Below are 57,671 nucleotides of genomic sequence, written 5' to 3' on the forward strand. Positions count from 1 at the left end.
CTGTTACCACACTGCTTTTCTCCTTCACGTTTCTTGTGGCGGTAACGGCTGTTCCCTGGTATGGAATAGTTCACGGCTACGATGCCTTTGAGTGGGCCATGTTTGCCGTGGTCTTTATGTTTAATGGCACAGCGATTACAGCCGGGTACCATCGTCTCTGGTCACACAGGGCTTACAAAGCTCACTGGAGTCTCAGATTGTGGTTTGCTCTCTGGGGTGCCATGGCAGTTCAGAACAGCGTACTGCACTGGGCTTCCGGTCACCGCCGTCACCATGCCCATGTGGACGACTATGATAAAGACCCTTACTCCGCCAGCCGGGGTTTCTGGTTCTCTCATATTGGCTGGATGCTGCGCTCTTATGATAAAAAGTCAGGGGATTTCTCCGGTATCAAGGATCTGCAGAAAGACGCCATCGTGATGTGGCAGCACACGTATTATGTGCCTATTGTGCTGGCGATGAACTTTGGTGTGCCTCTGTTGCTGGGACTGTGGCACGGAGATGTGCTGGCCAGTCTGTTGCTGGTAGGTGTTCTGCGCCTGGTTATTTCCCATCACAGCACTTTCTTTATTAACTCCCTGGCCCATATCTGGGGGCGTCGTCCTTATACCGACAGAAATACTGCCCGGGATAATGACGTTCTGTCACTGTTTACCTGGGGTGAGGGTTACCATAACTACCACCATATTTTCCAAACAGATTACCGCAACGGTATTCGCTGGTGGCAGTATGACCCGACTAAATGGATTATCTGGACTGCTTCCAAACTTAAGCTGGCTTCCGGTCTGAAAAAGGTGAATGAATACAGAATCCAGAAAGCTCTTCTAACCATGGAATACAAGAGAGCTGAAGGAAGAATGGGCTGTGAAAAAACGCTGGCCCAGCTGGAAGAGCAATATGAAGCCATGCTGCACACCCTGAAAGAGTGGGCAGATCTGCGCCAGCAAAAGCTGGAAGCCAAGGCCGAAGACCTGAGAAAACAGTGGGAAGCTTCAGAAGCCCACACTCGCTACTGCGAACTGAAAAAAGCCCTTCAGGAACAACAGGCCCGCTGGTATCTGGCCCGTAATGGTCACTTGATCTGATTGTTCTTTGTTTAACAGGTGGCAGAGAATTCTGCCGCCTGACCCTTTACCCTCCAGTCCTCTCTCTTCTTCTCTCCTCAGCCTTCAGGCTGTTATAAAGTTGCAACATAAATGCAATACCATTTCATCCCGTTCGCTGTAGATGGGTGCCATATACAAACAGGCACCTGATTTGCAATGTCAGTTCCGACTTTGGTGATCCCGCAGTCAGACAGTGCTATGCATACCGAATGCATACATTATTTTGTACTTACGTACTTTTTAACTGTGCGCAGTCAGAAAGATAGATAGAACACCAGGAAAAATGCGAGAGTAATATAGTGATGAAATCATGGAAGCTTCTTACTGCCAGTATCCTTGGCCTGACAGTGCTGGCGGGTTCTGTCAGCGCTTCAACTCTGGAGACAGTTCAAAAACGTGGCAAGCTGCTGTGTGGTTCCAATGGTAAGACCCCTGGCTTTTCCGCTCCGGATTCTAAAGGCAAAATGGCCGGCTTTGATGTGGATTTCTGCCGTGCAATTTCGGCGGCAGTTTTCAATGACCCGGACAAGGTTGAGTACATTCCCCTGACCTCCAAGCAGCGCCTGACTGCTCTGCAGAGCGGTGAGGTTGACGTTCTCAGCCGTACCACCACCTGGACTATGAGCCGCGATGCAGGCATGGGCCTGAGCTTTGCCGCTACTACCATCTACGATGGCCAGGGCTTTATGGTACGCAAGGATCTGGGGGTGAAATCCGCTACTGAGCTGAACGGTGCTTCTGTTTGTACCCGTACCGGCAACACTTCTGAGTTGAACCTGGCTGATTACTTCAACAAGCACAACATGAGCTACAAGCCGGTTGTTTTTGAAGACCGCTCCGAAGAGCGTGCGGCTTTCTTCAGCGGTCGCTGCGATGTTCTGACAGCAGATCGTATTGCGATGGCCGGTATTCGTACCAACGCGCCGGGCAACCCTGATGATTATGTCATCCTGCCGGAAATTATCTCCAAAGAGCCTCTGTCTCTGGCCGTTCGCGCCAATGACCCCCAGTGGTTCTCCCTGGTTCGCTGGATCGCTTACGCACTTATCAACGCTGAAGAGATGGGGATTACTTCTGCCAATGTTGAGAAGATGAAGATGAGCAAAGATCCTGCCGTTCAGCGTCTGCTGGGTGCCAACGGAAACCTGGGCGAGAAGATTGGTCTGGATAACGGCTGGGCTTACCGTGCCATCAGTGCTGTGGGTAATTACGGCGAGATTTTCGAGCGTAATGTCGGCCCTGAAACTCCGCTGAAAATCGAGCGTGGCATGAACAGCCTGTGGAGCCTGGGCGGCATTCTGTACGCACCGCCCGTTCGCTAAAAAAATTCGTTAATAACTCACGCAGTTACGTGACGTTTTAATGAAAGAGACCGAAAGACTGGCTGCATTTGATTTTGAGTGAATGTGGCTGGCTTTTCGGGTTGTAGTCTCCCGGGCAGGTTGTTTAATGTACGACAATAGCAATTCAGCCGGCATCACCGGCCAAAGGGCGCTAAGCCCTCCCCGCACACATTTCTGGAATGATCCTAAAATCCGCTCACTGATTATTCAGGCTGTAGCTTTTCTGGTTATTGCCAGTACCGCTTATTATCTTGTTTCAAATCTGGTTACCAACCTGAATGCCCGGAATATTCCCATAGGGCTGGGCTTCCTTGCTCAGCAGGCCGGGTTTGATATTGGCGATACGATTATCGCTTACTCCTCCAAAGACAGTTTTGGCCGCGCATTTATTGTTGGCCTTGTGAATACCCTGAGAGTCAGTCTTGTAGCTATTGTTCTGGCGACAGTGATTGGCGTAATAATCGGTGTTGCCCGGTTATCTCCCAACTGGCTGGTAAAAAATTTAACCCGTATTTATGTTGAGTACATGCGTAATGTGCCGTTGATCCTGCAGTTGTTCTTCTGGTACGCATTATTTACCCATGCCCTGCCCGGTACCCGGCAGGCTTTAAGCCCTGTTCCCGGAATATTCTTCAGTAACCGTGGTTTATATATTCCGGTGCTGGAAGCGAATGCTGATTTTTATCTGTTATTGGCTGGACTGGTTGTTGGTATTGCCGCCGCATTGTTTTGGAGCAGGCGGGCCAAAGTGATTCAGCGGGACAGCGGACGACAGTTGCCTGTTTTATTGCCTGCGGTTGGTTTAATCGGCCTTGGCGCACTGATTGGCTGGTTATGTGGGCCGGAAAATATTGTTATCGATATGCCTGCCCTGAAAGGCTTTAACTTTGCCGGTGGCGCGGAAATTACCACGGAGTTTCTCTGCCTGCTGGTGGGACTGGTGACCTATACCAGCGCATTTATCGCAGAGAATGTACGCAGCGGTATTCTTGCTATCAATAAAGGTCAGCAGGAAGCGGCCAGCTCTCTTGGTTTGTCTCCCATGCGCAGCCAGCGGCTGGTGATTCTGCCCCAGGCCCTGCGGGTGATTATTCCTCCCACCACCAGCCAGTATATGAATGTGATAAAGAACAGTTCCCTTGGCGTGGCGATTGGCTACCCCGATCTGGTTTCTATCGGCGGAACAACCCTGAACCAGACTGGTCAGGCGGTGGAGTGTATTGCTCTGATTATGCTGGTTTATCTGTGTACCAGTCTGAGCACCTCACTGTTTATGAACTGGTACAACGACCGTGTGGCTCTGACGGAAAGGTAAGGAAAGAATTATGGCTGTTATTCATGCTGAACCCTTACCAGCCCGCCCTGTGCCGGTAAGAAGTAGTGGACTGGTATTCTGGCTGAAAACCAATCTTTTCAGTTCACCCTTGAACACGCTGCTGACCGCTGTTTGCCTTTACGGACTCTGGCTGTTGCTACCGGGTTTAGTGAACTGGTTTTTTATTAATGCCACCTGGGGCGTTTTGGGCGCGGAAGGAGATGCTGCGGATATCACCAAACAGACCGTGGCCGCCTGTAAGGACGCTGGTGGAGCCTGCTGGTCCCTGATAACCGTAAAACACCGGTTTATGCTCTTTGGCTTTTACCCCTATGAAGAGCAATGGCGCCCCTTGGTCACCAGCATGCTGCTGATTGCCATGATGCTGACCAGTGGCATTCGCGCCTTTTGGAAGCCCTGGCTTCTGGCTGCCTGGCTGGTAGTGGTCACACTGAGCTTTATCCTGATGGGCGGAGGTATATTCGGATTAAGTGATGTACCTACCAGTAAATGGGGAGGTTTGCCGCTGACACTGGGGCTGGCGGTGATTTCCGTATGCTTTGCTTTGCCTCTGGGCGTTCTGCTGGCCCTTGGGCGCCGTTCAGAGATGAACCTGATTCGTACTGTTTGTGTTTTTTATATCGAACTGGTGCGGGCGGTGCCGTTGATCAGTATTCTGTTTATGGCTTCATTCCTGCTGCCTTTGTTTATGCCGGAAGAGCTGACCATCAATAAGCTGCTTCGTGCCCAGGTGGGGGTGATTATTTTCTCGGCGGCTTATATGGCAGAGGTGATTCGCGGTGGCTTGCAGGCGATTCCCAAAGGTCAATATGAAGCGGCTGATGCCATGGGGTTGAGTTACTGGCAGGCGACTCGCATGATTATTTTGCCCCAGGCGTTGAAAATTTCGATCCCGCCCTTGGTCAGTACCATTATCAGTACCTTTAAGGACAGCTCACTGGTGGTGATTATCGGGCTGTTTGATGTTCTTAATACCGCACGGGTCGCCTTTAGCGCTGATCCGCCCTGGACCCCCTACTACATGGAAGCCTACTTTGTTGGGGCAGCGATATTCTTTGTGTTCTGCTTTGGGATGTCCCAGTACAGCCAGTGGCTGGAAGGCCAGTTGAATACCGGTCACAAGAATTAACTCTGTATTGGCTTCCACAGAAAATGTGGGAGCCAAACCCTTTTGATTTTGTTACAACAGGCACCAGCACTCATTCTGGGGAATAACCATGTTTAAAATACTTGCAGTTATTATTATTGTTGGGCTGGTGGTTTTGTATATGAAGCGTATGTCCAACCAGAAAAAAGCTGCGCTGGAGAATATCGCTCTTGGCAAAAAATATCTGGAAGACAATCAGACTGTTATTGGCGTAAAGACGACTGAATCCGGCCTTCAGTACACGGTTTTGAAAGAAGGAACCGGTACAGAGCACCCTACTGCCACCAGTAATGTCACCGTGCATTACCATGGAACCCTGATTGATGGTCGGGTGTTTGATAGCTCTGTAGACCGTGGGCAGCCCATTGCTTTTGGTCTTAATCAGGTCATTAAAGGCTGGACAGAAGGGGTTCAGCTAATGGTTGTTGGTGAGAAAACCCGTTTCTTTATTCCCAGCCGGCTGGCTTACGGAAATGATGGTGCAGGGATGATTCCTCCCGGTGCTACGTTGATTTTTGATGTTGAGCTGTTGGAAATAAATTAATTTATAAACTGAGGGTAACTTTTCAAGTGCAGGAAGAGGGAAGCTGCGCAATATACTATATTGGACTGAGCCGAGACGCTTTCCGCGTTTCCAGAGCGGTAGAGGGTAGACTGATGAGGCGTTTATTTCTGACTGGCTTGTTTTCTTTTGGTACATGCATGGTTTTAACGCTCAGCCCTTTTGCTGTTGCAAATCACAGTTGCTCCAGCGATGAGTATTGTCAGGTTCTGGACAGTTGTAGTATCTCTCAATGCCCGGATGGTACGGGATTATGGGATGTCCGGTGTGGGTCGGGTACATGCCTGATGCAGTGTGATGATGGTGTTGGAAATGTCCTGAGAGAAAGCTCCCCTTGTTAGGGCCTGCTTTCCCACAGTGTCGTATCACCTATCCTGATATGAAGAAAGCCGAACCTGTTAAGAAAAATATTGGTGAGTAAGAAAAAGGGCTGCCTGTTGGCAGCCCTTTTTGATAAGAGCTCGGACGTCAGCGAATATATGGCCAATTATGATTAGTCATTGTCATACCCTTCTATAGCTTCCAGGTGTAATCTCCTGGATATAACATGTGGAGCATCTGACATCTGAGAACAAATGAAGGTGTGATCCGTTTCGAATGTGTAATACTCTCGCGTTGGCAACCCAGCTTCCCGCCGAATAGCGTTTTCACTGATTCTGGTGTTCGCGTAAACACCAAGTCCGGTAGTGTACATTTCTTCCCGGGCAACAGAGACTTTGCCGGGAACATCCACCGTTTCGCTATGATTTGTCCCGCTGAGAGTGTGCCATGCGTGTATGAGCTCATGGGCCAATACAATCCATGTTGGTGTCGGGATGCCACAAAGCCGAGTATAAATTCCAGCGCTGCGGTCATCGTTGTGCATGTCGATGCTCACCTTACTGCCCGCCCCGGCAAACTGGAACTCACGGTCTCCGAATTTCTTTGCAATGCGATACTTGTCCTGAATATTACCTGAAGCGCCGGAGCTGGCTCCTTCATTTTTAGAACTTGGTCTGAAGTAGATCGTTACCGTCCGGTCATTTCCGCTGCCGTGGGTGCCGACTCCCTCATTGCGTTTGCCAATGAGTTTTAAAAGGTCTGCGCCAATAGTTGTTGCGTTAATTCTGTCAAGATCTCGCACACAATTGGCATAGAATGAATGTTTCTCTCTTATATATTGATTACCGGAGTAGAGAGGTTGCCCATTAAACCGCTTCTTGCCGTTTGGTTCGATGAGAATGCCTTTAAATCGGGTCGGTCTGGCCATGAGATAATCCTATAGTCTTCCTTTCTATGAATCAGTCGCATACTGCTGGAATTTTTTAGTTCAATAATATCTATGTTCGCTACTGTAAAACGAAAAAACAAGAGTTGGTGAATCCTTTAAAGGGCGGGGAGAGAGGTTAGATGCCAGTGGTAACCCGTGGGATTATGGTGACACAGTATCTGCTGTTAAAAAGCAGGAAAAGTACAGGTAGCGTTTTGATTCTGCCTGTACTTCAATCAAGAAACCGTCAGTGGCTGAGGATCTGGCTGAGGAACAACTTAGTTCTTTCAGACTGAGGATTATTAAAGAAAGGCTCAGGCGCGTTCTCTTCAATAATCTGTCCGCCATCCATAAAGATCACTCGATTAGCCACTGTACGGGCAAAACCCATCTCATGGGTTACGCAGATCATGGTCATGCCCTCTTCCGCCAGCTCAACCATAACGTCGAGCACTTCCTTGATCATTTCCGGGTCAAGGGCTGAGGTTGGTTCATCAAACAGCATGACCTGCGGGTTCATACACAGACTGCGGGCAATGGCTACACGCTGCTGCTGTCCGCCGGAAAGCTGTCCCGGGAACTTGTTGGCCTGATCCGGTATTTTCACCCGCTCCAGGAATTTCATGGCGATCTCTTCGGCTTCCTGTTTGGGTATTTTATGAACCCAGACAGGTGCCAGAGTGCAGTTTTCCAGTACTGTCAGGTGGGGGAAAAGATTAAAGTGCTGGAACACCATGCCCACATCCTTACGGATATGTTCAATGTTCTTCAGATCGTTGGTCAGGGTGACACCATTAACATCAATAATACCTTCCTGATGCTCTTCCAGCCGGTTGATGCAGCGGATCATAGTGGATTTGCCAGAACCGGACGGGCCGCAGACAACAATACGCTCACCCTTGGTGACGGTGAGATTAATATCCTTCAGCACATGAAAATCACCGTACCATTTGTTTACCCCCTGCAGGGAGATCATGGTTTCAGCGGGGGCGTCATCAGTGGCGCTTTTTACTGGTTGTTCGAGTTCTGCGTGCATAGCGATTTTCCTGTTACCCGGCCGGAACTGATTGGCCGGGCCTTCTGGTTATTCGGTGACGATTCTATGTCTTATTTATGACCGTTTGTTTTCGATGGAAATGTCTGCATGTTTATATCTTCAAACAGACATTTCCCGGCTTTTACTATGTGTACCCCTACTGCTTATGCCCCGTATCCAGTTTGCGTTCCAGATGGTAGCTGTAGCGGGATATGCCAAAGCAAAACAGCCAGAACACAAAGGAGGTAAAGACGAAGCCTTCAATGGCGACGTTGGGCCACTCCACCGAGGCTATGCCCGCCTGCATGACCGCCAGCAGATCAAACAGTCCGATAATCAATACAAGGCTGGTGTCTTTAAACAGTTGAACAAAGGTATTCACAATGCCGGGAATCGAGATCTTCAGCACCTGAGGCATAATCACCAGTCGCATACCCTGCCAGTAACTCAGGCCCATGGCATTGGCCGCTTCGTACTGACCTTTGGGCATAGCCTGCAGACCGCCCCGAATAACCTCAGCAATCAATGCCGCTTCAAACAGGCTGATACCAATCATGGCCCGAATCAACTTGTTCAGTTCAATGTCACCGGGCACAAACAGGGGCAGCATCACCGAAGCCATAAACAGGATTGTGATCAGAGGAACGCCACGCCAAAGCTCAATAAATACGGTACAGAAGGAACTGATGGCCGGCATACGGGACTGTCGGCCCAGGGCTAGAAGAATGCCCACAGGCAGAGCAATTACCATGCCTACCAGTGACAGCACCAGGGTCAGCATCAGGCCACCCCATTTGTGGGTGTCTACGATTTCCAGCCCGAAGCCGCCGTGCAGCAGCAGAAAACTGGTGGCCGGGAAACCGGTCAGGAACCAGATACCGCCCCACAGACGTTTGGGCATCTTGTCCCAGAGAACCCAGACCAGAACCGCAGTCATCTCCACAAAGAACAGGTTGACCCGCCAGATCTGGTCATCGGGGTAAAAGCCATAAAGGAACTGCATAAATCGGGCATTAATAAATACCCAGCAGGCACCTTCCCTTGAGCAGGCATCCTTGGTGGTTCCGATAAAGTCCGCATCAATAAATACCCACTGAATCACTGGAGGCAGAAACCAGCCAAGAAAAGCCAGCCCGGTGATGGTGAGAACTGTGTTTAACGGGGATGAAAACAGGTTAGCCCGCATCCACCCAATAACCCCCCGGCTGGATGCTGGTGCAGGGCGGGCAGGAATCGTACTTTCGTTAATGATCATAATGTCCTTTCCCGCTTACCGCTCAACCAGCGCCATACGTTTGTTTAACCAGTTCATAAACAGCGATACCAGCAGGTTCATGGTGAGATATACGGCCATGGTCATAAATACAATTTCAACCGCCTGACCGGTCTGGTTAAGGGTTGTACCCATAAATACATTGACAAGGTCAGGATATCCGGCAGCGATGCCGAGGGATGAGTTCTTAATCAGGTTCATGTAATTGGTGGCAAGGGGAGGAATCACGATCCGCATGGCCTGGGGAATCACTACCAGGCGCATGGTCTGGCCATGGCTTAACCCCAAAGCGCCAGCCGCTTCCTGCTGGCCTTTATTAATGGCTTCAATACCGGCCCTGACGTTTTCCGCAATATAAGAGGCGGTGTAAAGGCTCAGGCCAAGGAGCAGAGCAATCAACTCAGGGATAACAGTAAAGCCGCCACGGAAATTAAAGCCTTTCAGCTCTGGAACTTCCCATGTGACCGGTTGGCCGGTAATAAAATAGACCAGAACCGGCAGACCGATAATCAGCCCCAGCCCAATACGGAATGACGCCAGAGGCTGACCTGTTTTAATCTGCCTTTGTTTACCCCAGCGAGCTATGGCAATGGCCAGGACAACTGCGGCAATCAGTGCCACAAGTATCAGTGATGATCCTTCTTCAAAAACCGGAGCAGGAATATACAGCCCCCGCATATTCAGGAAGAACATTTCCCCAAAGGCCATGCTCTGCCTGGGGGAAGGTAATGTGCTGAGAACGGCGATATACCAGAACAGAATCTGCAGAAGAACGGGAACATTCCGGAATATCTCGATATAAGCGGTAGAGAGCCTGGCAATCAGCCAGTTGCTGGAAAGGCGCCCGATGCCTACCAGAAAACCAATAACGGTAGATAAAAACACCCCGAGTACGGCAACAAGGGCAGTGTTCAGCAGACCAACAATAAAGGTTTTACCGAAGGTATGAGTCTCGTTGTACTCAATCAGGCTCTGGAGTATGCCAAAGCCGGCTTCATTAAACAGAAAATCAAAACCCGTGGTGATGCCACGCTCTTCAAGATTTTGGGTGGTATTGTCAATAATGGTGACAAAGAAATAAGCCAGAAGCCCGATAAAAAGCAGTTGGAAAAGGACGCTGCGGACTTTAGGGTCATACCAGAAGCGCACGCCGCTTGAAGATTGTGGCGCTGCCATGGTGGAGCTGTTTACAGATATTCTTTCAGACATGCATACACCAGCCAGTCAGTGAATTTCTTAACATCAATGAAAAAAGCCCTCTGTTGCGGAGTTGCAACAGAGGGCTCTGGCTCAGTGTTTAACGGAAAGGAGGCGCGTAAACAATGCCACCATCTTTCCACAGCGCATTAATGCCACGCTGAATCAGCAGGGGAGATTTTTCGCCCACATTGCGCTCGAAAATCTCGTTGTAACTGCCAACCTGCTTAACAATCTGGTAAGCGAAGTCATCCTTCAGGGAGAGTGCCTTACCGCCGGGGCCAGACTTACCCACAAAGCGGGAAACAGCAGGGTCTTCACCCTTTATCTTGGAATCGATATTGGTGGACGTCAGACCCAGCTCTTCACCGTTCACCAGGGCATAGAGAGACCACTTGGCAATATTCAGCCACTGATCGTCACCCTGGCGAACAACGGGGCCGAGAGGCTCACGGGAGATAATTTCAGGAAGTACAACCGCAGACTCAGGCTTGGCCAGCTTGGTGCGCAGGGCATAAAGCTGGGACTGGTCAGAAGTCAGAACATCGCAGCGGCCGCTTTCAAAGCCCTGAACACTCTGGGCAGAGGTATCAAATACCACGGGCTGGAAGCTCATTTTGTTCTGGCGGAAGTAGTCGGCCAGGTTCAGTTCACTGGTGGTGCCGGCCTGGATGCAGACAGTGGCACCGTCCAGCTCCAGGGCACTGGAAATCTTCAGGTTCTTGTTCACCATAAAACCCTGGCCGTCGTAGTAGTTTACGCCGACGAAGTTCAGGCCCAGGGATGTATCACGGGTCTGGGTCCAGGTAGTGTTACGGGAAAGGATATCAATCTCACCGGACTGCAGAGCGGTGAAACGCTCTTTGGCTGTCAGGGGAACATATTTGACCTTGTTGGCATCGCCGAGAGTGGCGGCAGCAACGGCTCGGCAGACATCAACGTCAATGCCGGTCCAGTTACCTTTGTCATCGGGGCTGGAGAAACCGGGCAGGCCGGTACTTACGCCACACAGAAGTTGTCCGCGTTCTTTCACTGAATCGAGGGTTGCAGCATTGTTCATGCCAGACATGGCAGTCAGTGCCAAGGCAGCACCGACGAGTTTTATGGCTGTTTTCATTGTGCTCTTCTCTCTGCGATCGTTGTTATTATCGGTTTGTGTGTCTCTACTGCGTTGGGCAAGTTTCATGCCCGAAAACACTTTTTTATTTTTTCTTTATCAATACAGTGAGCCGCCTTGGCATCTGTTTCCATATAGCTGTATTGCGATCTTTATGGCCGTTGGGCCAGTCTGACCGGGCCGTAAAACTGCGCCCAGTATGAAAAGACAAAAAATAATGTAACAAGTTGACAGGTGACTGACCAAGTTTTTCTTGTGCTGAGTGTTCACCTTGCACCACCCAGGCTCCCGGGAGAGAGTCAGATCATCAAACTTGCGCTGGCAGTACCCCGGAATCCATTAAGAGCCAAAATTTAAACGGATTTGGAGGAAGATTGTTAGCAAGACTATCCCCTTCGTTATTCTGTCGAGAGAACCAGTTCTCTTCCTGGCTTTCTAAAGTTCCATTTGGGTCAAATCAGTCAGGAACAATATGTTGCAAGGGGTCGGATCATTACACAATAAGCATAAGAGATTAGAAGAGATTGATGTAAACACAGGTTTTGTTGCAACCGGCTCTGTGCAGAGAGTAGAAGCCACCAGTTATATACCTTCTGAAAAATCCGGTTCCGATGATACTGAGAAGCTGTTGGCCAGCTGGTCTTCAGTGACTGATGTTGAAAAAAAGCAGCAACAGCAGGTCAGCAGGTGTGTGAATGAGCTAAAAGCCTGTTTTCCACTCCTCCCTTATAATGAAACAGATAGCAGTCGCCAGCCCGGCAGCCATTTCTGGTACAGCAATGACTTCCAATTCGGCCGTGCATCTGACTTTATTTCCATGATCTTAGCAATGAGTCAGCAAGTTCCTGCAGATGCCATTCTGCCACGTGTTGCATTTCTTATCGGTGAAAGCTCCCTGCTGTCATGCCTGCCGGAGCTGGAAAGGCTTTGTGATATTGTGCTGTTGGTTGACTATGACCATATGCTACTGCACGCCCAGCTTAAACGGCTAGAACAAATTCAACAGTGCAAGACACTGGAGGATGAAGAGCCGTTCATGGCCGCAGTTCACGAATACATCGTCACTCATAGAGAAACAGAAGCGGGCTTGTTTAGACGATTGAAGCACTCATATTGTCACCGAAAATCAGATCTGGGCATGTACTGGCCATTTTCATCTGCCGAACGCTTATGTCAGGTACAGAAGGCATCCAGACAATTACAGTTCGTAGCGGTGCATATCAATATTTTTCGTGACGTGGACATGTGTCGCTTATCGAAAGTGCTGAGAGACAATAACGCCAGCATTCATCTGATGAATCTCACGAATGCTCTTGAATACTACGACGACTTTGATGACCCGCCCTCTGACATTCGAAGCCATATAACAGGCATTCCAAGGCCCTACAGGTTGGTCAGACAGCTTCCTATTGATGATAAAGCCCTGATTCACAGTTTTAAATTCCGTGGTAAAGCTTACGGCTCACTGGTTACCAGGGCCAGAGATCACTGGTACCAGTTAGATCGCAGAACCGAGATTAACCTTTCAGATGATTGTGGTCTGAAAGGTTCTTATGAAGAAAAGGTGTCATTATTAATAGACAAGTGTTGCTCAGGTAAATATGAGCTTTGCTCCAGCAGTTTGAAAGAGCTGTTATCTGTTGCCGATGACGATCAAAAAGCGGCGTTATCAAAACATTACTATGAGTTGTTCGATAAGGTTGAGAAGTCGTCTATCAATCAATCAAGAAAAGTCCTGATGGCGGGTTGGCTGGTTGAGACGATCTCTGGACGCAAATAATATTGGCTTTTAATGGAGGCTCTTTATGGACTCCGGGGGAGTTACCCAAACAGCACCTCCAGAAGCCCGGATACAGTGGGAATTTCTCTTATGAAGCCGGAGATTCGCCGGTTCCGGCGTCTTATTTACGAGCCTGGGGTACCTTGAGAGTGGTATTCTGATTCAGGATGAAGATCAGCTTCTGACTGGCGAGTTGACCCGGAAACGTGAGTTGATTCTGAAAAATTCCCCCCGCATCGTCAGTTATCGTCAGCTGGATAAGGACAGCAACTATCCGGATGAAGTGCAGCGCCTGTTGGGTCGGATTCGTCGGCTCAAGGCCCATATACTGACTCGCAAGATTATTTAACCTTCTCCGTTGCTTTCGTTAGAAATGCTTGCTGGCAGGTAAGCATTTCTAACCGCTTTTCGACTAAAGTCGGAATCAGTAAAACTGAACTTCTTTGTTATCTTTGTCTCCAACTCTCCGAGTCTATTCTGCATGGAGGCAGATTCTATGACCCCGAATCAGTGGATTGGCATAGGGCAATATACAACACGCTTTGTTGGAAATCTGGTGGATGCCGGGCGTGGAGCCCTGGGTCTGGCTGCCAGAGTTACTGCCAGAGCTGCATGCGGCGTTTGGCGTGTTTCCGTTGTGACTGTGAAGTCCCCGTTTCTGGCAATGAACAGCCATATTAACAGCGGGTTGAAAAATATTGCTCTTGCCTCCAGAAATGCTCAACCTGCCATGCCATCACAGCCAGTTTTACCACTTCCTTCGTTTGGCAAAAAGCCGTCGGTCGAAGAGTCTCCGACCAAAGAACCACTGACCACAGAGCTGCAATTTGTAGCAGAGCTTCCAGACTCAGATGCTGACGATTCTGACTCTTCAGATACCTACACCGAGCCAGAATGTGCCGGTGACTCAGAAACGACGGATATCTATACCGATCCAGAGTGCGCAAAGGGTTTTGTGGCTCAACCCTACATGTCTGTTCATCAACTGAATCTCGCACCACTGCCCACAAAACGGGATGTTGAAGAAAATGTTGCTGTTAAGCCTCAGTCCCGGATGCGGGCCAATACGCTGACACTCTCGGATACGGAGAAAAAGAATCTGGCCGTAGAGCTGAAAGTCTCAGAAGGCGATGTTGAGCAGGAGTTAGAATCGCTGAATAGCGATATGAACGGTGAAGGTGAGCTTTCTGAAAAGGGGTTGATGGAGCAAATAACGCATATGCGAGAAGCGGCAGCTGATCAGCAGGGTGAAAAAGGCCTTGATGATGAGCAGAGGCCGGAAGAGCTTGTTCGCAGCCTCCACCCCCATTTACTTGATATGCCTCACGCTGAAGATCAGAGTCCTACTGAATCATTACGCTTTATGGTTCAGCAGACCCGCAAGAAGGACAAGCGTCAGAAGAGGGGAATGGCAAAAGATCTTGATCCCTACATTCGAGGCAGCCGTATTCGTAAATTACTGGATCAGCACAAGAGTATCCCGGTCAGTGAATATGCGGAGATTGCCGCAGCACTGGCTCAACATCTTGATGGGCGCAAATACAAAAAGAGAGAGCTGGAAGCGCAATTCATGACATTTATAAAAACGTACCGCTCTCGCCCCCATCGCCTGGTTCCGGCGTTGGTGAGGTATATGGAGGAACAGGGTTCCAGCCGTTCACAGCCTGTAATTATGGATGATATTAACAAGCTGGATAATGTTGTGGATGTTTCCTACAGGAGTGTGATGACCCACTTTCTCCAGCTGTTCAGAGAGGTACATCATCTGGCACATGCCCCGATATTTGGCAGGACATCGGAGAGTTACTATCACCAGATCTGCGCAATGGAATCTATGCTCCGGCGGTTATCTATGGCGAAAAAACAATCCGTAGGTGTGCTTGGTTCGGTCATTAAGTCCGATCTTGGCACTATGGAGAACCTGCTGAAAATGAAGCTTGAGCAGGTTGAGTTGATTCAGAAGAATGATGAGCGCAAGTATTGTCATGTGCTAGCTCAGGCTGAGTCCTGGGAAGAGGATGCCAGAGCTGCTATTGAAGAACTTAAAGCCGAATATCAGAGTCAGATTGGTGGTGATGGAAAGATGAACCCAGTCCGAAAGGCTCTGCATGAGCGTTATACAAGGTACAAACTACAACGCTGTGATGAGGCGTTACTGGCGATTGATCGGGAAGCCGAGCACCTGAGAACGGTCCTGCAGACGAAACAGGATGCTTACCGTGAAGAGATTCAGAAGAATGAACAGCAGGACGCTGATTTTACGCGTCTGGATAACACCGATATACCCAATATGGTCGCAATGATTGATGCCCATGTCTCTGCACTGACCGACCTTGTGAAGGAGTTCAAAGGCGGTCAGCAATTGTTAAATGGGAAGGTGATTGCAAGGCTGGAAAAGACTGCCCCTCAAGGTATCAGCCATTATTACGTGCCGTTGATGGTTGATGGTGAGCTGCATAAGTTTCAGGTGAGTTTCACCCCGGCCAAAGATTTTATTCTGCCGGTAGACCTTGATGAAGGTCAGAAAATTTTTGATCCGGTTGGGCTCCATGGGCGTTTTCCCTGCTCAGCTAACCGTAATTCTGAAGACGCTCAAAACCTTGTGGTTGTTGAAGTGAAAGATGACCAGGGGCAGCTGGTTCGCAGGGAAGTGCGGGTCGGTACACTGGTGCCATATTTAATAGAAGATGACACTGAACGTGAAACTATCACCGAGAAGCGCTGTACCCAGGCTTTGACAATGATGGCAGCTGCAAACCATGATCTGTTGGGTGGTCTGGAAGATGCGTTGTTGGGCGATACAGGGGAAATGGAGCCTGTTGATTTACCCTTCTCTTATGTGTGCTATCTGTCGCCTGATAAAGCGCGAACCAAAACTCATCTACATGAAGATGAATATGAGATGGTGCGGCAGTCGAAGGCGATGCTGGATCGAATGGCGACAACGCCTCGAGAGTTAACTTTTGGTACTGGGGACGATGCCCGCGAAGTCACAGTTAATGTTAAACCCAAGATGTTTGTCTTCCCGGTTAATATGCTGGGCTTTAACGAGGCTCTGGCTACGGGGCTTCGCACCTTTACTCTTGCCGATGAAATCAATGATGAAGCCATGAGGGTACTGATCGGTGAAAAGAATAACGAGCAAGGCGAACCCGGTGGTGAAGTGGGCCTGTTCCTGGCATCTGATGCTGGTAAGACTCTGACCCGTGAGGCGCGTGAAGAGTTAACTGAGCTGTGTGATGAGTTGCGTAATGTGATTACCAACCGTCTTTATCATCATGCTGGAAAACGTCCTTTCTACCCTTCCTGGCTGGTGGAGCAGATCAGTATGCGCACCGGGCAGGGCCTGTTGAATGGCTGTAAAAGTGCCAAGGATCGCACCAATAATGCGAATAAATCCCATATCGTCGATAGCGGCATGGCCCACGCCAGGGCGATGAGGGGGCATGAAGGAACAGCCTGGCAACGGCTGGGGCTGGGTAAGTATTTGATTTCTCCGGAGGTGGCCAGGAATCAGACCGTTGCGCATGTCACCTGTGGCGCTCTCAGGCAGCAGTGGGCGAACTGTGGCAAAACCGGCTTCAAAGTTGATGACACTGCCCGGGGGGCGGTTGATGTGAATATTTACAAGGCGCTGGCGGTTGGCTGACCGGATATCATTTCTCAATGGCTACATCCAGACTGACAACCTAAATCGAATAGCTCCCTTTCTCCGACCGGCTTATGGCGGTACCGGCCGGGTGTCTTTTTTAGAGACAAATTCCAAAGGTTGCACGCTAGCAATGTTGCAATCTCATTGCGGGCAGCGTCTAGAAAAAATACTCCCGAATACCATCCAGCAGCATCTGCACAGACAGCATCACCAGAATCATCCCCATCAAACGTTCACAGGCCATCAGCCCGCGTTCTCCGAGTAGCTTGAACACTTTGGGAGCGCTGAGCAGGATGGCGGAGGACACGGCCCAGGCACCAACAGCCGCAATGGTCCACTCCATGGTCATATCCGGTTCCCGGTTGGCCAGTAGCATCAGGGAGGCCAGCAGCGAAGGGCCGGCAATCAGAGGGGTTGCCAGGGGAACAATAAAGGGTTCGTGCTGAAATTCATCGACATTGCCGTTTTTCGGCGTAGGGAAAATCATGCGAATAGCTATGATAAACAGGATAATGCCGCCGGAAATACTCACCGCTTCCGGTTTGAGGTGCATCACATCAAGAATGGTCTGACCGGCAAAAAGGAACACCATCATAATGCCCAGGGCGATCAGCAGCTCACGGGACAAAATCTTGAAATGGCGTTCAGTCGGTACTGGTTTGAGTATCGACATAAAGACCGGCAGGTTGCCGAGGGGGTCCATGATTAAAAACAGCGTCAGTGCTGCGCTCCAGATCTCCATACTTCAGAGTCCTTCATTTCCTGTTTTATTCTGCACCATGCTGGTGCTTGTTTGGTAGCGGTGCATTCTGCCTGAAATAAAAGTATTTGGGGAAATAATGGTCAGTCTTTCTGACCGTGCTGTTACAGAGGGAAATATCACGGTTATCCAGGATAAGAGACGATTGTTACTTCATCAAACCTTCGCAGCTGTCGTGAACCTTGTACTCTCTTCCCTGTCTGAACCTCTGGAATACCATCTTTGGTGATTTGTTATTCCGGCCCTGCCGGATTCAGGGAGTACCAGTTCTCAGGAGGAGGAGTATGAAGTGCCTTAATTCACACTGTTTTATTTGGTCTCTGCCAGTCAGTGCTGTTCTGGCGCTGATCTGGTTTTCCGGCTGTCTCTATGCCGCTTCGGAACAGACTATAGACAGGATCGTGGTTTCTGGCCACGGTGTTGAGCTTTATAACATAGATACTGGCAGGCAGATCTCTTTTTTCCTCACCTATAACCGGTTTTCCAAAGAAAAAAGAAACGCAGGTATCAGGATCACTGATGAATGGCGGGCGTACCGCCTGCCACGTTTGGAAGGCGAAACCGGTGGCACCTATCTCAAGGCGGGTGAGTCCCGTGAAAGCTGCGCGATTGAGGGCATGCCGGTAGAACTCCGGGACGGCACAATTTATATCGCCTGTGCCGGCGGGGTTCTGAACAGGCTGACACCAAATGGCTTTGGCAATTATCTGCACTCCTTCTGGATTCTGGATGGCTCCAGTACTGGTAAGGCTCTCGTCCCTCAGAAGAATATTCTCGAGTCCATGCTGATGGCTGTTGATGATGAGGAGTATGTTCCCCACGGATATGCCGGGAGAGTGAATTTCCTTGTGAACTTCGAGGAAAAGCGGGCTGTTTCCTATTCATACAGTGCTACAGAGTCCGTTCACGTATTCGATAGCGCTAACCGACCTTTCTATAATCTGCTGGTAGAGAGTGAGGTTGCAGGGTTTGAGGAATACAGATCAAAGATATTTGAAAAGCACAAATCAGGCGCAAGTATCAATAGAGCCATGAACCGGCTCAATCTTCAAAACCAGCCCGGAGCGGATAAAGAAGGATTCAAGATAAACGGACCGAATGGTTTGAGGAGTGTTCGTGATCTTTCCATTTCAAAAGATGGCCCATTAAAAGAAATTGCAAAGATGTACTGGAACCGGCATGACAGCTTTATTGAAAATGCCGAACAGGCCAGGGTTTATGCGGACCAGCTTATGCCCGGGCTTGGGAGTAAGTGGACCGATGAACTGCTTACCCATAAAGGGAAGTTCAAATTCAAACCTGAAAAACTGCCATTCTATAAAACCCGTATCACAAAAGTCCCGGGGGACAGTAACAGGCTGTTTATAACTGTTCTGGATTATGTTTATGTGCTGAATCACGAAAATGGAGAGATGATTCTTTACGGGAAGGTTAACGCTTCCCCCGGCCGGCATATTGATACAACAGGGCTGGTGGCTCTGGATGATACCACTGTCGTAATGGGCAATATGGGAGAGGGTTCGGACAGTAATAATCTGAGAACTTTGCACATTGTCGGAGTGAATGTTGGAGTGAATGTTGGAGTGAATGTTGGAGTGAAAAGTGATGCCGTAACAGAAAAGAACACAGTGTATGATGTGAGTATTATCGCTGACTCTACAGAGCGTCTGCTAAAAGAACTGGCAGCTCTCTGGAATGGTTCAGAAACGCCAAGGGTCAAGGCCATAGCCGGTTATACAGGCAGCAGCATACACCCCCAGAAAGCCTGTCAGAACAGCCGGGCAACATCACTCTTTATCCGCACCAAGCATGCTTCAAATGATATGGTTCAGGTTTGTATTTTCGAGGACAGGATGCAGACTGCTATTGGTCAGGCGAGAGCCTTGTCCCTGTCTGACCACCATAACCGGCAGTATCTTACAGCACTGCCTGATGCGTTGCTCAGGGCTCCGGAGGTGGAAGATATTCTTCGGGACACAATGCTCTGGAGTTTTGGTGGCGAAAAGGCATTCAAATCAGATTATATAAGTGCATACCAGCTGAATAAAACCAGTATTCAGAAACAGCAGGAGCCTGAGAAAGTTCTGCTGACCCTGCCCCGTTATCTTCGCTTTGGGGCTTATGGGCTGAACGGCATTTCAGTGCTTATGACTGAGAATCCCACACCCGTTACATCATTTGGAGATGAAAACTGACAGGGCTGTCAGGTGTTCTGTCTGTGTATCGAAGGACAAGGAACATAGCGGCTTTTTCACAACTCTTTATTAACAACGAAATATAAAGATATCAGGGAAGTCGTTATGCAGTCTTCGGTTCAATCACTCAATCCAGATATCCAGAACCTGAAAACATTTGTTGTTTCCGGACATGGTATTGATCTTCAGAACATTAATACAGGGCATCAGCTCTCATATTTTATGATTTATGAGGCTGATACACAGGAGTGGTTGACTTTTCATCTGCCACTGCTTGATGGTGGCGCGGAAGGTTCCCGCTATCTGGAAAAAGGAGAAACAAGGGAGAGCTGCCCCGTTGTTGGTAATCCAACTATACACCCCGACGGCACGATTTATATTGCTGCCGCTGGTGGCGTCGTGAACCGTCTGACGCCGGATGGTCAGGGGGGATATCACCACAATTATGCCATTCTCAACGGTGAAAGACCGCTTGCTGACTTTGCTTTTGTGAACAACACCCGTCCGGTTACGTTGATTGCCAGAGGGGATACTGTTGTTAATAACCCAACAGTTAAACGAATTGTGAATGGTCGAGAGGAAAATGCTCCATTTATCTCTGATATGGAGGAGTTCCAGCGCTCTTTACAAGAAGGCGCACAATTTCCAAAACATCACCTGTTCCTGAATCAAGGGATTATGACAGAGGAAGAACTCAAAACTTTCGGAGCAAAAGTGGTTAAGAATGGCATAAGCATTGGTGATGGTATGAAGAGGTTAGCGTCCAGAGTGGCAGAGCAGGATTCTTCTGGCCTACTGGAAACCATGATCTCCAAAGACGGCCCTATGAAAGAGGAAGCCAAGGTTTTGTGGAACCGGGATGGGAAGTTTATCAAAACCTGTGCAAAGCCTCTGGATGTTGCGGACAGTCTGATGCCTGGGCTTGGAGAACACTGGAAACACGCTGGGGTTACAAATCGGAAAGATAACGCATTCAAACCCGAAACTATGCCGCTGTTCAAAACCCGTGTAACACTTGTTCCTGAAGACAGCAGCCAGCTCGTGGTTGCGGTAATGGGCAGCCTTTATCGCATGGATCATCAGTCCGGCACTATGATCTGGATTGGTAAACTGCCACCGGAAGATCCCCGCCGTCAGGTAGACTGCACAGGTCTGGTAGCGCTGGATAAAAACACCTTTGTGATGGGCAATATGGCTGTGCAAGAGAAGAATACAGATGGTCCAAGAACATTAAAGGTAGTTGTCGACAGAGGATCATGCGTTGAACCCCTTGTCGCTGTAGATGAAGAAAAAACCACCGCTCTGCTGACCGCTCTTTCTGACGGTCCGTGGAAAGGCCAGAATTCCCCCCGGGTGAAAAGTGTGTTTGCTGGTCATACCTGTGAAGTAACTGGTGAAAAGCAGATGACACTTTATATCCGTACCAAACACAGCAACTGCGAACTGCTGCAGGTTGATGTTGATGTGAAAGATGGAACTCTTCAGGCATCAAATCCGCTGGCCCTGTCTTTGAAAGACCGCCACAACAATGAATTTTTCACGGTCGTTGGCAAAACCCTGTTGAATTCTCTTGAAACAGAAGATCTGAGCCGTACCTATCACGTATATCTGTATGGCCGGGTTGCGGAAGCAGTACCTGTGTTTGGCTCTTACATTGCGGGTAAACAGGGAAGCGGTCTGGTGAAGCAGGAATTGCAGCCCTTGTGCAAAGCGCCGGCGGTATTGATGCTTTCGGGTTTTGGGGCGGATGGTGTCTGCACATTAACCAGAACGGGGCTGGTCTAAGAGTCTAAAGGAAACCCGGGTACGTTTCCCCTGGGATATTGAACTGGGTTATACGATACCTCTGGTTTCTGGATAAGCCATTGCCGGATAAATAAACAAGACACCTATAAACACCTCCTTCCTGAGTCTCCAGCTCTATACTTTTTGTTGTGATATCAGTGAATCAACGCAGTTTGATCTCAGGATAAAGAACAAAAAGACAGGGCACGGAGGCTCTTATGAATACGCTGCTCAGTAAAAGAAAAGCGGCATTAATTACAGATAGCAACCCAATGGGAACAGATGGCTTCGAATTCGTGGAGTTTGCCGCCGCCGACCCACACGATCTGGAAGTGCTGTTTTCTTCCCTGGGCTTTAAAGCTGTCGCCAGACACCGTTCCCGAAACATTACTCTGTGGTGCCAGGGGGATATTAATTTTCTGATTAACGCTGAACGCAGCGGTTTCTGCTACGAGTTTATGAAAAGGCATGGTTCCTGCGCCTGTGCCATGGCTTTTCGTGTGGCTGATGCAAAACACACTATGGAGCGTGCGTTGAGTATGGGGGCCAGCCCGTTGCGTTCAGAAGCTGGGCCTATGGAACTCAATATTCCGGGCATTGAAGGTATTGGCGGAGCGCATATTTATTTTGTAGACAGGTACGATGACCGGGGTTCTATTTATGAAGTGGATTTTGAACCTCTGTCAGACACCGGATTCGAGCATAAAGGTTTCGGGCTGCAGCAACTGGATCACCTGACCCATAATGTGTACCGGGGCAATATGAATCGTTGGGCAGCATTTTATGAGCACTACTTTAATTTCAAACAGATTCGTTACTTTGATATTGAAGGCCAGCTTACCGGCCTGAAATCCCGTGCCATGACCAGCCCCTGTGGAAAAATCCGTATCCCCATAAATGAGTCTTCCGACGATAGCAGCCAGATCGAAGAGTTCCTGAAAGACTATAAAGGGGAAGGTATTCAGCATATTGCCATGTCCACAACGGATATACATCAAACTGTGGAGTCTCTGATGAACGCCGGTGTTCAGTTTATGACCCCTCCTCCAGCATCTTACTACGACATGCTTGATGAACGTCTCCCCGGCCATGGCCAGGATAAAAATGCATTGAAAACCCAGGGAATACTGCTGGATGGTGATGGTGAAGGTGGTTTGTTACTGCAGATATTTACAGGAACAGTGATAGGCCCGATATTCTTTGAAATAATCCAGCGCAAAGGAGATGAGGGTTTTGGTGAAGGTAATTTCAAAGCTCTGTTCGAAAGTATCGAGCGGGATCAGATCCAGCGGGGGGTGCTGTCTGAAAGCCACACAGGACAGGATAACCACGCCGCATGAACAGCTCAATGATTCATCAGACTAAAAATCTTAACAGCAAGTCAGGAAGTACTCCGTACACTGCACGTGAGGCCGGTGCGGATGGTATTATCCAGTATTCCCAGGAGGAGAATGACACCTGGGCAAAACTGATAGATAAACAAACCCAACTGCTTCCCGGTCGTGCCTGCCAGGAATATCTTGATGGCATTGATGCCCTGTCCCTTCCCCACGACCATATTCCTCAGCTCACGGACATCAATCGTGTTTTGAGCGAGGCGACGGGCTGGCAGGTGAAGCGGGTTCCGGCCCTTATCGACTTCGATCATTTTTTTGGTCTATTGGCGGAGAAAAAGTTTCCAGTGGCGACGTTTATCCGTACGCCGGAAGATATGGAATACCTGAAAGAGCCGGATATTTTCCATGAGATTTTTGGTCACTGTCCGCTGCTGACCAATCCTTCCTTTGCTGAATTTACCCACACTTACGGCAAACTTGGAGCTGAAGCAACTCATGAACAGCGGGTTTATCTGGCGCGGCTTTACTGGTTTACGGTGGAGTTCGGGTTGATAAAAACAGCTAACGGGCTACGTATTTATGGAGGAGGAATATTATCCAGCCCTAAGGAAACCTGGTGGAGCATAGACAGTGTGGCCCCCCGCCGGGAGGATTTTGATCCGGTGCTGGCCCTGAGAACCCCTTATCGCATCGATATTCTGCAACCCCTGTACTATGTGATTAAGAGTATGGATGTGCTTACGGAACTGAGTCGCAAGGACATAATGCTGATGGTGGCGGAGGCAAGGCAGACAGGTCTGCTGCCGCCGCTGTTCACAGCAGAGTTTTAATTTACAGCAGACTTTTAATGCATACAGGTAATGGCAATGTCTGATTTATCGGAATCAAAATGTGAAGCCTGCCGAGCGGATGCCCCAAAGGTGACAGAAGGGGAAATGGCAGAGCTGATGAGTATTGTGCCAGGGTGGAGTATTGAAAACCGGCACAACGTTCCCCAACTGGAAAAGGTTTTTACCTTCAGTAATTTTCGAGAAGCACTCGCGTTTACCAACTCAATCGGAGAGCTGGCAGAGGAGCAAGGCCATCACCCTGCCCTGCTGACGGAGTGGGGAAAAGTCACCGTTACCTGGTGGACCCATAAAATTAAAGGATTGCACCGCAACGATTTTATTATGGCGGCCAAAACCGATAAAACCGCAGAAGCCCTGTAGTTTTTCTTTTCACTCACTTCATCTTTCTGACATGGGATGTCATTCAATATGAATAAAAAGAACTGGCAGGGATTGCCGGTGCGTGAGGGGGAATGTTCCCGGCAGGCTCACTGTGACCTGCCCAAGGGAACTTATGAACGGGAACTTGGCAGGGAAGGTTTTTATGGCCCTGTGTCCCATATGCATCACCGTCATCCACCTACCGCCTGGGAAAAGTGGGAAGGCCCTCTGCGGCCCCACGCTTTTGACCTGAATAAACTTCATTCAGAAGCCATCAGCCCCTGGCTGGCTTCTCCCCTGCTCTATAACCGTGATGTGCGCCTGCGCTTCTGGACACTGGTTCAGGATATGGAATACCTGGTGCGGAACAGTGATGGTGATGAGCTGCTGTTTATTCATCAGGGCAGTGGTGAACTGTTCTGCGATTATGGGCATCTGTCGTTCAGGGAGGGGGATTACATTGTTATCCCCAGGGGAACAGCCTGGCGTCTGGAGATCAACCAAACCTGCACTATTCTGATGGTTGAAAATACAGACGGCATGCTGAGCCTCCCCGATAAAGGACTGGCAGGTTATAACGCCATCTTTGACCCGGCCTGCCTTGATCATCCTGCTGTTAATGACCGTTTCCTTGCCCAGCAGGATGAAAATACCTGGAAGATTTATGTAAAGCGTGCAGGGCATATCTCCGTATGCACTTATCCATTTAACCCTCTGGATGCTGTGGGCTGGCACGGCACAAACATGGTGTTACGGATAAACTGGCGGGATATTCGGCCGATGATGAGCCACCGTTATCATCTTCCGCCCTCTGCACATACAACATTTGTGGGAACCGGGTGTGTGATCTGCACTTTTGTTCCACGGCCCATAGAATCCGACCCAAACGCTCTTAAAGTGCCCTTCTTCCATAGCAATGATGATTACGATGAAGTGTTGTTTTACCACAAAGGCAATTTCTTCAGCCGTGATCATATCGAAGCGGGCATGATTACATTTCATCCCTGCGGTTTTCCCCACGGCCCCCACCCTAAAGCGTTGACCAGGAGCCAGAGCAAACCAAAGACCGAGACTGATGAGGTGGCCGTGATGATCGATTCCCGCCGCCCTCTGAAAATGGTCGATACCCTCTGGCCGGTGGAAGACTGCAAGTATGTTCACTCCTGGAAAACCAAAGGGAAGAAATCATGAAGCTGGCAAGCCTGAAGGGAGGCCGTGATGGCCAGCTAGTGGTGGTTTCCAGGGATTTGCAGCGCATGGTGGCAGCTTCCGATATTGCCGCAACCATGCAGCAGGCTCTGGATAACTGGAAAGCCGCCGCCTCTGCTCTGGATAAGGTTTATCAGCGACTGAACAAAGGTGATTATCCGGCGGCACAACCTTTTGATTCCCACAACTGTGCAGCTCCCCTGCCCCGGGCTTACCAATGGCTGGATGGCAGTGCTTATGTCAATCATGTGGAGCTGGTACGAAAAGCTCGTGGTGCTGAAATGCCTGAGTCTTTTTGGTCTGACCCACTGATGTACCAGGGCGGTTCAGATTGCATGTTAGGCCCCTGTGACAATATTCCTGTAGCCAGCACGAAATGGGGACTGGACTTTGAAGCCGAGGTGATTGTAATAACCGATGATGTGCCCATGGGGCTGGATGTTTCCAAGGCTGAACAGCATATTCTGCTGCTGGGGCTGGTGAATGATATTTCCCTGCGGAATCTGATCCCAGGGGAGCTGGCCAAAGGGTTTGGCTTTATGCAGAGCAAACCGGCATCAGCTTTTGCACCGGTGTTTGTAACACCTGATGAGCTGGGTGATGCATGGGGGGAAGGTATGCTGCATCGTCCTTTAACGGTTCATCGAAACAACGAACTGTTCGGTCAGCCCGATTGCGCGACAGATATGACCTTTAATTTCCACAAGCTTATTGAGCATGCTGCCGGAACACGTTTCCTGAGCGCAGGAAGCATTATTGGCTCAGGAACCATATCCAACAGTGACAGCTCTGTTGGTTCCTGTTGTATAGCGGAAAAGCGAATGCTTGAAGTGCTTGAGCATGGTGAAGCTCAAACATCTTTTATGGATATTGGTGAGCAGGTTCGAATAGAAATGTTTGACAAGCAAGGAGGGAGTATCTTTGGGGCAATTAATCAGCGGGTTGTGAAATATTAACGACGGCCCTTTTTCAGGCGTTTCGCTCGTTTCTGGCGCTTGGTTTTCCTGGCAGCCTGCTGGGCCACAGTTTCAACAGTATGGGAGATCTTGGTTTGGAACCAGACGGGGTCATCCTGTAGCAGGCTTTCAACGGACAAAGAGAGACGGGTGCCTGTTTTGCTCTGTGTTCTTTGGTCTTCTTCCTCCTGACTGACAGGGATCTCCTGATCTTTTTGGGCTTTACTCAGGGTTGCATAGGTCTTCGGCCAGTTAAAGCCGCTGAAGAAGGATGCAATATCCAGCCAGAGAAGCATTATCTGGACTCTGTTATAACAGCTTGCAGACTGCGATCTGGCATCCATCATGGCATAAAAATCCTGAGCAGCGGCTGGATTTTCAGCGTTTAATTTTGCCTTTAAGTACCTGCGGCCCAGAGCTCCCGGCTCAGTGGTTTTATATAAAGTAACCAGACTTCCACAGGCTTCCTGTGACTCGCAGTGATGCCACTGGGCTATCCAGTTATCCAAAGAGACATCAGGATGCTTCTTTGGAAAGTCGGCTTTAAGAGATATGCTTTTCCGTTTGAAATAATCTCCCATGTACTGATAATCAATAGCCGCTTTACAGTATTGTAAAAAGTGAACCCTGAGAATGGTTGCCTGTGGGCTTTTCCCGTTCAAAATTGCGACGCACCTTGCCTCACGCATTTTTTTGCTTTTATTGCCCCGTAAATAGATTTCCAGATTATCCGTGAACTTGAATTCATCGCTGGTTGCCCAGGGGGGACAAAAGTGGTTATCTCTGCTCGCTGCTTTAATATATGGTTTCAATGCGTTCTTTGTAGCTGGTTCAGAATCTGGCTCGGTATCAGATTCATGACCGGATTCTGGTCCAGGAGTGGGGGATGAGTCAGACTCGTGACTGGCTAATTTATAGGATTCAACCCATTGGGTAAGGGGCTGATACTTTTTCCAGTTAGGAGGCAGTTTTTCTTTCCCTTCGGGAATAAACACCGGTTTGATAGGCGTGGTTTCCCGAGAAAAGCGTGCCATTAAGTTTTCTAAATACTCTTCCAGAGGTTGCTGGGGGCTGGCAACGGATAACTCGCTGTCTGCGCTTGTGACAGACCACGGTCCGAACGCAGCTTCACTATCACAATAGCTTGTATCAGAAGAGGTTATATCAGAAGTAGAAACAACAGATGCTGGTGACACTGGTTGTTGAATGCTGGCAGCCATATATATCCTTACTTTCGATTTCTCGTGCCCGTAGATATTCACTGTTAGACACTTCCCTGTGTCTGGGGTTTTGACAGACCGGTTATAGGTGCTGACCATAACCCCCTGATGGCTGGTAAACTGAAGGCATTCACAGCATTACGCTTTACAGCCGCAAATTATGGATGGTTTTGATGAAAATATGGGTTGATGCCGATGCCTGCCCCAATGTAATAAAAGACATTCTGTTCAAAGCTTCCCAGAGAACAGAAATAGAGTTGATCCTGGTGGCGAACCAGTATCTGCGTACACCGTCCTCTTCCCTGATAACCGCCGTTCAGGTGCCCTCAGGGTTTGATGTAGCGGATAGTCATATTGTTCAGCAGTGTGAAGCGGGCGATCTGGTTATTACTGCAGATATCCCCCTGGCCGCTGAAGTGCTGCAGAAAGGTGTCCATGCCCTGAATCCCCGAGGTGAATTTTATGACCAGGAAAATATTCGACATCGCCTGGCCATGAGAAATTTTATGGAAGAAATGAGAAGTACCGGGCAGGTCAGCGGAGGTCCGCCACCTCTGGGGAACAGGGAAAAGATGGATTTTGCCAATGCGCTGGACAGGTTTCTGGCACAGAATAAATAAAACAATAGATTAAAGGGAGGTTGCCGGTGAAGTTCTACAGCTACTTTCGCTCTTCTGCGGCTTTTCGGGTAAGGATTGCTCTGAACCTGAAAGGCCTGACTCCCGGACAGATTCCTGTGAATTTACGGGAGGGGCGGCAGAATGACCCAGCGTATAAAGCTGTAAATCCTGTAGGATTGGTGCCGGCCATTACTGTTGATGATGGTGATTCCCTTGGGCAGTCCCTGGCCATAATTGAATGGCTGGATGAGCAATATCCCGAACCTCCGCTGTTACCGCCAGGCAGCTGGCAGAAAGCACAGGCACGGGCCATGGCCTACACCGTCGCCTGTGATATTCATCCTTTGAATAATCTGAGGGTGCTGGCCCGCCTGCGGGAAACCGCGAATCTCAGGGAGGATGATATTCAGAAGTGGTATCACTACTGGATTCACCAGGGCTTTCAAGCCATTGAGCAGCAGGTGGCAGCTGCCCCATTTTGCATGGGAGAGCAGCTGACTCTGGCGGATCTCTGTCTTATCCCGCAAATAAACAACGCTCGCCGTTTTCATGTGGATTTATCCCCTTATCCAAAACTGACACGTATCTGGGATCATTGTCTGACCCTGGATGCCGTTGTTAAAGCCATGCCTGACCAGCAGCCGGATAGTCCCTGATAAAAATAAAATGGGTGGCTATGGTTCTATGACAATCTATATTTGACCGGAATCTCTGGATTGGAAGCCACTTATGTCCAGTTTGTTATGTGGGTTTCGTGATCTCAAAAAAATGAAATGCCTGTGCCTGATGGGCTTTCTTTTGTTCTCTTTTGGTGTTTTTGGAAAAGGGCATCGCCTGGTAAAAATCTGCCGGGAAGGGAATATGGACGCGCTGAAAAAACATTTTTCTGCCCATGAGGGAGATGCCCTGTGGGATTCACTCACCGCTTATAGCAGTATTCATGTTTTCATGAAGGTGGAAAAGTACAAGACAAGCGGCTCCTTCAACTGCCTTATGCTTGCGGCTGCTGGTGGGCATCGTGAAGCAGTCATATTTCTTAAGGAGCAGGGAGCGGATCTTCAGAAAACAAACCTGGCCGGTATTAATGCTCTCCATCTTGCGGCCATGGAGGGACATCTGGAAATGGTGAAATACCTTCACGGTGAGGGGATCAACATCAATGCCAGAACGATCAGGGGAACCTCTGCCCTGATGTTGGCACTTGCCTGGAAGCATAAGAATGTAGCTGATTTCCTTATTGAAAAAGGGGCAGAGCTTAATGGCGTCTCTGAGAAGTATGGAACCCTTTTGCACCAGGCAGCGTCCTCTGGCTTCACTGATATTGTTGATGATCTTGTGAAGAAGGGGGCTATTGTCAATATCGGAAATAAAACGAATGCTACCCCTCTTCATCTGGCCGCATCCCATAACCACGGGGATACCGTCAGAAAGCTTTTGGAGCATGGTGCGGATATAGACGCAAGAAACGCCGAAGGGTTGACTCCGCTGATGATTGCTTCCAGAAAAGGGAATCTGGATATTGTCAAAGTATTAAAAGAAAAAAACGCCAACATTTCGTTGACAACACCTGATCATGAAACAGCGCTGATTTTGGCGTGCTTGAGAACGCATACAGGTGTTGTAAAAGAATTGTTAAAAGATGCCCCTCAGGAACTTTTGGGTAATCTTGGCTTAGACAGGGCTCTGGAAATAGCGACCGTGAGAAAAGATGGTGAGTTGATAAAAACCCTTGTTCAAGCAGGAGCGGATGTAAACAAACCGGATAAGCGTGGTTATCAACCTTTGCAAAGGGCTGCAAGCAGGGGACATCTTGACACGGTTAAAGCGCTGGTTGAGCTTAATGCCGAATTAAATGGGCAGCAATACCCAAGCCCGGTTTACTGGGCAGTCTGGGCCGGACATGTTGATGTTGTAGAATTTCTGCTGTCTAAAGGGGCTTTGGCAGAGCCAGGTAACGAAAAGAGCGGGGGCACGCCTCTCCATAGAGCGGTAAAAACCATTTACCCTAAACGGGCTGGAAGCGTTCAGACCGACACCCAGCTGGCTGAGTTACTGATTAAGCACGGAGCCGATATCAATCGATATGATCCAGATACAGGAAAAACCCCTGTCCATATAGCGGCGTCAATGGGTAAATATGACCTTGTAGAAAAGCTGCTTGAGTTGGGTGCGAATCCTGAAATTTCCCAGAAAAATGCGTGGTTTTTTAAAACCCCCCTTGAAAGCGCAATGTTGCGCATGCACGGGAGAACAACAGGTGCCTTGCTTCATCACTCAACATCAAAACTATCCGGAAGACTCACCAACCCTGCTGATTTGATGACTAGTCTGATGGCCTTAATGGTTGAGATGAAAATCACGACTCGTGAACCAGGCCCAAGGAGGAGTAAAGCCCAGAGCCAGGTTCATCCAGGTGATTTGGAAATGAAAAATGTTCCTCCCCACGTGCTGGCACCAGCTACCAAAATATAATAAACAGTTTACTCCTGATGCTTGTTTTTCAAGCGGACGTAGTTATCAGCGGAATAGCGGAAAAAGTCTCGCTCTTTGTCGGTTAATGGGCGGGATTTTTTCGCAGGATTGCCCTTATAGAGATAACCACTCTCCAGAGTCATACGCGGAGGTACCATAGCTCCGGCCGCAACCAGTACTTCAGACTCAATCACCGCGCCATCCAGTACAATAGCGCCAATGCCAATGAGTACCCGGTCATGGACTGTACAGCCATGTAGGCAGGCGTTATGACCAATGGTGACATCATTGCCAATATGCAAAGGCCAGCCATCGGGATTGTAAGGACTGGCATGGGTAATATGAAGAACCGCGCCATCCTGGACGCTGGTACGTTCGCCAATACGGATTTTGTGCATATCGCCACGGATAACAGCGCAGGGCCACACAGAACTCTCTTCTCCGATGGCCACATTACCCAGAACCACGGCTGACGCATCAACAAAAACACTGCTGTGAATATCAGGGGTTTTCCCCTGGTAGCTACGTACTGACATGACACCCTCGTGCGTTATTCTAAAAACTAGAGGCTACCACAAGTCACCTCTTAAGATGCCGGGCATTAAACCTTGAAATGCGCTCTTGAAATGAACTGGAGTTGCCTCCATTGAAGTCGATAATAAGCCGACAAAACTGAAGGGTGTCGAACAATGAGCAATCCTCTGCTGGACCAGAATACACTGCCTCCGTTTTCCCGGATCAAAGCGGAACATGTCGGCCCTGCCATCGATGAATTACTGAAAGCCTCCAAAGACGGTATTAAAGGATTACTGTCCGAAGGAAAGACCTACACCTGGGCCAACCTTCAGGAATCGATGGATGATCTGGATGATCGCCTGAGTCAGGCCTGGTCCCCGGTCTCCCATATGAACGCAGTGGTCAACAATGATGAACTGCGGGATGCCTACAACGGCTGTCTGCCCAAACTGTCGGAATTTTCCTCCTGGGTTGGCCAGAACAAAGGGTTGTTTGAAGCTTATAAACAGATTTCTGAAAGCGATGAATTCAAAACCCTGAACGAAGCTCAGTGCAAGGTGATTGAAAATGCTCTGCGGGACTTCCATCTTGCGGGTGTAGATCTGCCGGAAGAAAAGCAGAAACGCTTTGTGGAGCTGAGCATGAAGCTTTCTGAGCTGACCAGCAGTTTCTCTGACAGTGTGCTGGATGCCACCATGGCCTGGACCAAGCTGGTCACTGACGAAGCCGAGCTGAAAGGACTGCCGGAAAGCGCCCTGGCTGGCGCAAAGCAATTGGCTGAAAGCAAGGGCCATGAGGAAGGCTGGCTGCTGAACCTGGATTTCCCCTGCTACTTCCCGGTTATGACCTACTGCGAAAATCGTGCTCTGCGGGAAGAGATGTACACCGCTTATGTGACCCGTGCTTCTGAGCAAGGCCCCAACGCCGGTGAGTTTGATAACAGCGAAGCCATGAAAGAGATTATGGCGGCCAGAGCCGAGCTGGCTTCCCTGCTGGACTTCGATACTTATGCGGATTACTCCCTCGCCACCAAGATGGCCACATCTCCGGTAGAGGTTCTGAGCTTCCTGGAAGACCTGGCCGCACGCAGTAAGCCCCAGGCTGAGAAAGAGCTGGCTGGACTGAAAGCCTATGCCAAGGAAGAGTTTGGCGCGGAAGAACTGTCCGCCTGGGACTACGGCTTTTATGGGGAGAAGCTGCGTCAGCAGCGCTATTCCATCAGCCAGGAAGAACTGCGTCCCTGGTTCCCGGCCAACAAGGTGATTGATGGTATGTTTGCCACGGTTGGCCGTCTGTACGGCATTACCTTTAAAACCTGCGAAGGTATTGATACCTGGCATAACGATGTTCAGTTCTTTGATATATGCCATGGCGATGAGGTGATCGGGCGTTTCTATCTGGATTTATATGCCCGTGAGCATAAGCGTGGCGGTGCCTGGATGGCGGATTGTCACAGTCGTCGCAAGATTGATGATTCTGTGCAGACGCCGGTCGCTTTTCTGACCTGCAATTTCACTCCCCCCGTTGGTGATAAGCCTGCCCTGCTAACCCACGATGAAGTGGTTACCATGTTCCATGAGTTTGGTCATGGCCTGCACCATATGTTGACCAAAGTTGATTGCTCCGGTGTGTCCGGTATCAGTGGTGTGCCCTGGGATGCGGTTGAACTGCCCAGCCAGTTTATGGAGAACTGGTGCTGGGAGAAGGAAGCCCTGGCTTTAATCTCCGGGCATTTTGAAACCGGTGAACCCCTGCCGGAAGAAAAGCTGGAAAAGATGCTGGCGGCCAAGAACTTTCAGTCCGCCATGATGCTGGTGCGGCAGCTGGAGTTTGCCCTGTTTGATTTCAGGCTCCATCACGGCTGGAAAGAAAGCACAGATATTCAAACTGTGCTGGATGACGTGCGCAGCCAGGTGTCTGTGGTGATTCCTCCTGCCTTTAACCGCTTCCAGAACAGCTTTTCCCATATCTTTGCCGGTGGTTATGCGGCGGGTTATTACAGCTATCTGTGGGCGGAAGTGCTGTCTGCGGATGCATTCTCCAAATTTGAGGAAGACGGTATTTTCAACCGTGAAACTGGCGAGTCATTCCTCAATGAGGTACTGGAACGGGGTGGTTCCCGTGAGCCAATGGATATGTTTGTCGCTTTTCGTGGCCGTAAGCCGGAAATTGATGCACTCTTACGCCACAAAGGCATAAATGGGTGAATCAATGAAAAAGCGTTTTATTGCCGGTGCAGTTTGCCCGAAGTGTGCCGCAATGGACCGGCTGGTTATGTTTAAAGACCATGGTGTCACCATCCGTGAATGTGTTGAGTGTGGGTTCAGCGATCATCAGGTTGCAGAAGATGCATCTGAAGAGCTGGTCACACGGGTAAATCAGGTTCCGTCACTAGAACCTGAAGCTGTTGACGCGAATGATGATATTCAACCGATAAAAATCCTTCACTGATGTTATGAGAGGCTCTTGTTATGAAGAGTCTCTGTCTGTAAGCGTTCCTGCCAATATCGACTAATCTCCTTTTGCCTGGAAGGAGATTGGTCACGATGCATTACACTATCCGCACTGGATATTTTTTTCTCGGATTACCGCTGCTTTGCTGGAGTTTATCCACGCCAGCTATGAATGGTGGTGGCAACGCCTCTAAACCATCTACAGGTACAATCGCGCTCCCGGAAGTTATAGCGCCTGCCGGTAATCAGTATGGCTCACCCCCTCCGACTCCAGGTGATGAAGTTGTTGTTCTGGAAGATCAGTGCAGCACTGCAAAACAGGAGGGGCGGAAAGAATCTCCGAAGATTGTTATCAAAGGGGGAAAAGAATCAGCGCCTCATAAGACGGATGCTGATGAAGAAAAAGCTCTGATTGAAATTTTGGTGGGAGATAGTTCTCCTTCGTCATTTTCCTCAAGTGAGTCTGGCGAAGAAGTACAACCGGTAGATGCTGCTGGTGTGGAAGTTCCTTCAGAGCAACACGCTGACTTTAAGGAATATGTTGTTAGGGAAGATGTGGGTAGTGCGGGAACGCCTCCTCCAGGTCTATACACCCGTTTTTGGGACTATGTTAAGGATCAGTTGATACCAGCCGGGAGTGATAGCTTCTCAGTTTCCGTTCCATGGGATATGGAGTGCAGCTGCGAGGTAACTGTATTTGCCTGGGATGCCGATGAGCAGGTTTTTTCCGCAGAACAGATTCTTAGCGATAATGCCCATGTGATTTACCAGCGTGACAGGAATGAGGTCACAATAGAGTTGAAAAATCTAAATCAAGCCGGCATGAACGCTATCCTGCGGGTGGAAATTGCTGAAAAGCCTGATAAATATCAGCCCCGGCGTTTCAAATCTTTCCATGTCCTGAGAATGGAGTCGGACATTATTAAGGAGCTTTCACTTTACACTCTGAATATAGGTACCGATGGGGAGAAAAAAGACTTTACTGCTCGGGTGAATACACATCTGTCCCACATAATGTCCAGGGCGATAAGCCACAAGCCTGGTAATGTCATGGTTGTAGTGACAGACCCAAAGAATTATTACCTGCCTATCATGTTGCCGGATGGCGTTATTAGCCTGTCATTGTCTGATATTAAGGATGGGAGTCCTTTTGAAGATCTTCTGGAAGAGCTGAAACAAGCAGACAAAGCAACCGCTGCGCAGGATTTTGAGAAAGATCTGACAATGTTAAAAAGCCGGTCATCGGAAGGCTATGTGGAGAGTGCGCAATATATCCCGGTTTCTGCTGATGCCCCCCTGGGAAACCCACAGGCAAGTCATGATGTTTTATTGGATGTTAATGAGTTACATGCAGATGTTGGAAAAATGAATGCCCGTATGTCTGCGCCTTACTATCTTCAGGTGCATTCATGGACAGATGAGAATGGGTTTGGAGAAGCTTCCAGAGTGGTGTCGTTGTTTCCCTATGCAACAAATCGGGCTCAAATGGGTAGCAGAATAGCTGCGCCTGGTTTCTCTTTATTGCGGTATATACCGATTTCACACTTCCCTTCGGATTCAAAAGGATTTTATAAACTGGTCTGGGTTAATGATAAAAACAAGGTGGTCAGAAAAAATAATGTGTTGATGCTGAACCATGAATCCCTGAGAGGTAAAGAAATTGCCCTTGTTGATATGGATAGCTTTTTTGCCTCATCGTCGCGGTCAAATGATTTTGGTCACTGGCTAAATACGTTGCATGAAAAAATACCTGAAGAAGATATAACTGTTTTTGTGGGTGGAACTCCTGAGAAAGGGGAAAAAATAAGAGATGTCTTTAAATCAGGAATCGTTCTCCATGTGACAAAAGGTGAAGGGCGTTATGACAAGTTGAGTATTGAATGCTGGCAGTATGTCGGAAATAAAAAGGTCTATGCCTTTACCCAGAAAAGTGCGGTAGAAAGAAAGCTTAACCTGAAAAATCTCCCGGTAGAACAGGTTGGAATTGAAAGAAAAAGGGGAGTTCCTCAGACAAGAGGGAAATATTTAAGGCTCTCAACGAGGTCGTGGTAAGTGTAGTTGTCAGAGTTGGAGATGAGTCGGAGCTGTGAGGGTCAGAGGCAATTATCTTCCCGGCCCATAAGTCTTATATAGCTGACTGGTCAGGATGTTTCGGGGGTCCCATATCTTTTTGGTTTCAATAAGAGCGCGAAACTCAGGATAACTTCTGTAAAACTGATCCCTGCGAGCGTAAAGGGCGTAAGGTAGATAATACCGACCGTTCAGGTCGAGAACCTGATCTATCAGTTCCTGGGTAGCTTTAGCCATATTTCTGTCCGCTTCCCTGGTATCAGTATGGTTAATAAACAGCACTACGGCAAAACGGTCTTCCGGGGCGTAGGGAATCAGGGTATCTCTGTCGGCATTGACCCAGCGAATTGTGGCGTTAAGCAGAGTGAAGGTCTTGTGGGCAGCAACCCACCGCCTGAGAGTGGCAACAAACCTTTCAAGGTTCGCTGGCGGAATAAAGTACTCCTGAAGAATATCTTTTGAGCCTGCGACCTTATTGCTCAGGATGGATAGGCTTTCCCCCATAACCTGATTGCGGGACATACGCCCCTCCCGCTCAAAAAGGTAATACTCAAAGGTTGTCCGGGCAACCCTGGCGATCCAGCTGGATTTAAGAAGATTGATCAGGCTGGCATCTGCAATGGCCGGTTTGGGCAATTGGTTAGCTGGAGGAGCCAGTTCACCGGTATTCCAGTAGCTCACTGCAACAACATTGTAAAAACGATACAGAGGGTTGATAGAGAGTCGAGCGGAATGCAGAGACAGGTTTTTATTGTTTCTTAATCCATCAAGAAAATATCTTTTATAATTCTCCGTGGGTATAAGCCGGGTACGTTTCTGCAGCATATTGTCCGGAACAATCTTCAGGGTGACTTCAGTAATAATGCCAATCAGGCCATAACCTCCAAGAACCGCACGGAACAGGTCTGGGTTTTTCGTTCGGCTGGCATGAACATACTGCCCGCTTGTGAGCAGAACCCGCAGGGATTCCACCGATTGTGCCACCGGGTTCCAGTGAACATCCTGGCCATGGGCATTTACCGCGAGGGAGCCACCTATGGAGAAATCGTTATAAGACTGCATAGCGGAAACCGCCAGCCTATAGGGGGCGAGGTGCTGCTGCAGCCGTTTCCAGGTCATACCTGTTTGAACCGTGACCAGCTTTTTTTCGATATCCAGGGTGACCAGTTGATTCATTTCCCCAGTAGAAATCTGAATGGAATTGTCCGCACAGGTTTGATTTCCCTGGCTGTAACCAGCTCCTAACAGGCTGATATTCATATGGTTTTTTCGGGCATGTTCGAGAAGACGCTCAAGCTCGTAGGGGTGGTCCGGGGATACGGTTCTGGCTGGAGTGCAGGCCTCTGATCCGGCGCAGAGAAATACCAGAAAAAGAGCTGTCAAAGCGCTTTGCTGGTAACGGAGCGGGAATCGGGACATGGGAGATTCTCCTGTCGTGACTCTTAGACAGTGTACTTTCCTCAAAGGTTCAACCGTTATGGAGCCTGTCCACTTTGTCACCGGATAGTGTAGAAAAACCATGAAACCTGTTTGCTTTTGTGTGCTCTTGTTGTTTAATGAGGGGGCAGTAAAAGACTCAGTGACATAGTTGTAACCAGATTGCGAGAAGCAGGAACTCCTGTGAAGTGTTTGGTACAGGCATTGTCAGCCTCCTTCCGATACGATTTAAGGCAGGGGAGTGACTGGGCTAATAAATCGTTTTCGTCGTGTACTACTGGTTTGGTGTAAATGCTGGTGCTGGTTAGTATGAATTAGTACGAAAGTTGTCTGTTTGATGTTTCGCCTCAAAAGTTAAGGGTGACCTTAAAGTTTCGTGATCTCGAAATTTGCGGTGCCCGGTCTGTTTCCAGTGCATTTTTTTCCTGTGGATTCATGCTCTATCACATGCTCTAAAGAGTGCTGATAAAGAGTATTGAACCGAATTCTTCTCTCTGAACTATGCGAATTATTCCGGGTTTGGCTACCTTTTGTGGCGGATACCGGGCAATAACAAGATAAGCACTGTCCAACGTATGCCATATGCCTGGGGGAAGCGCCCCGGAATGTTGCGATAGAGCTACCGTCAGAGGATGAATAGGGAATGAGGCTGCAAGCGCGAAGACTTGTTTCGCTTCTGACCGGTCTGTTGATTTCCCCAGCCCTGTGGGCGGAGTGGGCGATTAATATGCCGGTAGGGGTTACTGATCTCAGCCGCTCCATTTATGACCTGCATATGACCATATTCTGGATCACCGTCGTTATTGGTGTTCTGGTATTTGGCATTATGTTCTGGTCGGTAATTTTTCACCGTAAATCACGGGGAGCCAAAGCCTCAGAATTTCATGAAAGCACGCTGATTGAGATTCTCTGGACCAGTATTCCTTTCGCTATTCTGGTTATTATGGCGATTCCGGCCACAAAAACTCTGGTGGAAGTCTATAACACCGAGGAAGCGGATATAGATATCAAGGTGACCGGTTATCAGTGGAAGTGGCAGTACGAATACCTGGGTGAGAGCGTCAGCTTCTTCAGTAATCTTTCTACGCCCAGGGAAGAGATCAACAATGCCCGCCCCAAGAACGCAAATTATCTTCTGGAAGTTGATGAGCCTCTGGTTGTTCCCACAGGTAAGAAAATCCGCTTTCTGATTACAGGGGCAGATGTTATCCACTCCTGGTGGGTACCTGAGCTGGCGGTCAAGAAAGACGCCATTCCCGGCTTTATTAACGAATCCTGGGCAAAAATTAATAAACCCGGCATCTACCGTGGCCAGTGTGCTGAACTGTGCGGTAAGGACCATGGCTTTATGCCCATCGTGGTGGATGCCCGTCCCATGGATGAATACCAGGAGTGGCTGGCAGAAAAACGCGCAGAAGCTGAAAAGATCAAAGAGCTGACCCAGAAGAACTGGACCATGAAGGAGCTGATGACCCGTGGCGAGGAGGTTTATAACAAGGTTTGCGCAGCCTGTCACCAGCCCAACGGTAAGGGACTTCCGCCTATGTTCCCGGCCCTGAAAGGCACGCCTATAGCGGTGAAGAAAGAGATGATCGCTGATCATATCTTCGTGCTTCTCCACGGTGTAAAAGGAACGGCCATGCAGGCGTTCAAGGACCAGCTGAATGAAGTGGATATGGCAGCGGTTATCACTTACGAACGAAATGCCTGGGGTAACAACACCGGGGAGATGGTAACCCCGAAAGATATTCTCGATTTCAAAAAGACCGGTGAGTACAAAGGAAAAACCGGCCAGGTTCCTGTGGGAGGTATCAAATGAGTGATCATCACGGGCCAGCCAAGGGTTTTATGCGCTGGGTGCTGACAACCAACCACAAGGACATTGGTTCAATGTACCTGTGGTTCAGTTTTGCCATGTTCCTGCTGGGTGGTTCCATGGCCATGGTGATCCGGGCGGAGCTGTTCCAGCCCGGACTGCAGATCGTGGAGCCCGAGTTCTTTAATCAGATGACCACCATGCATGGTCTGATCATGGTGTTCGGTGCGGTTATGCCGGCGTTTGTCGGTTTGGCGAACTGGATGATTCCCATGATGATCGGGGCACCGGATATGGCTCTGCCCCGAATGAATAACTGGAGTTTCTGGATTCTGCCTTTCGCGTTTACCCTTATGGCAAGCACGCTGTTTATGGAAGGCGGTGGCCCGAACTTCGGCTGGACCTTCTATGCCCCGCTGTCCACGGACTATGCTCCCCCATCAACCACGTTCTTCATTTTTGCCATCCATATGATGGGGATTTCCTCCATCATGGGTGCCATTAATGTGATTGCTACCATCCTGAACCTGCGGGCTCCGGGCATGACCCTGATGAAAATGCCCCTCTTCGTATGGACCTGGCTGATTACCGCTTACCTTTTGATCGCGGTTATGCCGGTACTGGCGGGTGTTGTTACGATGATGCTGATGGATATCCACTTTGGAACCGCGTTCTTTAACGCTGGTGGTGGCGGTGACCCTGTGTTGTTCCAGCATGTGTTCTGGTTCTTTGGGCATCCGGAAGTGTACATCATGATTCTGCCGGCCTTCGGGATTGTCTCCGCGATTATTCCGACCTTTTCCCGCAAACCCCTGTTTGGTTACACGTCCATGGTTTACGCGGTGGCAAGTATCGCTTTCCTGTCGTTTATTGTCTGGGCGCACCATATGTTTACCGTAGGGCTGCCGCTGGTAGGCGAGGTATTCTTTATGTACGCCACTATGTTGATTGCAGTACCAACTGGGGTGAAGGTGTTTAATTGGGTGGCCACCATGTTTAAGGGTTCCCTGACCTTTGAAACGCCCATGCTGTTTTCAGTGGCCTTTGTGGTGCTGTTTAGCATCGGTGGTTTCTCGGGATTGATGCTCTCCATTGCGCCAGCAGACTTCCAGTATCACGACACCTATTTTGTAGTGGCTCATTTCCACTATGTGCTGGTGCCCGGCGCGATTTTTGCAATCTTTGCCGGCGCTTATTACTGGCTGCCCAAGTGGACTGGTCATATGTACGACACGGCCTTGTCCAAGGTGCACTTCTGGCTGTCGTTTATCGGCATGAACCTGACTTTCTTCCCCATGCACTTTGTTGGTCTGGCGGGCATGCCCCGACGGATTCCCGACTACAACATGCAGTTTGCTGACTTCAATATGATCTCCAGCGTTGGTGGTTTCCTGTTTGGTATTACCCAGCTGCTGTTTCTGTTTATCGTGATCAAGTGCGTGAAAGGTGGAGAAAAGGCAGAAGCCAGGCCCTGGGAAGGAGCCCATGGTCTGGAGTGGATGGTGCCCTCACCGGCCCCCTACCATACATTTACGACACCTCCGGAAGTGAAGTAACAGACGTGAAAAGGAGCAGGTACTGATGGTGTTAAATCCGGCCCAGAAGACAATTGTAAAAGCGGTTTTTACTGCGATAGGAATGTTTGCGTTTGTCTTTCTGGTGATGGTTCCGTTGTACAACGTGCTCTGTCAGGTGACGGGTCTGAACGGCAAGACAGACCCCAACCCTTACAAGTCAGTGCCGGCGGCAGTGGACACCTCACGGACGATTACCGTGCAGTTTCTGGCGACAAATAACAAAGGCATGATCTGGGATTTCAAGCCCAGCACCCATCAGGTGAAGATTCATCCCGGCGAAGTGGGTTCTCTGACTTTCTACGTTAAGAACCCTACCGGGAAGAATATGGTGGGCCAGGCGATTCCTAGCGTAACGCCTTTTGAAGCGACGGATTATCTGCACAAAACCGAGTGTTTCTGTTTTACCTCCCAGCCCCTGGACGGCCATGAGGAAAAACTGATGCCGTTGAAGATTATTGTGGATCAGGATCTGCCTAAGCATATCAACAAGCTGACCCTGTCCTACACGCTGTTTGATATTACTGAGATGAATAAAAACAAGAGGACTGCCGGGCTGTAAGTCCCCTGCTCTGTCAGGAAAAGCAAAAGCTATGTCGAGGGAAAATCATGTCGAGTGAAAACACGACGAGTGAAGGTACCTATTACGTACCAGCCCAGAGTAAATGGCCGATAGTGGCCTCTGTCGGGTTGTTCCTCACCCTGGTTGGCGCCGGGATGATGATGAACGCCATGACCGCCAAATCCAACGACCCCACCGGGCATTATGTGTTCTTTGCCGGTGCCCTGGTGATGGCTTATATGCTGTTTGGCTGGTTCGGGGATGTTATCCATGAATCACGGAGTGGTTTGTACAGCCCGCAGATGGATCGTAGTTTCCGTTGGGGAATGGGCTGGTTTATTTTCTCTGAGGTAATGTTCTTCTCGGCCTTCTTCGGAGCGCTGTTCTTTGTCCGTTACCTTGCGGTGCCCTGGCTGGGCGGTGAAGGGGATAAAGGGGTTACCGAAATACTCTGGCCCAACTTCACTGCTGAATGGCCACTGATGAATAATCCTGACCCGGAACGGTTTAAAGGCCCGACGGGTACGGTTGACCCCTGGACTCTGCCCCTGATGAATACTCTGTTGCTGGTAACGTCCAGTATCACTTGTACCAAGGCTCATCATTGTCTGCGAGATGATAATCGTGGCGGAACCAAAATCTGGCTGGGACTAACCCTGATTCTGGGTTTCGTTTTCCTGTTTGTGCAGGGGTATGAATATCACCACGCTTACACCGATCTTGGTTTGACCCTGAACTCCGGCATTTACGGTTCAACATTCTTTATGTTGACCGGTTTCCACGGTGCTCACGTAACCCTGGGGGCGATTATGCTGACGATCATGTTTATCCGGATAGTGAAAGGCCACTTTACGCCAGCAAACCACTTCGGCTTTGAGGCTGCTTCCTGGTACTGGCACTTCGTAGATGTGGTCTGGATCGGACTGTTCCTGTTTGTCTATATTCTGTGACAGCTCTCTGAAAGCTCTTTGAGAAGAGCTCTTTGAAAAGGGTGCTGTGCCCTCTGGTTTTATAACCAGGGGGCTGAGATATCCAGTTGTCCGGAGAGTTTTCCGTAGAGTACGAGAGCGAGGATAAGCCCGGCCATGATAACGCGGCCAGTGAGAGACCAGACCAGTCGGGGAGAACCGCTGCGGTCTTTCATCAGTCCGATAAATGCGTTTACCAGACTGGCGATCATGCCAATCAACAAAACGACAATGGCGATTTTTATCCACATGCTTCTGCGATCCTTTTTTAAGGTCAGCTTACCCCGGCTGAGAATAATAATAAAAGCCTGAACGGATAAAGTGATGTATCAAATCCGAATCGTATTACTGGTCAGCGCCCTTCTACCCGTTCTTGTGGGGTTAGGTCTCTGGCAGCTTCAGCGCTATCACTCCAAGCTGGCCATGGAAGAGCAGTATAACGCCCGGCAAAAGGGAAAGTTTGTTATTGAAGATCTGAAAGGCCGGAAAGATCCCCTCTATTTCCATGTCACAGCTACAGGCACCTTTGATAACGACACAAGTTTCCTGCTGGATAACCGTACCCTGAACGGTCGTATTGGCTTTCATATATTAACCCCTTTAAACACCCGGCAGGGCGACACTGTTCTGATAGACCGGGGCTGGTTTCCCGGTAGTGCAGACCGCAGTGTACTTCCTGATGTTCCTTTGATTACCGGTCCGGTGACTGTTACAGGTCTAAGCTGGCAGCCTGCCGGAGAGGCTTTTCTGCTGGCGGAAGATAACTGGTCTGACACATGGCCCAAACTGATACAGGCCATAGATATGACCCGTATTACCGAGATTCTGGGTACCGGACTGCAACCCTGGCTGCTGGTGTTGGACAGTGACCAGCCCGGAGCCCTGCAAAGAAATTTTCATCTTACCAATATGCCCGCGATACGCCATTTCGGTTACGCCGTGCAGTGGTTTGCCATGGCTGTGGCTCTGGTGCTGTTAGGGGGCTGGGCGCTGATCAAAGAGCGAAAAACCATCAAGAACAACTCTGTTAATAACAACAAGAAAACCATGCAACAGGATAGGCTGAAATGATGAGCCAGGATGTCGCCTCCGGGGCTGAGATAGGACGTGGAAGTAAGCTGGAACTGGTGTTTCTGCTGTTGATTCCTTTTGGAAGTATGGCGCTGGCCGCCTGGATGTATTTCGGGGGCATGCTGTTACCGGAAGGCCGCAGTCATCAGGGCAATTTACTGTGGCCTCCGGCCAGCCTTGCAGACCAGAACTGGCAGCAAAATGGTTCTGCCTTTAACGAAGAAAGCCTGGGTGGTGACTGGGGGATTGTTATTGTAACTGGCGCTGAGTGTAGCAAGGTGTGTCAGGAGGCTCTCTATAAAACCCGGCAGGCCCATGTGGCCCTTGGCAAAAATATGCACCGCTTTGGTCGGTATATGGTTTCCCCGGTTGTTCCCACAGAAGCAACCACAGAATTTCTTGCGGTAGAGCATGAAGGGTTAAAGACAGTTGTCGGAGATATGCCTGATCTGGATTACACGACAGAAGAGCCTGTAAGGGTTTTTCTGATAGATCCTTTGGGCAACATCATGCTCTGGTATGGGAAAGACCATACCGGCAAGCAGATGATCAAGGATATGGAAAAACTGCTGAAATCCAGCCGGATAGGATAAGGATGTTCTATGACCAGTAGTATGAATACAGGCCCAAAACCCGGTTTTACCCTTGCGGTTATCGCGGTTCTTCTGGCGGTTATTGTGGTTGGCCTGGGGGCTTATACCCGTCTGGTTCACGCTGGCCTTGGCTGCCCGGACTGGCCCGGGTGTTATGGCTTTCTGACGGTACCGGAATCCGTAGAAGAGATTCAGCAGGCGGAGGATTTGTTCCCGGAAGCGCCGGTTGAAGCGGAAAAAGGCTGGGCGGAAATGATTCACCGTTATGTAGCCGGTACACTGCTTCTGCTTGTTCTTGGATTGGCTGTAAGCGCGGTACGTAACCGTCACCGTGAAGGTCAGCCGTTGAAACTGCCGTTGTTTATTCTGGGGCTGATTATTCTTCAGGCCGCATTTGGAATGTGGACGGTAACCCTCAAGCTCTGGCCCCAGGTCGTGACCGCTCACCTGCTTGGTGGTTTCGCAACACTATCGCTGCTTACGCTATTGGCTGTGCGTCTGTCCGGGCACAGTATGGCTGCCAGGCAAACGACATTGGTTATGTTCAAACCCCAAAATCTGGCTATGGCGGCTCTGCTGGTGGTGATTGCCCAGATCATTTTAGGTGGCTGGGTCAGCTCGAACTATGCCGCCCTCGCCTGCCCGGATCTACCCACCTGTCAGGGACAATACTGGCCCAATACTGATTTCTCCGAAGGTTTTGATATCAACCAGTCCATCGGCCCCAACTATCTTGGCGGACAGATGGAGAGCGATGCCCGTACAGCCATTCATATGGCTCATCGTATTGGTGCGCTGATAACTGTTCTGGTGGTTGGCCTGTTGGCTATGAGTGGCTTAATTAAAGATCAGACAGGAACCCGTGGCCTTTATGGTTTTATGCTGGCAGCACTGGTTCTGCAGATTGGCCTTGGCCTTAGCAATATTATTTTCTATTTGCCTCTTTCTGTTGCTGTTGCCCACAACCTTGGGGGGGCATTGTTATTGGTTTCATTGGTAATACTCAATTATCGGTTGCGTGATTCATTGCCAAAGCTCCTTGGGACTACAAGGCAACTGACCGAATAAAAAGGACTATAAAGGTGGTGATGTTATGACCAATCAGGAAAGCACTGTGAATAATACGGCTGTGGCGTCCCAGCCAGCGGGTTGGCGGGATTATCTGGAGCTGTGCAAGCCCCGGGTTGTGGCGCTGATGATTCTGACTGTCGTTATCGGCATGTGTCTGGCGACACCGGGATTTGTACCCCTGGATATACTGCTGTTTGGCAATCTGGGTATTGCTCTGTGCGCGGCATCAGCGGCGGTGATTAACCATGTGATGGATCGTCGTATCGATATGGTGATGGCTCGTACCCATAATCGTCCGGTGGCCACAGGAAAGGTTGGTCCGGTCAGCGCTCTGGTTTTTGCCCTGGTACTTGGTGTGCTGGGTATGGGCATTCTGCTGGGTATGGTAAATGAGTTGACAGCCTGGCTGACCCTTGCATCTCTTCTGGGTTATGCCGTTGTCTACACTCTGTTCCTTAAGCGGGCAACGCCCCAGAATATTGTGATCGGGGGTCTGGCTGGTGCGGCTCCTCCTCTGCTGGGCTGGACGGCTGTGACCGGTGAGTTCCATGGCAATGCACTGCTGCTGGTACTGATTATTTTTGCCTGGACTCCTCCCCATTTCTGGGCGCTGGCCATTCATCGTAAGGAAGAGTACGCCAAGGCGGATATTCCCATGCTGCCGGTGACCCACGGAGAGGCTTATACCAAGCTTCATATCCTGCTTTATACCGTGGTGATGATACTGGTGAGCATTATGCCCTGGATGACGGGCATGAGCGGTGTGATCTACCTTGTCGGCGCCCTGGCACTGGGATTGCGTTTTCTCTATTGGGCGGTAACTTTGATGCGGGAATCCCGCCCCCATGCCGCGATTAAAACCTTCAGATACTCCATTACCTATTTGATGCTGCTGTTCGTTGTACTGCTGGCTGACCACTATATCTACCTGGGATAAAAATGATGCAGAAAGGTGTACGTAATACGGTTGTTGCTCTGGTTCTGGTGGTGCTGGGTGTTGTGGGTTTGACTGTACAGAAATACACAGGCAAACCGGGGCTGGACCGCGAATCCCTGCGTGAAAGTGGTGTCGTTTATTATGAAACACCACGGAGCTTTGTTTTTAATCCGCTGGTGAAACACGACGGTTCTGAATTTACCGCTGAGAATATTAAAGGTTCCTGGACCCTGATGTATTTCGGCTTTACCTTCTGTCCGGATATCTGCCCGGCAACTCTGGCAAACCTGAATCAGGTCATGGTGGAGCTGAACAAGGTTAACCCAAAGGTGGCGGAAAAAATTCAGGTGGTGCTGGTCAGCGTAGACCCGCAACGGGATACACCCGACAAGCTGGCCCAGTACGTTCCGTTTTTTAACAAGGATTTTGTCGGTGTAACGGGTGACTCTGCCAACCTTGGCGCGTTAACCCAACAGCTGAATGTGGCTTTTGCTTTGGTGGGGGATACTTCAGCAGATGATTATCTGGTTGAGCACAGTTCCCAAGTGGTGCTGGTGAATCCAAAAGGTGATTACCAGGGTTTCCTGAGACCTCCGTTTAAACCCCGGGAACTGGCAAGTGCGCTGGTGAAAATAGACAGCTCATTTTGAGCTGTCTGATACAGAGTTATCCAGATCGGGAATAGTCACAGTAATAATCCCCACGGAGCTGCTGGCCGGAACCTTCTCTATTTCCACCTGCTCAGTCGACAATAGCTTTGTGGTTACCGGCTTCTGGGCTGCCGCTACTGCATCAAGAATATATCCCGCTTCCGCAGTATCAGGTTGAATCTCCAGTGCTCTCAGGGCCAGTACCTTGGCCCGATAGTACTTTTTGTCCAGAAATGCCTGCTGACCAAGGGATACCAGTTTTCCCGTAATCTGCTTTAGGTATTGCTCTACACGCGGGTCACCGGGAGAGATCAGGGACAGGCGTTTTACCTTTTCCAGCGCGTTATTCCCGGTCGGTCGGGTCAGGCGGTTTGCGGCAATATCCGCTTCAATGGCAGTGATAACCGGCCCGACTGGTGTAAACCTCTGGCTTTGCTGCTTGGGAGGTGTGGTCTGGCAGCCCCCCAGCACAACCAGAATCATCAGTGGCCATAAAAACGACAAACGTTTCATATTCTGAATGATTATCCCTGATGTCTGTTCTGTTTTCCCGATAACAGCCCGGACAGGCTCAGGGAAAGTATAAAGATAAATGCGCTACAGACTACCACGGAAGGACCTGTTGGCGTATCCCAGGTGATGGAAGCCCACACCCCTCCAAAAACTGCCAGAATACCAAGAAAACTTGCCCCAAAGGCCATCTGTTCCGGGGAACGGGCCAGTCGCTGGGCAGTTGCGGCGGGAATAATCAGCAGCGAAGTGATTAGAAGAACGCCGACAATTTTCATAGCCACAGCAATAACCAGAGCAATCAGCAGCATTAGTAGAAGGCGGACGCGTTTGACCGGTATACCTTCGACTTCGGCCAGTTCTTCATGGACGGTAATAGCCAGAAGCTGGCTCCAGAACTTCCACAGCAGACCAAGAACGAGAATACCGCCGCCGTATATCCAGAACAGGTCAGCGGTATTTACTGCCAGCAGGTCGCCAAACAGGTAGGCCATCATATCAATGCGTACTGAGTCCATCAGGCTGACGGTCACTAGGCCAAGGCTGAGGGAGCTGTGGGCAAGAATGCCAAGGAGTGTGTCGGTGGCCATCATCCGTTTTTGCTGCAGCCAGACCAGCACCAGGGCAAGAATGAGGCAACCGGCAATAACGGCGATATTCACATTAATATTCAGCAAAAGCCCCAGGCCAACCCCCAGCAGGGCTGAGTGTGACAGGGTTTCGCCAAAGTAGGCCATACGACGCCAGACAACAAATGTACCAAGCGGGCCAGCGATAGTGGCAACACCAATACCTGCCAGCAGGGGGAAAAGAAAAAGCTCAATCATGTTTGTGACTTGGTGTTTTGTTGGCTGAATCAGCTTCTGAGGTTTTCATAATATGGCCATCCAGGGTATGACAATGGTCATGGTGGTGGTTGTAGACGGCCAGCGCATCGGATTCCCCACCAAACAGGCGAAGATACGCGGGGTGCTTGCTGACAAGGCTGGGATGGCCGGAACAGCAGATATGGTTGTTCAGGCAGATAACATTATCTGTGGCTGCCATTACCAGGTGCAGGTCATGGGACACCATCAACACACCGCAGCCGGTTTCATCCCGAAGGTCAGCTATCAGCCTGTAGAGTTCCCGCTGGCCGGTGACATCCACCCCCTGAACCGGCTCATCCAGTACCAGAAGTCGGGGCTTCCGCAACAGTGCCCGGGATAGAAGAACCCGCTGCATCTCTCCGCCAGACAGCTTCTGAACCGGGCTTTTAAGAATATGTTCAACGCCGGTTCTGGCAAGGGCAGAGGTTATATCCACTTTACCTGCTCCGGCCAGCCCGAGAAAACGGGCAACCGTCAGGGGCATGGTGGACTCTATCTGCAGCTTCTGGGGCATATAACCAATACGCAGGCCTTTCTGAATTCTGCGGTTACCAGAATCAGGCGACAGCAGGCCCAGAACAATCCTGACCAGTGTCGTTTTACCTGCGCCGTTTGGGCCGATCAGGGTAACAATCTCACCCGGGGTAAGCTCCAGGTTGATGTTTTTCAGAACGGTTCGGTTATGAAAATCAATCTGTACATCATTCAGGGCCAGCAGAGGTTCAACCATGATCCGTTTCCTGCTGGCAGGCCGGGCAGAAGCCGGTCAGTTCGATCAGAGAGTGGTTTGTCTGGAAGCCGGTGTTATTGGCCAGCTGGTGGATTTGCTGAATGCTGTCTTTGCTATCCAGTTCCCGGGTTGTCCGGCACTTCTCGCAGATAAGAAATATGCTCTCATGGGGCTTATCCGGGCAGTTGCAGCCAATATAAGCGTTGAGTGAGGCAATACGGTGAACCAGCCTCTGCTCCTGAAGAAAATCCAGGGCCCGGTACACCGTTGGTGGTGCTGCCGGACGTTCCTGCCCTTTGGAAAGCATGGCCAGGACATCATAAGCGCCTACGGGCTTATGGCTGGCCCAGACCAGCTCCAGAACCTGGCGGCGCAGGGTTGTCAGGCGCTGGCCGTTCTTCTGGCAGATGATTGCAGCCTGTTCCAGGGCACTCTGAATGCAGGCGTTGTGATCGTGGGGCGTGTAGGCCTTGCTGGAAGAGATCACACAAATATCTCGAAAATAAAAAGATATAATATAACAAAAATCGGGGAAGCAGGCGCAAGGGCAATATTTCACCGGGTAACGGCGTGTGTCTGGTCAGTTTCTCTGACCTCATCGTTTGTAATACAGACAGCGGTACTAGATACAGGATGAACAAATACTGCCTCTGATTTTCATACCTATTAAGAATCAGAATCCCGCAAAGGTGCATGGTGTATTTTTCATGGGATATAGGGAGTCAGGCATGGAATCTTCAGCAAGCGGACCGGTATCAGCAAATCATCTCAAAGGCACTCGAAGGTTTGAGCCATATCCCGGTTGCAAAAACAAAAGCTGTGGCCGGTGTGAATTTCATAGAAGAGTTGTAAGTCAGGGTTTAAAAGGTGTTACAGGTGTAAATCGCCTTTCTTTATGGCGCCAGGTTCCTGCCCCGCCATCAAAAACTTATGCTCATACTTGTGGAGATATTCATCGCTGGATGGTCGAATTAACACCGTATGAACCTAGTGAGGTAAAACGTGTTTCTGTGATCAAATCACCAGTGCTTAAGCAGAACGCTGAATCATCTCTTGTGAAATTAGAACCGAAAAAAGCAGCTGCCGGCCCAAAGTTAGAAAGTTCGAAAGCTCATTGCAACAACAAATCTCATCGCAACAACCTTGTTGCAATGGTCAATATGCATTGTTTACGGGAAGGTAAAAGCATCCAAACTATAAGTGATGCACAGCTTGAAGGGATTATCAGAAAACTTTCAATCAAAGAGCATGAACTGAAATTTATAAAGTTGATGCGAACTCTTGAAAGGGAGAAAGCCGAGAAGAAACCAAGCGAGATAGAAGAACTGAAAAAAGATGTCAGGCAAGACCGTTTGGAGAAACCGTGCCTTGAGGTGCAAATTACAAAATGTGAGGCAGAGACTGAAAAATACCGGGAAAGTACAGGAAGGCGCGAAAAATGATAAGACCACGGTTTTTAGTAGAGTGGGTTCTGGCCGGCATTCAGTTTACGGTTTGGTAACAGGCAAATTAGTTTTGAAACTCTGTATCCAATCTGTATCCAATCTGCATCCAAGATAAGCAGATAGTTTTTGAGCACTACTGACCTCTCTGATATACCCTGTATTGTGCTTAATTATACGCCTGCGCCATGAGGGTATGCTAATGGCCTGCCTCATATTTCAGCAAGGTCTATGATTGTGTAAGCCAGCACAGAAATGCACAGGAGTTTGATGTTATGAATATCATCAAAAGACTTACCTCTGTCGTGATTTACATTTCCATAGTGAATATCAGTGTCAGCTTTGCTCATGAAGGTATTGATGCGGATACAGATGAAATACCTGAACGGCCATTTGCGTCTGACTGCTTGCCATCTGGTGCTAAATGCGCCTATTCAAACTTGTCTATCATCATCCCGTGTGAGGATCAGTGCTGCTCACACCAATACGATCATTGTTAGCAGGGGCTTTACTTAACGGAGTGTCGGTGTAAGTAAGAATTCTGAAGATGTCGTAGCAGCTGATAGAAAGCAGGCTCCATTCCAATTATGTCTGGCTCGGGGGAGTCTTCTTGCTCCGGTTTGCCTGCTTCAGGCGTCGGGCTTTCTCTCTGCTTGCTTCAAGGTGGGTGATTTTTCTTCTCATCATGGCTTCCTGAGTTGATGAAAGGCGTGCCTGTTGTCCTGTCCAGAGTACATCAGGACTCTCTGTGTCATTGAGAACCTGAAGGTTTCTCTCACGCTGCTCTTTTTCTGAAATGACCCATCCATGATCGGGAAAGCGGGAATTATGGTATTCCCGGAAACGCCGGACATCGTCGACCGTAAAGGTGCTGTCAGGCATGCTTGCCTGATTTTCCATAACGGTAAATAAACTTCTTCTGTCGTTATTGAGCGGCTTGGGAATGAGAGTGAGTTCTTTGTGTTTTGGCTGGTACCTATATCTTTTCAGGACGGTGTGTAGTTGTTTTATATCTTGAATATCTCGCCAGATAGCGTCCCGTTGAACATCGGTTGGTTGGTTTTCCCGTTTTTCTCGGGTTGGCTGACTCCTGTCAAAAACAAGCGTGTGAATACGCTCAGCAGAGAGTGCTGTTTTTCTTGCTCTCTTTTTAGAGATCAGGTTTGCGAGAGTCTGGGCGTTCAGAGAGGGATTTTGCCCGTCGCAGAAAGAACGGATGTTCCTGACTTCCTCATCAAGATGCTCCCACTGCAGATGCAGTGGTACGACCTGATCGGCAGGGCTGTTCAAAAAGAGCCGATGCTGTTTGAGAAGGTGTCTGGCTCTACTGAACTGGCTCTTGATTTGTGCGGAGTCAGGAAAATCCTGACCTGCTTTAAGCTGGTCCAGCTTAATATCCAGCTGGTCAAACTGAATTGCGTCATAATCGTCCCGCTTCCAGCTTATGGCACCTCCTTCCGGGGAAAGGAGAGCGCTATAAAGCATCAGGCGACATTGCCCTTCCTCTTCCACCGTCTGGCAGCTCTGTTCATGGAGGTATTTGTCACACTCTTTATGGAAAGTTGTGCAGGCCGATGTGAAGGCTTTGGGAGCATCAGTTTTGGCTGACGAAGTAAATTCCAGGGTCGCTTCTGTGGCTGATCTCCTGTGGGCTTTCATCTGCTCCTGTGTTGCAGGTGTATTTGCTGGTTGTTGAATGGTATCCGGAATAGATTTTGTAGCGGGTACCTGGGTGACTCTAGCGGCTTTGCCGGAGGCTGGTTCAAGTAGAGGATCTTTATGGTGCTTTTCAGCGTCTGAGCTGGTGTCCAATCCCGTGCTGTAGCTTGTCTGAGCCTCTTCTTCCCCTTGCTCTTCGCCGCTGTCTTCCTGATCTTCTTCGCCTTCCCCTTCAAGCTCATCCTCATCCACAGGAAGGGTACTGGTCTGGCTGGTTTGTGTTGAGAGGGAGTGGGTGACGGATGACAGTTCCATTTCGTCAGGTTGTTCCTGGGGAAGAGACTCATCAGCCAGCGTGATTTCTTCTGCAGTCTGGCCGGGTGCTGAATGCCGGAGCACAGGCCTGTCTGCAGTCTGAAGTTCAGAAGGAACTGACCGGGAACGGGTGATTGTGCGTTTACGCAGGTCTGTGTCAAGGGTGGGAAGCTCACTCAGAAGCTCACTGGATTTGGCCAGCAGGGTTTTGTCTTTGTGCCATTCCCCGGAAGTTGCTACACGAATTCTGCGTATATTGTCACTGCCTGTTTCCAGGTACACCAGATAGCCGTCTTTGGTCTCCAGAACCGGACTATTGATATCCTTTGGAGACTTTTGGGTAAACATTGCAGATCTTGTCTTATAGAACTCTTTAAAATCGCCAAGATCAAATTTGTTGAAAAGAGTATGTGACGGGGTGCGGCTCATATCTGGGTAACCTCATCCATGGTCTTTGTCGATATGGTCTCAGTCATTGATCAGCCTTATCTGTTTAATAAGCGTAGCTTTTGCTGTGTTCTCAAGATGCTTCACGAATCCGGGGTAGTATTTCGATATTGCTTCCGGGCAGGTGTTTCGAACTTCCCGCAGGTAGGTTTCTGTGATGTTTTCTGCGCTTTCCGGTACCAGCTGTATCCAGTCTGCGATCATTTCGCTGTGATACTGCAGTTGCGCCATAAGGAATGGTGATAATTTGCTGCTGCCTGTGTGGAACTGTAACAGTTGTTTGATATCCGCCATTCTTTTCTTCATCAGCAGCATAAAGCCCTGGTTATAAACGTCGTTTAGCTCACGAAGCTGGGTGCTTATAATCTCCGCATGGCAGTCACTCTCTTTCTGCGGAAATTTTATGGACAGAGCCGGAAGATTATACCAGCTCCGCACCCGGTTCATTTTAAAAAGCCGGGTCCGCATCTCGTCTTTATAAACGGATATAAATCGGGCAATCGCAGAATTGCCAAAGAATGGGAAGATATGTCCAAGCAGGCGATGGAGGGGGGCCAGCCAGCTGGTTTTGGTCATGATTAGCTGGTTCTTTTCATTGAGTCCGAGCCATCGGTTTTGGGTCTGTTCAGGGGATATTGGATGCTCCTGGGCTGCCCGGGTCAGGAAGTACTCAATGCGTACGGGGAGGTTTTTTAAATAACCTGCTTCCTGCTGGTTTTCTTTGAGCCGGAGAGGTTGTGGCTTTTGCAGGGGCCTGGATGACAGTTTCGGGTGTGGCGAGGGCTTTTCCTGTATGGGACTCTCTTGCATGGACTGTTCGACAGGTTCTGGCTGGTATCTTCTGGCTCGTACGCTTCGGCTTTTCAGACGTCGGGAAGGCGGGAATTTTCTTCTGTGTCGAACATCTGAAGGGAACTCCTCTTCGGAATCTGAGGAGTCAGGGACATACACCGCTCTTTTTCTTATCTTGTGCTTTCTTATTTTCTTCGTTTTACCAGAGCCCGGATAGGGGACGGCAGGTTGTTCCGTATCTGGCAGAAGATGGCTCAGGGGCTTAACGTCAGGCGTCGGGGCATCTGGTCTGTTTTGTCTCTGGATGCTGCTCAGGATTTCGGCTTTACGCTTAAGCACCCGGGTATCCGGTACTGGCGGGGGAAGGTATTTATCCAGTTCACTAATGCCGGCCTGAACGCTTTTGTTTGAACGTAAGTCGGAAATTTTGCTGACTCGGAGGTGTTCTGTTTTTTCCGGGCCGGAGGCGGTTTCCAGCCATACAACCCGTCCGTCACTGGTTTCCCAGTAAGCACGGTTGTTATGGGAGCGCCGTTGGAACGGGTTACCATTATATTTCTGGTAGGTGATGAAGCTGGACAGACTCATTCTGTCGACCTGCCCGGATGAAGACAGCTTCATGGGTGTTTCTCATCAATATGCCTGAATCACAAGGGACTATCGGCGAAAAGCACCATATTTTGAGCAGGTTAAGACTCTTTGGCGAAGCCCTTTCAAGGAAGAGATAGGCGAGCCGCTGACGCTGTTCTCAGCTTCAGCATATCCCGGAAAAATGCCGGATCCTTGAAGTGGCGGATAACATCATCTTCCGGATGTTCCGAGTCTTCTTCGGGGAATGTGTAGGTAACTATCCGGGATATCCAGAATCGCAGGCAGGCAAGCCGATGTATCAGGGGCCAGGCTTTGTGTTCGCTCTCCGTAAAAGGACGAACCCGGTGATAGGCGTTCAGGAAAGCTTCTGCCAGGGCTGGGTCCAGCTCCAGGGTGCCCTGCTTCAGGCACCAGTCATTGACCGTAACGGCCACATCATAAAGCAGCCATTCTTCGCAGGACTGGAAGAAGTCGATAATACCGGTGACTTTCTCCCCTTCAAACAGCACGTTATCCACAAACAGGTCGGCGTGGATCAGCCCTCTTGGCAAATCCGGAAGGGCGGTGAGGCCTTGCTGAATCTCCTGCCACTGGGTTGCCTGCAGAGCGGCTTCTTCTACAGGAATAAGTGTGGAAAGGCGGTTGACCTGTCGGTCAATCCACTCCATTCCCCGCAGGTTATCCTGGGAAAATGTTGCGGTCTGGCCAGAGACATGGATGTAGGCAAGATGTTCCCCCATGGCTTCGCAGTGCTTGCGGGTCAGGTTTTCCGGTGAGACATGATGGCCAGACATTCGGGCCTGGAGCAGACAGGGTTTACCCTTTAGCTCCCGAAGGGGCTGGTCATCGCGACCATGAACAGGCGCGGGAACAGGCAGGCCAGAGCCGGCAAGCAGCTCCATAAAACGAATGAAAAACGGCAGTCTGTGCTTCGGGACATATTCAAAAATAGTCAGAACAAAGCGTTGGTCACCCCGTTCCGGGTGATGGGTGTTCACGAAGTAATTGGTGTTTTCAATACCCGCTGCAATACCCTTCCAGCTGACCAGTTCTCCCTGATCATAAAGAGACAGAAAACTGCGAAAGTCTTCATCTGAAAGTTGCGTGTACACAGACATTGTTGTTTATCCTGACATTAACTGCTTTGTCGGCTTATAAATAAAAAGGGTGGCAAGTTCCCGCCCTTTTATTTGTCGTTCTTCTGTTTATCAGAACGCTTTATTACCACTCCAGAATTTTCCAGCTGGGAATCAGCATCTGGGGACGGTCGGGATGAATAAAGTTACCTGCTTTATCAACGGCAACGAGATAATAAGGTTTACCGATTTTGGGAATCACCTTGATAGCATAGAGCTGACCATTTGCCCGGTACTCCTGAATAGTACGCTCCTTGCCGGGACGAATCACAATATCCGTACCAGCTGGCAGATCTCGCATGATTTCCGGTTCTTCAATGGGAACCTGGTTTTCGTCAATGGATTGTTCTGCCGGCTTTTCTGTTGCGAGGGCTGGTGACCGGGGCGCGTGCAGAGCGGCCTCGGGAGGTGGCGGCGCATCCGTGTCCGCGACTTGTTTCTGTCCGGTTCCGGCACAACCGGCTATAACCATTGTCAGTAGAGAGACTGAGATGGTTTTTATTGGCGTGTTCATACTTCCTCCCGACGATGACGACATTCCTGTCAAAGATATTTCCCTGCACACAGATTCTCTTTACGCTCCCTGAGTCTCAAAGGCCCCAGTACAGATGGCGCAATATTCGAGCTAGAATAGCCCGAACCGGTTCGTTCCTGTGGTCATTCTAACGCCAAGCGCCGAAAAATAGCGACCGGAACTGAATTCAAAAAATCCAGATTCCCCTGAACAAGGAAGACCATGTCTGATCTCCAGCACAAAGAGCCTCTGGTTCTTGTTGACGGCTCATCTTACCTGTACCGGGCGTACCATGCCCTGCCCCCTCTGACGAATTCAAAAGGCATGCCGACCGGGGCCGTAAAAGGTGTGATCAGCATGCTGAAGCGGCTTCAGGCAGACTACCATGGCAGTACAGTTGTGGTGGTATTTGACGCCAAGGGGAAAACCTTTCGGGATGATATCTACAAGGAGTACAAGGCCAATCGTCCTCCCATGCCTGATGACCTGCGTCCGCAGATAGAGCCTCTCCATAAACTGATTCGCGCCAGCGGTATGCCTTTGTTGGTCATTGAGGGAGTAGAAGCGGATGACGTGATTGGCACTTTGTCGGTTGAGGCTACAAAAGCTGGCCGTAAGACAATCATCTCTACCGGAGATAAAGACCTTGCCCAGCTGGTGAATGAGAATGTGATATTGGTAAACACCATGTCCAATACGCTTATGGATATTCCTGGTGTTATGGACAAGTTTGGTGTTGGCCCTGAGCTGATTATCGACTTCCTTTCACTGATGGGCGACAAGGTGGATAACATTCCCGGTGTCCCCGGCGTGGGTGAGAAAACAGCCTTGGCCCTGCTACAGGGACTGGGTGGCTTGGATGCTATTTATGCCAATCTGGATAAAGTCGCTGAGCTGACTTTCCGTGGTGCCAAAACCATGGGCAAGAAGCTGGAAGCCAATAAGGCGATGGCTTACCTCTCTTACGAGCTGGCAACTATTTGTACAGACCTTGAGCTTGGTTGCACCCTGGATGATCTGGTGCCCGGCGAGTTCAATAAGGAAGAAACCCTGAGCCTTTACCAGGATCTGGAGTTCCGTGGCTGGGTGAAAGAACTGAGCAGTGATTCTTCCCCGGCAGCTGCTTCTGGTGGAGCTGTTGAAGAGCAAAGCAGTGCTGATGTTGATGATGGACCGGCTATTCCCGCTGCGGTTGAAACCAGTTATGAAACTGTTCTGGAGCAGGAAGCCTTTAATAAGTGGCTGGAAAAGCTTCGCAATGCCGAGTTGTTTGCCTTTGATACTGAAACAACCAGCCTGAACTATATGGATGCTGATATTGTCGGTGTCTCTTTTGCTGTGGAAGCCGGCAAAGCGGCTTATGTGCCCTTGGCCCATGATTATCTGGATGCGCCCAGGCAGCTGGATCGTGCCGCCGTTCTGTCAGCACTAAAACCTTTGCTGGAAGACGACAACTGCCGAAAGGTTGGCCAGAACCTGAAATATGATCGCAGCGTACTGCAGCGTTACGATATCGATCTGAAAGGCATCGCCTTCGATACCATGCTGGAGTCTTATGTTTATGATTCCACCGGTACCCGCCATGATATGGACAGCCTGGCGAAGAAGTACCTTGATGTGAACACCATCCATTTTGAGGATATCGCTGGTAAGGGCGCAAAACAGTTGACCTTTAACCAGATTTCCCTGGAGCAAGCCGGGCCTTACGCGGCAGAAGATGCTGATATTACCCTGCGTCTGCACCAGACCCTCTGGCCTGAGCTGGAGAAGCATGAAAAGCTGGTAAACGTCTTTAATACCCTTGAGCTGCCCCTTTTGTCTGTTCTGTCCCGCATTGAGCGTAATGGTGTGCTGATTAACAGTATGCGACTGGCGGAGCAGAGTCAGGAGATAGGCAAACGTCTGCAGGAACTGCAGGACGAAGCCTGGAGCATGGCAGGCGAAGAGTTCAATCTCGCTTCCCCCAAACAGTTGCAGGCGTTGTTGTTCGACAAGCTGGGTCTGCCGGTGTTGAAGAAAACCCCAAAAGGCCAGGCATCTACAGCGGAAGACGTACTGGTTGAACTTGCCCGTGAGTTTGACTTGCCCCGGTTGATTCTTGAGCACCGCAGCCTGAGCAAGCTGAAATCCACCTATACCGACAAATTGCCGGGTATGGTGAATCCGGCAACCGGAAGGGTGCACACATCTTACCATCAGGCGGTGACCGCTACCGGACGTTTGTCGTCCTCTGACCCCAATCTGCAGAATATTCCCGTGCGTACTGGTGAAGGACGGCGCATCCGTCAGGCATTTGTGGCTCCAGAAGGTTATAGACTGGTGGCAGCAGATTACTCCCAGGTTGAGCTGCGGATTATGGCCCACCTCTCCGGTGATAAAGGTTTG

General features: G+C 49.6%; 50 protein-coding genes (2 of these 50 running past the window's edge). 32 read left to right on the forward strand and 18 right to left on the reverse strand.

Annotated elements, in window-relative coordinates; translation table 11 throughout:
• The 5 genes from ACY2RQ_RS02510 to bamJ all read left to right on the forward strand — a co-directional run.
• Positions 1-1,085: the 3' portion of an acyl-CoA desaturase gene (locus tag ACY2RQ_RS02510; RefSeq protein ID WP_490111378.1), read on the forward strand. The gene continues 22 nt to the left of window position 1, outside the view; only the last 1,085 of its 1,107 coding nucleotides appear in the window; its start codon lies beyond the left edge, outside the window; the stop codon is at positions 1,083-1,085.
• Between the two features lie 323 nt (positions 1,086-1,408).
• Positions 1,409-2,428, forward strand: coding sequence for an amino acid ABC transporter substrate-binding protein (locus ACY2RQ_RS02515; protein WP_490111379.1), 1,020 nt, complete (start codon positions 1,409-1,411; stop codon positions 2,426-2,428).
• A gap of 127 nt (positions 2,429-2,555) precedes the next feature.
• Entirely contained in the window at positions 2,556-3,764 is a 1,209-nt protein-coding gene (locus tag ACY2RQ_RS02520; protein ID WP_490111380.1) for an amino acid ABC transporter permease, read from the forward strand.
• 10 nt (positions 3,765-3,774) lie between these two features.
• A complete protein-coding gene (locus ACY2RQ_RS02525; RefSeq protein ID WP_490111381.1) occupies positions 3,775-4,914 on the forward strand; it encodes an amino acid ABC transporter permease in 1,140 nt (379 codons plus the stop codon).
• Positions 4,915-5,002: 88 nt separating this feature from the next.
• A complete protein-coding gene (gene bamJ, locus ACY2RQ_RS02530) occupies positions 5,003-5,476 on the forward strand; it encodes a BamJ family beta-barrel-assembly machinery protein (RefSeq protein ID WP_490111382.1) in 474 nt (157 codons plus the stop codon).
• Between the two features lie 511 nt (positions 5,477-5,987).
• Here bamJ and ACY2RQ_RS02535 read toward each other — a convergent pair.
• The 5 genes from ACY2RQ_RS02535 to ACY2RQ_RS02555 all read right to left on the reverse strand — a co-directional run bounded on the left by ACY2RQ_RS02535 (position 5,988) and on the right by ACY2RQ_RS02555 (position 11,366).
• Positions 5,988-6,743 (reverse strand): M91 family zinc metallopeptidase, encoded by a 756-nt coding sequence (locus tag ACY2RQ_RS02535; RefSeq protein ID WP_490111383.1) that lies wholly within the window; start codon positions 6,741-6,743, stop codon positions 5,988-5,990.
• A 247-nt stretch (positions 6,744-6,990) separates the two neighbouring features.
• Complete coding sequence (locus ACY2RQ_RS02540) at positions 6,991-7,719, reverse strand: amino acid ABC transporter ATP-binding protein (protein ID WP_490111569.1); 729 nt, start codon at positions 7,717-7,719, stop codon at positions 6,991-6,993.
• Between the two features lie 217 nt (positions 7,720-7,936).
• Positions 7,937-9,034: an amino acid ABC transporter permease gene (locus tag ACY2RQ_RS02545; RefSeq protein WP_490111384.1), complete on the reverse strand. Its 1,098-nt coding sequence runs from the start codon at positions 9,032-9,034 to the stop codon at positions 7,937-7,939.
• A gap of 15 nt (positions 9,035-9,049) precedes the next feature.
• Positions 9,050-10,261 carry an amino acid ABC transporter permease gene (locus ACY2RQ_RS02550; protein ID WP_490111385.1) on the reverse strand — a complete coding sequence of 404 codons (1,212 nt, stop codon included), beginning with the start codon at positions 10,259-10,261 and terminating at the stop codon, positions 9,050-9,052.
• 88 nt (positions 10,262-10,349) lie between these two features.
• The gene (locus tag ACY2RQ_RS02555; RefSeq protein ID WP_490111386.1) at positions 10,350-11,366 is read right to left on the reverse strand and encodes an amino acid ABC transporter substrate-binding protein; all 1,017 of its coding nucleotides are present in this window, start codon (positions 11,364-11,366) and stop codon (positions 10,350-10,352) included.
• A gap of 646 nt (positions 11,367-12,012) precedes the next feature.
• Here ACY2RQ_RS02555 and ACY2RQ_RS02560 point away from each other — a divergent pair.
• The 3 genes from ACY2RQ_RS02560 (at position 12,013) to ACY2RQ_RS02570 (ending at position 16,795) form a co-directional block, all read left to right on the forward strand.
• A complete protein-coding gene (locus ACY2RQ_RS02560; RefSeq protein ID WP_490111387.1) occupies positions 12,013-13,146 on the forward strand; it encodes a hypothetical protein in 1,134 nt (377 codons plus the stop codon).
• A gap of 211 nt (positions 13,147-13,357) precedes the next feature.
• A complete protein-coding gene (locus ACY2RQ_RS02565; RefSeq protein ID WP_490111388.1) occupies positions 13,358-13,495 on the forward strand; it encodes a hypothetical protein in 138 nt (45 codons plus the stop codon).
• 147 nt (positions 13,496-13,642) lie between these two features.
• Positions 13,643-16,795: an inositol phosphate phosphatase SopB gene (locus ACY2RQ_RS02570; protein ID WP_490111389.1), complete on the forward strand. Its 3,153-nt coding sequence runs from the start codon at positions 13,643-13,645 to the stop codon at positions 16,793-16,795.
• Positions 16,796-16,955: 160 nt separating this feature from the next.
• Here ACY2RQ_RS02570 and ACY2RQ_RS02575 read toward each other — a convergent pair whose 3' ends face one another.
• Complete coding sequence (locus ACY2RQ_RS02575) at positions 16,956-17,540, reverse strand: YhgN family NAAT transporter (RefSeq protein ID WP_490111390.1); 585 nt, start codon at positions 17,538-17,540, stop codon at positions 16,956-16,958.
• A gap of 302 nt (positions 17,541-17,842) precedes the next feature.
• Between ACY2RQ_RS02575 and ACY2RQ_RS02580 the strand changes: the two genes are divergently transcribed.
• The 7 genes from ACY2RQ_RS02580 to ACY2RQ_RS02610 all read left to right on the forward strand — a co-directional run bounded on the left by ACY2RQ_RS02580 (position 17,843) and on the right by ACY2RQ_RS02610 (position 26,251).
• On the forward strand, positions 17,843-19,753 hold the full coding sequence (locus ACY2RQ_RS02580) for a hypothetical protein (RefSeq protein WP_490111391.1): 1,911 nt from the start codon (positions 17,843-17,845) through the stop codon (positions 19,751-19,753).
• 105 nt (positions 19,754-19,858) lie between these two features.
• The gene (locus ACY2RQ_RS02585; RefSeq protein WP_490111392.1) at positions 19,859-21,538 is read left to right on the forward strand and encodes a hypothetical protein; all 1,680 of its coding nucleotides are present in this window, start codon (positions 19,859-19,861) and stop codon (positions 21,536-21,538) included.
• A gap of 218 nt (positions 21,539-21,756) precedes the next feature.
• Entirely contained in the window at positions 21,757-22,878 is a 1,122-nt protein-coding gene (gene hppD, locus ACY2RQ_RS02590) for a 4-hydroxyphenylpyruvate dioxygenase (protein ID WP_490111393.1), read from the forward strand.
• A complete protein-coding gene (gene phhA, locus ACY2RQ_RS02595) occupies positions 22,875-23,705 on the forward strand; it encodes a phenylalanine 4-monooxygenase (RefSeq protein WP_490111394.1) in 831 nt (276 codons plus the stop codon). Before hppD ends, phhA begins: the two co-directional genes overlap by 4 nt.
• A 36-nt stretch (positions 23,706-23,741) precedes the next feature.
• Complete coding sequence (locus ACY2RQ_RS02600; RefSeq protein WP_490111395.1) at positions 23,742-24,086, forward strand: 4a-hydroxytetrahydrobiopterin dehydratase; 345 nt, start codon at positions 23,742-23,744, stop codon at positions 24,084-24,086.
• 48 nt (positions 24,087-24,134) lie between these two features.
• Positions 24,135-25,277, forward strand: coding sequence for a homogentisate 1,2-dioxygenase (locus ACY2RQ_RS02605; RefSeq protein ID WP_490111396.1), 1,143 nt, complete (start codon positions 24,135-24,137; stop codon positions 25,275-25,277).
• The gene (locus ACY2RQ_RS02610; RefSeq protein ID WP_490111397.1) at positions 25,274-26,251 is read left to right on the forward strand and encodes a fumarylacetoacetate hydrolase family protein; all 978 of its coding nucleotides are present in this window, start codon (positions 25,274-25,276) and stop codon (positions 26,249-26,251) included. Before ACY2RQ_RS02605 ends, ACY2RQ_RS02610 begins: the two co-directional genes overlap by 4 nt.
• On the opposite strand, the gene ACY2RQ_RS02615 is transcribed toward ACY2RQ_RS02610, so the two are convergent.
• The gene (locus ACY2RQ_RS02615) at positions 26,248-27,471 is read right to left on the reverse strand and encodes a hypothetical protein (RefSeq protein ID WP_490111398.1); all 1,224 of its coding nucleotides are present in this window, start codon (positions 27,469-27,471) and stop codon (positions 26,248-26,250) included. The genes ACY2RQ_RS02610 and ACY2RQ_RS02615 overlap by 4 nt on opposite strands.
• A gap of 173 nt (positions 27,472-27,644) precedes the next feature.
• On the opposite strand from ACY2RQ_RS02615, the gene ACY2RQ_RS02620 reads away from it, so the two are divergent.
• From ACY2RQ_RS02620 to ACY2RQ_RS02630, 3 genes are all read left to right on the forward strand, one after another.
• Positions 27,645-28,091: a YaiI/YqxD family protein gene (locus tag ACY2RQ_RS02620; protein ID WP_490111399.1), complete on the forward strand. Its 447-nt coding sequence runs from the start codon at positions 27,645-27,647 to the stop codon at positions 28,089-28,091.
• 26 nt (positions 28,092-28,117) lie between these two features.
• Positions 28,118-28,747, forward strand: a complete 630-nt coding sequence (gene maiA / locus ACY2RQ_RS02625) for a maleylacetoacetate isomerase (RefSeq protein ID WP_490111400.1) — start codon at positions 28,118-28,120, stop codon at positions 28,745-28,747.
• A 205-nt stretch (positions 28,748-28,952) separates the two neighbouring features.
• Positions 28,953-30,563, forward strand: a complete 1,611-nt coding sequence (locus tag ACY2RQ_RS02630) for an ankyrin repeat domain-containing protein (RefSeq protein ID WP_490111401.1) — start codon at positions 28,953-28,955, stop codon at positions 30,561-30,563.
• An 8-nt stretch (positions 30,564-30,571) separates the two neighbouring features.
• Here ACY2RQ_RS02630 and ACY2RQ_RS02635 read toward each other — a convergent pair whose 3' ends face one another.
• The gene (locus ACY2RQ_RS02635; protein ID WP_490111402.1) at positions 30,572-31,099 is read right to left on the reverse strand and encodes a gamma carbonic anhydrase family protein; all 528 of its coding nucleotides are present in this window, start codon (positions 31,097-31,099) and stop codon (positions 30,572-30,574) included.
• Positions 31,100-31,252: 153 nt separating this feature from the next.
• Here ACY2RQ_RS02635 and prlC point away from each other — a divergent pair, with 153 nt between their 5' ends.
• From prlC to ACY2RQ_RS02650, 3 genes are all read left to right on the forward strand, one after another.
• Complete coding sequence (prlC, locus tag ACY2RQ_RS02640; protein WP_490111403.1) at positions 31,253-33,286, forward strand: oligopeptidase A; 2,034 nt, start codon at positions 31,253-31,255, stop codon at positions 33,284-33,286.
• Positions 33,287-33,290: 4 nt separating this feature from the next.
• Complete coding sequence (locus ACY2RQ_RS02645; protein WP_490111404.1) at positions 33,291-33,530, forward strand: YheV family putative zinc ribbon protein; 240 nt, start codon at positions 33,291-33,293, stop codon at positions 33,528-33,530.
• A gap of 95 nt (positions 33,531-33,625) precedes the next feature.
• Positions 33,626-35,584, forward strand: coding sequence for a hypothetical protein (locus tag ACY2RQ_RS02650; RefSeq protein ID WP_490111405.1), 1,959 nt, complete (start codon positions 33,626-33,628; stop codon positions 35,582-35,584).
• 51 nt (positions 35,585-35,635) lie between these two features.
• Here the strand turns inward: ACY2RQ_RS02650 and ACY2RQ_RS02655 are convergent, their stop codons facing one another.
• Positions 35,636-37,021: an FAD-binding protein gene (locus ACY2RQ_RS02655; RefSeq protein ID WP_490111406.1), complete on the reverse strand. Its 1,386-nt coding sequence runs from the start codon at positions 37,019-37,021 to the stop codon at positions 35,636-35,638.
• Between the two features lie 661 nt (positions 37,022-37,682).
• On the opposite strand from ACY2RQ_RS02655, the gene coxB reads away from it, so the two are divergent.
• Genes coxB through ACY2RQ_RS02675 form a run of 4 tightly spaced genes read left to right on the forward strand, consistent with a single transcriptional unit; the run spans position 37,683 to position 41,941 of the window.
• Complete coding sequence (gene coxB / locus ACY2RQ_RS02660; RefSeq protein ID WP_490111407.1) at positions 37,683-38,858, forward strand: cytochrome c oxidase subunit II; 1,176 nt, start codon at positions 37,683-37,685, stop codon at positions 38,856-38,858.
• Positions 38,855-40,411, forward strand: a complete 1,557-nt coding sequence (gene ctaD / locus ACY2RQ_RS02665; RefSeq protein WP_490111408.1) for a cytochrome c oxidase subunit I — start codon at positions 38,855-38,857, stop codon at positions 40,409-40,411. The genes coxB and ctaD overlap by 4 nt, the downstream gene beginning before the upstream one ends.
• Before the next feature lie 25 nt (positions 40,412-40,436).
• The gene (locus tag ACY2RQ_RS02670; RefSeq protein WP_490111409.1) at positions 40,437-40,991 is read left to right on the forward strand and encodes a cytochrome c oxidase assembly protein; all 555 of its coding nucleotides are present in this window, start codon (positions 40,437-40,439) and stop codon (positions 40,989-40,991) included.
• 47 nt (positions 40,992-41,038) lie between these two features.
• Complete coding sequence (locus tag ACY2RQ_RS02675) at positions 41,039-41,941, forward strand: cytochrome c oxidase subunit 3 (RefSeq protein WP_490111410.1); 903 nt, start codon at positions 41,039-41,041, stop codon at positions 41,939-41,941.
• A 59-nt stretch (positions 41,942-42,000) separates the two neighbouring features.
• On the opposite strand, the gene ACY2RQ_RS02680 is transcribed toward ACY2RQ_RS02675, so the two are convergent.
• Entirely contained in the window at positions 42,001-42,210 is a 210-nt protein-coding gene (locus tag ACY2RQ_RS02680) for a DUF2909 domain-containing protein (protein WP_490111411.1), read from the reverse strand.
• Positions 42,211-42,283: 73 nt separating this feature from the next.
• Between ACY2RQ_RS02680 and ACY2RQ_RS02685 the strand changes: the two genes are divergently transcribed.
• From ACY2RQ_RS02685 to ACY2RQ_RS02705, 5 genes are read left to right on the forward strand one after another with little or no spacing between them, the layout of a single operon-like run.
• Entirely contained in the window at positions 42,284-43,030 is a 747-nt protein-coding gene (locus ACY2RQ_RS02685; RefSeq protein WP_490111412.1) for an SURF1 family protein, read from the forward strand.
• Positions 43,027-43,623, forward strand: a complete 597-nt coding sequence (locus ACY2RQ_RS02690) for an SCO family protein (protein ID WP_490111413.1) — start codon at positions 43,027-43,029, stop codon at positions 43,621-43,623. Before ACY2RQ_RS02685 ends, ACY2RQ_RS02690 begins: the two co-directional genes overlap by 4 nt.
• Positions 43,624-43,632: 9 nt before the next feature.
• A complete protein-coding gene (locus tag ACY2RQ_RS02695) occupies positions 43,633-44,691 on the forward strand; it encodes a COX15/CtaA family protein (protein ID WP_490111414.1) in 1,059 nt (352 codons plus the stop codon).
• 25 nt (positions 44,692-44,716) lie between these two features.
• Complete coding sequence (cyoE, locus tag ACY2RQ_RS02700; protein WP_490111415.1) at positions 44,717-45,631, forward strand: heme o synthase; 915 nt, start codon at positions 44,717-44,719, stop codon at positions 45,629-45,631.
• A 2-nt stretch (positions 45,632-45,633) separates the two neighbouring features.
• On the forward strand, positions 45,634-46,281 hold the full coding sequence (locus ACY2RQ_RS02705; protein WP_490111416.1) for an SCO family protein: 648 nt from the start codon (positions 45,634-45,636) through the stop codon (positions 46,279-46,281).
• Here ACY2RQ_RS02705 and ACY2RQ_RS02710 read toward each other — a convergent pair.
• Genes ACY2RQ_RS02710 through ACY2RQ_RS02725 form a run of 4 tightly spaced genes read right to left on the reverse strand, consistent with a single transcriptional unit; the run spans position 46,273 to position 48,877 of the window.
• Positions 46,273-46,794 carry a hypothetical protein gene (locus tag ACY2RQ_RS02710; protein WP_490111417.1) on the reverse strand — a complete coding sequence of 174 codons (522 nt, stop codon included), beginning with the start codon at positions 46,792-46,794 and terminating at the stop codon, positions 46,273-46,275. The two genes, ACY2RQ_RS02705 and ACY2RQ_RS02710, sit on opposite strands and share 9 nt — an antisense overlap.
• Before the next feature lie 11 nt (positions 46,795-46,805).
• Positions 46,806-47,618, reverse strand: coding sequence for a zinc ABC transporter permease subunit ZnuB (znuB, locus tag ACY2RQ_RS02715; protein WP_490111418.1), 813 nt, complete (start codon positions 47,616-47,618; stop codon positions 46,806-46,808).
• A complete protein-coding gene (gene znuC, locus ACY2RQ_RS02720; RefSeq protein WP_490111419.1) occupies positions 47,611-48,390 on the reverse strand; it encodes a zinc ABC transporter ATP-binding protein ZnuC in 780 nt (259 codons plus the stop codon). Before znuC ends, znuB begins: the two co-directional genes overlap by 8 nt.
• The gene (locus tag ACY2RQ_RS02725) at positions 48,383-48,877 is read right to left on the reverse strand and encodes a transcriptional repressor (RefSeq protein WP_490111420.1); all 495 of its coding nucleotides are present in this window, start codon (positions 48,875-48,877) and stop codon (positions 48,383-48,385) included. Before ACY2RQ_RS02725 ends, znuC begins: the two co-directional genes overlap by 8 nt.
• A gap of 241 nt (positions 48,878-49,118) precedes the next feature.
• On the opposite strand from ACY2RQ_RS02725, the gene ACY2RQ_RS02730 reads away from it, so the two are divergent.
• Entirely contained in the window at positions 49,119-49,832 is a 714-nt protein-coding gene (locus tag ACY2RQ_RS02730) for a hypothetical protein (RefSeq protein WP_490111421.1), read from the forward strand.
• A gap of 585 nt (positions 49,833-50,417) precedes the next feature.
• Here ACY2RQ_RS02730 and ACY2RQ_RS02735 read toward each other — a convergent pair.
• The 4 genes from ACY2RQ_RS02735 to ACY2RQ_RS02750 all read right to left on the reverse strand — a co-directional run bounded on the left by ACY2RQ_RS02735 (position 50,418) and on the right by ACY2RQ_RS02750 (position 55,286).
• Positions 50,418-52,154, reverse strand: a complete 1,737-nt coding sequence (locus ACY2RQ_RS02735; protein ID WP_490111422.1) for a hypothetical protein — start codon at positions 52,152-52,154, stop codon at positions 50,418-50,420.
• A gap of 120 nt (positions 52,155-52,274) precedes the next feature.
• On the reverse strand, positions 52,275-53,666 hold the full coding sequence (locus ACY2RQ_RS02740) for a hypothetical protein (RefSeq protein ID WP_490111423.1): 1,392 nt from the start codon (positions 53,664-53,666) through the stop codon (positions 52,275-52,277).
• A 92-nt stretch (positions 53,667-53,758) separates the two neighbouring features.
• The gene (locus ACY2RQ_RS02745) at positions 53,759-54,754 is read right to left on the reverse strand and encodes a homoserine kinase (RefSeq protein ID WP_490111424.1); all 996 of its coding nucleotides are present in this window, start codon (positions 54,752-54,754) and stop codon (positions 53,759-53,761) included.
• A gap of 103 nt (positions 54,755-54,857) precedes the next feature.
• Positions 54,858-55,286 carry a DUF2782 domain-containing protein gene (locus ACY2RQ_RS02750; RefSeq protein WP_490111425.1) on the reverse strand — a complete coding sequence of 143 codons (429 nt, stop codon included), beginning with the start codon at positions 55,284-55,286 and terminating at the stop codon, positions 54,858-54,860.
• A 222-nt stretch (positions 55,287-55,508) separates the two neighbouring features.
• Between ACY2RQ_RS02750 and polA the strand changes: the two genes are divergently transcribed.
• A protein-coding gene (gene polA / locus ACY2RQ_RS02755) for a DNA polymerase I (protein ID WP_490111426.1) crosses the window boundary here: on the forward strand, positions 55,509-57,671 show its 5' portion. Its footprint extends 618 nt past the window's final position; 2,163 of the gene's 2,781 nt are visible here — the first part of the coding sequence; the start codon lies at positions 55,509-55,511; the stop codon falls past the right edge of the window.

It is taken from the genome of Parendozoicomonas sp. 209JJ7-1, from assembly GCF_058147085.1.

What these genes read in the sequence shown, in the direction of transcription:
- ACY2RQ_RS02515 (WP_490111379.1), top strand. Translation starts at nt 1,409, where the DNA reads ATGAAATCATGGAAGCTTCTTACTGCCAGTATCCTTGGCCTGACAGTG.
- ACY2RQ_RS02520 (WP_490111380.1), top strand. Translation starts at nt 2,556, where the DNA reads ATGTACGACAATAGCAATTCAGCCGGCATCACCGGCCAAAGGGCGCTA.
- ACY2RQ_RS02525 (WP_490111381.1), top strand. Translation starts at nt 3,775, where the DNA reads ATGGCTGTTATTCATGCTGAACCCTTACCAGCCCGCCCTGTGCCGGTA.
- bamJ (WP_490111382.1), top strand. Translation starts at nt 5,003, where the DNA reads ATGTTTAAAATACTTGCAGTTATTATTATTGTTGGGCTGGTGGTTTTG.
- ACY2RQ_RS02535 (WP_490111383.1), bottom strand. Translation starts at nt 6,743, where the DNA reads ATGGCCAGACCGACCCGATTTAAAGGCATTCTCATCGAACCAAACGGC.
- ACY2RQ_RS02540 (WP_490111569.1), bottom strand. Translation starts at nt 7,719, where the DNA reads ATGATCTCCCTGCAGGGGGTAAACAAATGGTACGGTGATTTTCATGTG.
- ACY2RQ_RS02545 (WP_490111384.1), bottom strand. Translation starts at nt 9,034, where the DNA reads ATGATCATTAACGAAAGTACGATTCCTGCCCGCCCTGCACCAGCATCC.
- ACY2RQ_RS02550 (WP_490111385.1), bottom strand. Translation starts at nt 10,261, where the DNA reads ATGTCTGAAAGAATATCTGTAAACAGCTCCACCATGGCAGCGCCACAA.
- ACY2RQ_RS02555 (WP_490111386.1), bottom strand. Translation starts at nt 11,366, where the DNA reads ATGAAAACAGCCATAAAACTCGTCGGTGCTGCCTTGGCACTGACTGCC.
- ACY2RQ_RS02570 (WP_490111389.1), top strand. Translation starts at nt 13,643, where the DNA reads ATGACCCCGAATCAGTGGATTGGCATAGGGCAATATACAACACGCTTT.
- ACY2RQ_RS02575 (WP_490111390.1), bottom strand. Translation starts at nt 17,540, where the DNA reads ATGGAGATCTGGAGCGCAGCACTGACGCTGTTTTTAATCATGGACCCC.
- ACY2RQ_RS02580 (WP_490111391.1), top strand. Translation starts at nt 17,843, where the DNA reads ATGAAGTGCCTTAATTCACACTGTTTTATTTGGTCTCTGCCAGTCAGT.
- ACY2RQ_RS02585 (WP_490111392.1), top strand. Translation starts at nt 19,859, where the DNA reads ATGCAGTCTTCGGTTCAATCACTCAATCCAGATATCCAGAACCTGAAA.
- hppD (WP_490111393.1), top strand. Translation starts at nt 21,757, where the DNA reads ATGAATACGCTGCTCAGTAAAAGAAAAGCGGCATTAATTACAGATAGC.
- phhA (WP_490111394.1), top strand. Translation starts at nt 22,875, where the DNA reads ATGAACAGCTCAATGATTCATCAGACTAAAAATCTTAACAGCAAGTCA.
- ACY2RQ_RS02600 (WP_490111395.1), top strand. Translation starts at nt 23,742, where the DNA reads ATGTCTGATTTATCGGAATCAAAATGTGAAGCCTGCCGAGCGGATGCC.
- ACY2RQ_RS02605 (WP_490111396.1), top strand. Translation starts at nt 24,135, where the DNA reads ATGAATAAAAAGAACTGGCAGGGATTGCCGGTGCGTGAGGGGGAATGT.
- ACY2RQ_RS02610 (WP_490111397.1), top strand. Translation starts at nt 25,274, where the DNA reads ATGAAGCTGGCAAGCCTGAAGGGAGGCCGTGATGGCCAGCTAGTGGTG.
- ACY2RQ_RS02615 (WP_490111398.1), bottom strand. Translation starts at nt 27,471, where the DNA reads ATGGCTGCCAGCATTCAACAACCAGTGTCACCAGCATCTGTTGTTTCT.
- ACY2RQ_RS02620 (WP_490111399.1), top strand. Translation starts at nt 27,645, where the DNA reads ATGAAAATATGGGTTGATGCCGATGCCTGCCCCAATGTAATAAAAGAC.
- ACY2RQ_RS02630 (WP_490111401.1), top strand. Translation starts at nt 28,953, where the DNA reads ATGGACGCGCTGAAAAAACATTTTTCTGCCCATGAGGGAGATGCCCTG.
- ACY2RQ_RS02635 (WP_490111402.1), bottom strand. Translation starts at nt 31,099, where the DNA reads ATGTCAGTACGTAGCTACCAGGGGAAAACCCCTGATATTCACAGCAGT.
- prlC (WP_490111403.1), top strand. Translation starts at nt 31,253, where the DNA reads ATGAGCAATCCTCTGCTGGACCAGAATACACTGCCTCCGTTTTCCCGG.
- ACY2RQ_RS02645 (WP_490111404.1), top strand. Translation starts at nt 33,291, where the DNA reads ATGAAAAAGCGTTTTATTGCCGGTGCAGTTTGCCCGAAGTGTGCCGCA.
- ACY2RQ_RS02650 (WP_490111405.1), top strand. Translation starts at nt 33,626, where the DNA reads ATGCATTACACTATCCGCACTGGATATTTTTTTCTCGGATTACCGCTG.
- ACY2RQ_RS02655 (WP_490111406.1), bottom strand. Translation starts at nt 37,021, where the DNA reads ATGTCCCGATTCCCGCTCCGTTACCAGCAAAGCGCTTTGACAGCTCTT.
- coxB (WP_490111407.1), top strand. Translation starts at nt 37,683, where the DNA reads ATGAGGCTGCAAGCGCGAAGACTTGTTTCGCTTCTGACCGGTCTGTTG.
- ctaD (WP_490111408.1), top strand. Translation starts at nt 38,855, where the DNA reads ATGAGTGATCATCACGGGCCAGCCAAGGGTTTTATGCGCTGGGTGCTG.
- ACY2RQ_RS02670 (WP_490111409.1), top strand. Translation starts at nt 40,437, where the DNA reads ATGGTGTTAAATCCGGCCCAGAAGACAATTGTAAAAGCGGTTTTTACT.
- ACY2RQ_RS02675 (WP_490111410.1), top strand. Translation starts at nt 41,039, where the DNA reads ATGTCGAGTGAAAACACGACGAGTGAAGGTACCTATTACGTACCAGCC.
- ACY2RQ_RS02680 (WP_490111411.1), bottom strand. Translation starts at nt 42,210, where the DNA reads ATGTGGATAAAAATCGCCATTGTCGTTTTGTTGATTGGCATGATCGCC.
- ACY2RQ_RS02685 (WP_490111412.1), top strand. Translation starts at nt 42,284, where the DNA reads ATGTATCAAATCCGAATCGTATTACTGGTCAGCGCCCTTCTACCCGTT.
- ACY2RQ_RS02690 (WP_490111413.1), top strand. Translation starts at nt 43,027, where the DNA reads ATGATGAGCCAGGATGTCGCCTCCGGGGCTGAGATAGGACGTGGAAGT.
- ACY2RQ_RS02695 (WP_490111414.1), top strand. Translation starts at nt 43,633, where the DNA reads ATGACCAGTAGTATGAATACAGGCCCAAAACCCGGTTTTACCCTTGCG.
- cyoE (WP_490111415.1), top strand. Translation starts at nt 44,717, where the DNA reads ATGACCAATCAGGAAAGCACTGTGAATAATACGGCTGTGGCGTCCCAG.
- ACY2RQ_RS02705 (WP_490111416.1), top strand. Translation starts at nt 45,634, where the DNA reads ATGATGCAGAAAGGTGTACGTAATACGGTTGTTGCTCTGGTTCTGGTG.
- ACY2RQ_RS02710 (WP_490111417.1), bottom strand. Translation starts at nt 46,794, where the DNA reads ATGAAACGTTTGTCGTTTTTATGGCCACTGATGATTCTGGTTGTGCTG.
- znuB (WP_490111418.1), bottom strand. Translation starts at nt 47,618, where the DNA reads ATGATTGAGCTTTTTCTTTTCCCCCTGCTGGCAGGTATTGGTGTTGCC.
- znuC (WP_490111419.1), bottom strand. Translation starts at nt 48,390, where the DNA reads ATGGTTGAACCTCTGCTGGCCCTGAATGATGTACAGATTGATTTTCAT.
- ACY2RQ_RS02730 (WP_490111421.1), top strand. Translation starts at nt 49,119, where the DNA reads ATGGAATCTTCAGCAAGCGGACCGGTATCAGCAAATCATCTCAAAGGC.
- ACY2RQ_RS02735 (WP_490111422.1), bottom strand. Translation starts at nt 52,154, where the DNA reads ATGTTTACCCAAAAGTCTCCAAAGGATATCAATAGTCCGGTTCTGGAG.
- ACY2RQ_RS02740 (WP_490111423.1), bottom strand. Translation starts at nt 53,666, where the DNA reads ATGAAGCTGTCTTCATCCGGGCAGGTCGACAGAATGAGTCTGTCCAGC.
- ACY2RQ_RS02745 (WP_490111424.1), bottom strand. Translation starts at nt 54,754, where the DNA reads ATGTCTGTGTACACGCAACTTTCAGATGAAGACTTTCGCAGTTTTCTG.
- ACY2RQ_RS02750 (WP_490111425.1), bottom strand. Translation starts at nt 55,286, where the DNA reads ATGAACACGCCAATAAAAACCATCTCAGTCTCTCTACTGACAATGGTT.